This window comes from Dysosmobacter acutus (genome assembly GCF_018919205.1).
GTDB lineage: Bacteria > Bacillota > Clostridia > Oscillospirales > Oscillospiraceae > Oscillibacter > Oscillibacter acutus.
This window is the reverse complement of the sequence record NZ_JAHLQN010000001.1, coordinates 1,367,528-1,425,198: the sequence shown is the minus strand read 5'-3', so window position 1 is coordinate 1,425,198 and position 57,671 is coordinate 1,367,528. Positions and strand designations below refer to the sequence as shown.

Genomic DNA, 57,671 nt, shown 5'->3' with positions numbered 1-57,671 from the left:
GCAGCACTCCACCTTGGGGATCATCCCTCCGGAGATCACACCGCTGCGGAAGAGCTCCACCGCGTCGTTGATGTCGATGCAAGGGATCAGGGAGTCCGGGTCGTCCTTGTCCGCCAGGATCCCTGCGATATCCGTCATGGTGATCAGCCGCTCCGCCCCCATGGCCCCGGCGATATAGGCTGCGGCGGTGTCCGCGTTGATGTTGTAGACGTTGCCCTCCATATCGCAGCCCACGGTGGACACCACGGGGATGTACCCCTTCTCCAGAAGGTCTGTGATGGGGTTGATGTTCACAGCGGTGATTTTCCCCACATAGCCCAGGCGGTCATCTTTCATTTGTGCCTCGATCAGATGGCCGTCGATGCCGGAGAGGCCGATGGCCACGCCGCCCTTGGCCTCCAGATAATTGACCAGGCTCTTGTTGATCTTGCCCGCCAGCACCATCTGGACGATCTCCGCCGTCTCCTTATCGGTGACCCGCAGGCCGTCCACAAAGCGGCTCTCCTTGCCCATGCGCCGGAGCATATCCGTGATCTCCGGGCCGCCGCCGTGGACCAGCACCACCTTGACGCCGATGAGGGACAGCAGGACAATGTCCTCCATCACCTGCTGCTTCAGGGTTTCGTTGACCATGGCGTTTCCGCCGTACTTGATGACCACCACTTTGTTATAGTACTTCTGAATATAGGGCAGGGCCTGGGTCAGGACCTCCGCCCGCTGGGAATTGGTAAGATTCACTGACATGTCGTTCCCCTCCCGGATCAGGTGCGGTAATCGCCGTTGATCTTCACATAGTCGTAGGTGAGGTCGCAGCCCCAGGCCGTGGCGGAACACTCTCCGTCGTGCAGGTCGATGAGAATGTCGATCTCGCTCTCAAGAAGAATCTCCTTGGCCGTTTCCTCGGAGAACTCCACTCCGGCCCCATCTCTGCACACCAGGAGCTCGCCCTTGGGCGAGGAGAAGCTGACCTCCACCTTTGAAACGTCCACATCTGCCCCGCTGTAGCCGATGGCACAGAGGACACGGCCCCAGTTGGCGTCGGCGCCGAACATGGCGGCCTTGGTCAGGGAGGAGCAGATCACCCCTTTGGCCACCACCTTGGCGACAGATTCACTCCTGGCGCCGGTGACCTTGCACTCTAAGAGCTTGGTGGCCCCTTCGCCGTCGGCGGCAATGCAGCGGCACAAATACACGGTCAGGGTGTTCAGCGCCTCCATGAAGGCGTCAAAATCCGCTCCCTCGGCGGTAATCTCCTGATTCCCGGCCAGGCCGTTGGCCATTACCGTCACCATGTCGTTGGTGGAGGTGTCCCCGTCCACGCTGACCATGTTGAAGGTGCTCTGGATATCGGTGGACAGCGCCTTTTGCAGCATGGCCGGACTGATTGCGCAGTCGGTGGTGAGGAAGACCAGCATGGTGGCCATATTGGGGTGGATCATGCCGGAGCCCTTGGCGATGCCGCCGATCTTACAGGTCTTGCCCCCTGCGACGAAGCTCACCGCCAGCTCCTTGCGCTTGGTGTCGGTGGTCATAATGCCTTCCGCCGCCAGGTCGCTGTGGTCTCCCAGCCCCTCCACCAGGACGGGAATGCCGCCGGCAATGGGCGTAATGTCCAGCGGCTGGCCAATGACGCCGGTGGAGGCCACGATCACGTCCTCCGGCTTGATGTGCAGCGCCTGGGCCGTGAGCACGCTCATCTGCTCCGCCACTTCAATGCCGTCGGCGTTGCAGGTGTTGGCGTTGCCGCTGTTGCAGATCAGAGCCTGGGCCTTGCCGTCGGCAATGTGCTTTTTCGTCACATAGAGGGGCGCTCCCTTGACCAGATTGGTGGTATAGACCGCCGCCGCGCTGGCCGCCACCTCGCTGTAGATCATGGTCAGGTCCCGCTTGGTCCGATTCTTCCGGATACCGCAATGTACGCCGTTGGCCGTAAAGCCCTTGGCCGCGCAGATGCCTCCGCTGATGAGTTCCATAGTCCTCTTCCTTTCTCAAAGCTCCAGGCCGCAGGTGGGATCCGTCCCCAACACCAGGTTGAGGCATTCCACCGCGGCGCCGGAAGCGCCTTTTCCCAAATTGTCGTACCGGGCAATGAGCGTCATCCGCTCGTCGTTTCCGCAGACGGTGATCTGCATGGAGTCCTTGCCCGTCAGGCCCCCCGCGGAGAGGAATCCCTCCTCGTCCGCCGCCGGGCAGTAGCGCACCACCGGCCCCGCGTATTTCGCCTGATAGCAGGCCCTCACGTCCGCCGCCGTTTTCCCCGCCGTCAGGTCCCGGGCAAAAAGGGGCACTGTCACCACCATGCCGCTGTAGAAATCCGACACAATGGGGCAGAAAATGGGGGCAGCGTCCAGCCCGGCCACCGCCTGCATCTCCTTCAGATGCTTGTGCTGCTGCGTCAGTCCATACTGGCGGGGCGCGTCTAACAGCGCATCCCGCCCGTCTGCCTCATACTGGGCGATCATCTTTTTGCCGCCTCCGCTGTATCCGGTGATGGAGTGGCAGCTCAAACGGGCATCGGCCGGGATCACTCCCGCCTCCACCAGAGGCTGCACCAGGGCGATGAAGCCGCTGGCATGGCAGCCGGGTACCGCGATCCGTCGCCCCTTCTCCACACCCCGGGCAAAGGAGCCGCCCAACTCCGGGAAGCCATAGGCCCAGCCAGGCGATGTGCGGTGGGCGGTGGAGGTGTCCAGCACCACCACGTCCTCGTTTTCAATCAGTCCCACCGCCTCCACGGAGGCCGCGTCCGGCAGGCACAAAAAGGCCACGTCGCAGCTGTTGAGCATCCGGGCGCGGCAGGAGATGTCCTTGCGCTCCTCCTCCGACAATGTCAGCAGCTCAATGTCCCCACGGCTCGCCAGCCGCTCATAAATCCGAAGGCCGGTGGTGCCGGCTCTGCCGTCAATAAATACCTTTGCCATCCTGATCGCCCCTTTGACCACAGCACGGGAAGCTCCTGTGCTATTCAAATTCTTATGAATAATCATACTCCTTATTCGCAAAAAGTCAATAAAAATACGGTAATTTCTGTGTATACTCGTATTTTTATTCGTACCCCTCAAAGTTGGCGCCCAACTTGCCATGATTTATGGCGATTTGCACAACCTTTTCCCTGTTTTTTCAGCTCTCCCGGGCCGCAGCGAAACTCCGGATCACGGTTTTTTCGGCCGGTATTCAAAGTTTTTGTATACCATTCATAGTTTTCTGTATGTTTTCTGTGGATTGCGTCAAAATTTTCTCCTTGACTTCCGGGAGAGCGCCTTGTATAATGAAGCAAATTCAAAAAGGCAATGAGGAAGAGGGACGGTCTGCAAGCCTTCAGAGAGCCGGCGGGTGGTGCGAGTCCGGCGGGGAGCATGCCAATGTCCTATGACTTCTGAGCCGAGGGTTCGAGCGCGAAAGCGGTTAGGGCCTCTCCGTGTATGCTACGTAAGTGCAAAGGGATTGCTGGATCCTGAAGGTGGCGGACGAATGAGCCGCAATTTGAGTGGTACCGCGGGTGCAGAGAATGCTCCCGTCTCAAAGGTTTTCTTTGAGACGGGAGCTTTTTAGTTGGCCGCAAGCCGGCCCAATCAGCGAAAGGAGCAAATTATATGAGCTATCATCTCGAAACCAAATGCGTCCAGGGGGGCTACACCCCCGGAAACGGCGAACCCCGGCAGATCCCCATTGTACAGAGCACCACCTTCAAATACGCCACCTCCGAGGACATGGGCAAGCTCTTTGACCTGGAGGCCAGCGGCTATTTCTACACCCGGCTCCAAAATCCCACCAACGATTATGTGGCGGCCAAGATCGCGGAGCTGGAGGGCGGAACCGCGGCCATGCTGACCTCCTCCGGTCAGGCGGCCAACTTCTTCGCCCTTTTCAACATCGCCTCCTGCGGCGACCACATCGTCTCCTCCTCCAGCATCTATGGCGGCACCTTCAACCTGATCTCCGTCACCATGGCGAAAATGGGCATCGACGTGACCTTTGTCTCCCCCGACCCTTCGGAGGAGGAGCTGGAGTCTGCCTTCCGGCCCAACACCAAGTGCGTGTTCGGCGAGACCATTGCCAATCCGGCCCTGACGGTGCTGGACATTGAGCGGTTTGCCGCCGCTGCCCACGCCCACGGCGTGCCGCTGATCGTGGACAACACCTTTGCCACCCCCGTCAACTGCCGGCCCTTTGAGTGGGGCGCGGACATTGTCACCCACTCCACCACCAAATACATGGACGGCCACGGCGCGGCGGTTGGCGGCGCCATAGTGGACAGCGGCAGGTTCGACTGGATGGCCCACGCGGAGAAGTTCCCCGGGCTGTGCACGCCGGACGAGAGCTACCACGGCATCACCTATGCGGAGAAGTTCGGCAAGGAGGGCGCCTTCATCACCAAGTGCACCGCCCAGCTGATGCGGGACTTCGGTTCCATTCAGTCTCCCCAGAACGCGTTCTATCTGAATCTGGGCCTGGAGAGCCTCCACGTGCGCATGGCCCGTCACTGTGAAAACGGCCAGGCGGTGGCGGAGTTTTTGGCCGGCCACCCCAAGGTGGCCTCTGTCAGCTACTGCGGCCTTCCCGGTGACAAGTACTACCAGACGGCCCAAAAGTATCTTCCCAACGGCTCCTGCGGCGTGGTGTCCTTTGAGCTTAAGGGAGGCCGCGAGGCGGCGGCCGCCTTCATGAAGGAGCTGAAGTTAGCGGCCATTGAAACCCATGTGGCCGACGCCCGCACCTGCTGCCTGAATCCCGCCTCCTCCACCCACCGCCAGATGAGTGACGAACAGCTCCTCCAGGCGGGCATTCCCGCCGGCCTTGTGCGCATGTCCTGCGGCCTCGAAAGCGCCTCGGACCTCATCGGCGACATCGCCCAGGCCTTGGACGCCGTACGGTAAAAGGAGAAGGAGTATGCCCATCCGGATTCCCAATCAGCTGCCCGCCACGGCCACGCTGACCAACGAAAACATCTTTGTCATGACGGAGACCCGGGCCATGACCCAGGACATCCGTCCTCTGGAAATTCTGCTTTTGAACCTGATGCCCACCAAGGTGGACACGGAAACTCAGCTGGCCCGCGTATTGGGCAACACGCCCCTCCAGATCCAGCTGGAGCTGATCGCCCCCTCCGGCCATGTGTCCAAAAACACCCCGGAGCAGCACATGCTGGCCTTCTACAAGTCCTTTGACGAGGTGCGCCACCGCAATTTCGACGGCCTGATTATCACCGGCGCGCCGGTGGAAAACCTGCCCTTTGAGGAGGTGGACTACTGGCCGGAGCTGTGCGAAATCATGGAGTGGAGCAAGACCCACGTCCACTCCACGCTCCACATCTGCTGGGGAGCCCAGGCCGGGCTCTACTACCACTACGGCATACCCAAGATTCCGCTGCCGCAAAAGCTGTTTGGGGTGTTCCTTCACACGGTGGAGGATCCCAACTTCATCCTCTTCCGGGGGTTTGACGACCAGTTTTGGGTCCCTCACTCCCGCAACACCACAGTGCTCCGGGAGGATGTGGAGCAGGTCCCGGCGCTCAAGGTCCTGGCCTCCTCGGCGGAGGCGGGGATTTACGCCCTCAAGACCGACCAGGGCCGGCAGATTTTTGTCATGGGCCACTCGGAATACGACCGCGACACGCTGAATCGGGAGTATCTGCGGGACGTGGCGGCCGGGGTGCCCATCCAGCTTCCCCGGCACTACTTCCCCCAGGACGATCCCGCCCGGACGCCGGTGGTGAACTGGCGCTCCTGCGCCAACCTGCTCTACTCCAACTGGCTCAACTATTTTGTCTATCAGACCACGCCCTATGATCTTTCCGCGATGCAGCAATAAAAAAAGGCCCTGCCGGAGCCATTGCTCCGGCAGGGCCTTTTTGATGGATTGCTTCGCTTACAGCACCTGACGGCCGTTGATAAACTTGGCGGCCACATGGCGGTCGTCGGACTGCTGGACCACCCGCTCCAGACGCTGGCGGACGGAGCGCTGGTTGAAATCCGCCAGGGAGGAGTCGTCGATGACCACCGCGTCGAAGAGGCTTCCCTCTTCAAAGCTGCCGGCCTTGCCCCAGAAGGAGGAGCCGCCCTTGGTGGCGATGTAGAAGGCCTCGGACAAGGAGAGATAGGTCTTCTTGGCAAAGGGGTCTCCCTTGCGTTCGTTGGCTGCCCAGTAGACCTTGGAGGCGGTGGTGGCGTCGGCGATGGCGCGGAACAGGTTCAGCGTGTTGGCGCCGGCCATGTCGCAGCCAAGACCCACATGGACACCGGCCTCCAGATAGCGGCGAATGGGCGCGCCGGAGCCGCTGGAGTGGAGGTTGGACTGGGGGCAGTGGGCCACCCACAGGTTTTTCCGCCGGCTCATCATCTCAAACTCCGCGTCCGTGGGATAGACGCAGTGGGCCATCACCGTGGGCACACCGCCGCCCAGCATGCCGTACATATCGTAGGCCTGACCATAGAATTCGATCTCCGGCTTGAGCTCCTTCACCCACTCGATCTCATCCAGCCCTTCGGACAGATGGGACTGAACGGGCACGTTGAACTCCTCCACCAGCTTTTGCAGCCCCTCCATGCACGTATCGGTGCAGGAGGGCGTATAGCGGGGCGTGACCATGGGCTTGACATAGGGATGGCGGTTCACCGTCTCCTCCAGCCATTTCCGGGTCTCGGACAGGCTCTCCTCCGTGGTCTCCTGGAGGCCCTCGATGGAGTTGCGGTCCATGTTCAGCTTGCCCACATAGGCGGCAAAGCCCTTCTCGGCAAGCTTGTCCATCAGCAGCTCCGTGGCGGGCCGGTGGATGGTGCCGAAAATGCACAGCCGGGTGGTGGTGGTCTTCAGCAGGTCGCCCACGAACTTGTCATAGGCCATGTCGGCGTACTCAAGATCGGCGTAGTGGCTCTCCTCCGGCAGGGAGTAGGTCTCAAACCAGGTGTTCCACACGCTGTCCAGGTCCAAGTCCATGCCCAGTCCCCGGAACCCGTACTGGGGCGCGTGGATATGCATGTCCGCCATGCCGGGAATAATCAGCTTGCCGGTGTAGTCCCGCACCGGGATGTCCTTGAACTCCCCGGGCAGCTTTTCGTAGACGCCCTGCACCAGGCCGTTCTGACAGACCAGGTAACCGTCGTCGACGATGGTAAAGCGCTTGGGATCGGGGGTGTGGATGATGGCGCCCTTGAGGGCAAACAACTTGTCGTTCATCTGAAACTTCCTTTCCATCTCAGTTATCGGGAGGTACGGATATAAGGCTTGCCAAGGGCCGCGGGGTCGGAGTTGCGCTTTGCCACGATCAGCAGCGAGAGGGCGGTCAGCAGATAGGGCAGGCCGGTGAAGAGCTGGGTGGGCAGCGTGATGCCCAGGGCCTGCATGCGGAACTGCAGCGCGTCCGCCGCGCCGAAAAAGAGGGAGGCCAGGAAAATGCCCAGGGGGTTGCGCTTTCCAAACACCACCACGGCCAGGGCAATGTAGCCCCGCCCTGCGGTGATGTTTTCATAGAACACGCCAAGCTGGCCTAACAGCAGATAGGCGCCGCCCAGACCGCCCATGATGCCGTTGAAGGCCGCGGCGGCGTACTGGATGCGGTAGACGGGAAGGCCCACCGTATCCGCCGCCCGGGGATTTTCACCGATGGAGCAAAGGGACATGCCCCACACAGTGCGCCGGAAGAAAAAGATCATGGCGACGATCAAAAGAAACACGATGTAGGTGACGATGTCCTTGTTGAACAATGCCTCGCCGATGAGCGGTATCCTGCACAGTCCGGGAATGGGGATGCTGGAGAGCGTGGGGATCTGGGGAATGCCGTAGGCGTTGACCAGCAGCATGAAGAGATAGCTTGTGATGCCGGTGGCCAGCAGGTTCAGCGCCACACCGGCCACATTCTGGTCCTGGCGCATGTAGATGGAGAGGAATGCGTGGAGCATGCTGAACAAAAGCCCGCCCAACATGCCGCAGAGGAAGCCGATCAGCAGGCTGTCGGTGAGATAGGCGCCGGCAAAGCCAAAAAACGCGCCGCCGATCATGACCGCCTCAATGCCCACGTTGATGATGCCCGCCTTCTCCGACACGTCCTCGCCGATGGCCGCGCACATCAGCGGCATGGCCGTACGGACGGCGGCGGAGAGGAAGGTGGTCAGAAAGCCAATGGTCAAAAATTCACTCATACCTGTTCCACACTCACTTTCTGCCGCTTATGCTCCCGGTAGATCCTGACAAACTCCTTGCTGAGAATCATCACCACGATGAAGCCCGTGAGGATGGAGACGATGGACGCCGGGATGCCCATCTGGCGCTGCATGGTGTTGGCGCCCACCTGCAGCGCGGCAAAGCCGATGGATACGGCCACCACGGCCAGCGGGTGGTTCCGGGCCAGCAGGGCCACCAGGATGGCGGTGTATCCGTTTCCTCCGGAGAGATTCTCAAGGAGGCGGCGCTGCACGCCCAGAAGCTCGCTCATGCCGGCCATGCCGGCCAGTCCGCCGCTGATGACCGCGGCCAGCAGCAGGCTTCTCTGAACGGGAATGCCGGTGCAGAAGGCGCTGCGCCGGTTGCTGCCGCTGATGCGCAGCTCAAAGCCCAGCGTGGTGCGCCGCATGATGAACCAGAGCAGCAGCGCGCAGGCCACGGCGATGACAAAGCCAAGGTGCAGCCGGGTAGGCGGCAGCAGGGCGGGCAGGGACGCCTCCACACCGATGCGGGCGCTCTGGGGCAGGTTGTCCGAAGGGTCCTGGAGGAAGCCCCGAATGGCGATGCCCAGGATCATGGTGGCGATGTAGTTGAACATGATGGTGTTCACCGTCTCGGAGATGCCCATGCGGTTTTTGAGAAAGGCGGGGATAAACGCCCAGATGCCGCCGGCCACAAAAGAGGCGGCAACGGACAAAATCACCCGCACAAACCCGGGAGCGGGCAGCCACAGGGCAATCATGGCGGAGACCAGGGCGCCCATATAGAGCTGGCCCTCGCCGCCGATGTTGAAAAAGCCGGTGCTGAAGGCCACGGACACACCCAGTCCCACAAAGATCAGCGGCGTGGCCTTGACCATGATCTCCGCAAAGCCGTTGAGGTTTCCGAAGATGCCATAGACAAAATAGTAGCCCGCTTCCACAGGATTTGCCCCGGCCACAAGGATCAGCAGCACTGCGACCACCAGCACCGCCGCCGTCTGAAGCCCCAGGCGCAGCAGGTTCTTTTTCACGCGCGCACCTCCTCTAACTTGTGTCCGCCCATCAAAAGGCCGATGGTCTCCACGCTCAGATCCGGCGTGTTTTTTAGGACACCCATGATTTTGCCGGAAAAAATCACGGCGATGCGGTCGGACATCTTCATGATCTCCTCCAGGTCCGTGGAGATCAGCAGCACGCTCTTGCCGCTGTTGCGGCAGGCGATCAGCTGCTCATGGACGTACTCCGAGGCGCCGATGTCCAGTCCGCGGGTGGGCTGCATGGCGATGAGCAGCTGCGGCTCCACGCCGATCTCCCGGGCCAGAATGATCTTCTGCTGGTTGCCGCCGGAGAGGTTACCCACCCGGGCGGAGAGGCCCGGGGCGCGAACGTCGTACTTTTCCATGGCGGCGGCGGTGGAGGATTCGATCTGGCGGCGCTGGAAGATGCCGTGCTTTGCGTTTGGCGCCGCGTAGTAGCTGCGCAGCAGCAGATTATCCTTAACGTCGGCGTCCAGCACCAGGCCGTCCCGGTGGCGGTCGTCAGGAATGTAGGAGATGCCCATGCGGAAGCGCTCCCGGATGCCGGATTTGGCGATGTCTTTTCCCTGGTAGAGGATGGACCCGCCGCTCTGGCGGCGGATGCCGCAGATGGTTTCCGCCAGATAGCCCTGACCGTTTCCGTCCACACCGGCCACGCCCACGATCTCTCCCCGGCGCACCTCCAGGTCAATGCCGTCCAAAAGGGGCGTGCCCCGACTGCCGGAAAGGCTCAGACCCCGGATGCTCAAAGTGGCCTCCCCCGGCTCCATGGCCGTACGCTCCACTGTGTCCGTGTGCAGCTCGCGGCCGATCATCATCTGGGAGAGCTGGGACTCGGTGCACGCGCCGGTCTCCACCGTGGCCACGTTCCGCCCGTCCCGCAGCACCGTGATCCGGTCGCTGACCTCCATGATCTCCGCCAAGTGGTGGGAGATCAGGATGATGCTGTGGCCGTCCGCCTTCAATGAGCGCAAAATGGCGAACAGCTCCCGGGTCTCCTGAGGCGTCAGCACGGCGGTGGGCTCGTCTAATACCAGGAGCTTGGCGTTCCGGTAGAGTGCCTTGAGAATTTCCACCCGCTGCTGCTCGCCCACGGACAGCTGCTCGATCTTCTTGTTCACATCCACGATCAGCCCATAGCGCTGGGAAACCTCACTGAGCTGCGCCGCGATTTTTTTCGTATCAAGGAAGGGATATCCCTCCGGTTTGAGTCCTAAGACGATGTTTTGCAGCACCGTCATGTTCCGCACCAGCATGAAGTGCTGGTGCACCATGCCGATGCCGTGGAGAATGGCCTCCCCCGGCGTGCGGAACCGCACCGGCTCCCCTTTCCAGAAAATCTCCCCCCGGTCCGCCTGATACAGCCCGAAGAGAATGTTCATCAGCGTGGTCTTGCCCGCGCCGTTTTCTCCCAACAGAGCGTGGATCTGCCCCTCTTCCACGGTCAAATCCACATCCGCATTGGCTATCACACCGGGAAACTCCTTGGTGATGCCCTTCATTTTCAACAATTCCATACGTTTAAAGCCCCTCTTCTCCGCTTGGCGCAGACGTGCCAAGATGCAGGCCTCTCCGCTGCGATCCGCGCGTGGCAAAGAGGCCTGCATGTTGCCTTTTTAATTCAGGAATCAGTCGTTGGTAATCTGCTCAATGCGGGGCACTTCAATCTCGCCGCTCTTGATCTTTTCCATGGTTTCGGTGACCAAGTCCTTGACCTCCTGGGGGACCTCACCGTCCAACTCGCCGTAATCGGTGAGGCTCAGCACGTTGTCGGCGTAGCCGTACTCGTGGATACCGCCGGAGAAGGTGCCTTCCACCACTTCCTTCACGGCCACGGCCACCAGGTTCTCAATGTCGGACAGGTTGCACAGCAGCACGTTCTGAGGAGCCAGGCTCTGCTGGTCCAGCTCGCCCATGCAGTAGACACCCGCCTCTTCGCAGGCCTTGATCATGCCGGCGTTGCTCTGGTTGGCGCCGCCCATGATGATGTCGGCGCCCTTGTCGATCATGGCCTGGGCAGCCTCCTTGGACTTGGCGGCGTCGTCAAAGGAACCGGTGTAGGCGGTCATCACCTCGATGTCGGGGTTCTGGGCTCTGGCGCCCACCTTGTAGGCTTCCGCGACCTTGATGATGGCGGGACCCTCAACGCCGGCCACGGCGCCGATCTTGCCGGTCTTGCTCATGGCGGCGGCCAGCACGCCCTGAATGTAGCCGGACTCCTGGGTCTTCAGGTTGTAGGAGGCCACGTTGTCCGCTTCCACCGTGCCGTCGATGATGGCAAAGGACACGTCGGGGTAGCGCTCGGCCACGGCCAGGGCCGCGTCGCCGAAGGAGAAGCTGTGGCCGATAATCAGGTCAAAGCCCTGGGCGGCGTAGTCGGTGAAGACGGCCTCCATATCAGTGGGCTTCACGTTTTCCGTATATTTCACATCAATGTTGTAGAGCTCCTTGGCAGCCATCACCGCGTTGTAGGCATAGCTGCTCCACGCGCCGTCATTGGCGGGACTCACCAGGCACAGCGCCACCTTGGCATCGTATTCTCCGGCGCCCGCGGAACCGGAGCTTCCGGAGCCGGAGGCGCTGCCGCCGCTGCCGCTGCCGCCGCAAGCGGCAAGGGAGAGCACCATCATCAGGGTCAGGATCAGAGATACTACTTTTTTCATTGATATCTTCCTCCTTCAATTTTGTTCCTCTTGGGGTTCCCCGTTCTCCCGGGGAAAACTCCGTTTATTTCATTCCGCAAAGCGGAAAGGAACCGAGATTTGGCCCCGCTGCTGCAGGGCCTGGCCGGACAAATCCCTCCGGATTTTCGCCGGAAGCACTGCCTGGTATAAGTAAAATTATAGAGGGTATTTTTTCGTTTGTACACTGATTTTTTGTCGGTTTTTTTCTTTTTGTAGGAACTGGCAAAGTTCACCAGTGTCCGCTGTTGGTGGATAGGAAGATAGTTATATTCAAGTTTACTTATAATAGAAATCTAACTTTTTATCAGGTAAACAAACAAAAAAAGAGGTGAACCACATGGTTTCACCTCTTTTTTTGTTGAAAACCGGATCTGACTGATCAGCCGTTGTTCTGAATGGGAAATACAATTCCGCCCACGCTCAGACTCTCCATTTCCTCAAGGGGGATCACCTGATCCAGCACCTCGCCCTTGATGCAGCGGGTCTTCTCCACCTTGGGCCGGATGCTGCCGCCGGAGGAGGAGAGGTCCATCACCGTGCCGTCGGCTTTGGTCAGCAGAATCTCCACCTGCTCAAAGTAGCGCTCCTGGGTGCGCCGATCCTCGTCGCTGATTTGTCCGCTGGGCGCGTCGATCCAGGCCGCCGCGCTGTCCACCTCGTATTCCACACGGACCGCCACCGGGGAGACCAGGACATCCGTGATGGTGAAGGTCATACCGCCCTGCTCAAAGGTCTCTCCGCCGCCCAAGGACACTGACGCGTCCTCAAAGTCCACGTCAAAGCGGAACTTCCAGTGTCCGTCGATCAGCGAGACCGCCTGCCCGGCTTCATCGTCCCAGCGACGCAGTCCGTCAAATTCCGCTGTGGCGGTGCAGTTGTTCAAAGAGCGGTCGGCGCTGATGGTCTGGATCATCTGAATCTTGTTGTCGGCGGGGTCTTCATCCACAAACCAGGAGCTGCCGTGGGTGCCGCAGAAAACATTCAGGTCCGCCCCTCCGGTTCCTCCCATCAAAAGCTGGTTCGCGGTGACGCCTTCCGGCAGCAGAGGCGTGCCGTCGTCCCGGCGGATGGTGTAGACGATGCAGGCGTTATACCGGTCGCCGATGATGGCGTCGGCGCTGATGGTCACGCCGTTGTCCGTATCGCCGGCATCAATGGGGCGGCCGATTTTGTCAATAACCTCCGTCTGGGCCACGGAGCCGCCCAACAGCGGGGAAAAAACCTCCACGGCGTTTTTCAGCACGCCTGTGGCTCCGGCCCCCACCACCAGGACGGCTGTCAGGGCGGCGGCCACCAGGACCATGCGCTTCACCGGACGGCGGCGGGCCGTGGGCCGGGATACGGCAAGCTCGCCGATCAGCCGGGCCTTTTCCTCGTCGCTGAAGCGGAGGGAGTCCATCTCCCTGCGGTATTCAAACAGATTCTCCATATGCTGCTCCTCCAAATACATCTCTCAATTTTGCCCTGCCCCGGGCCAGCCGGGTGTGGACCGTGGCGGTGGGGATGCCCAGAAGCCCGCCGATCTCCCCGGCCTGGTACCCCTCATAATAATACAGGTAGATCACGGCCCTGTAGCGGGGCGGCAGCTCATTCACCGCCGCAAGCACGGCGCCGTCCGGCTGCTCAGGAGCCGCCACCTCCGCGCAGGCTTCCAGGTCGCAGGTCCTTCTGCGCCAGGGGCTCTTCAGCACGTCCTTGCATGCATTTGCCGTCGTGCGCAGAATCCATGCCTTCTCGTGCTCTTTGTTTGCAAAGTCCCGTTCCTCTGACATGAGCTTCACCAGTACGTTCTGGCACACGTCCTTTGCGTCCTCTGTGTTTTTCAAATAGCTGTAGCTCAGCCGGAGAATGGTATCCGCATACGCATTCACCAAATACTCCGCCCGGGTGTTTTGATCCATCGCGGTTCACTCCTTTTCACGCGGCTTCCCGCCGCCCCAGCGCCATGGCCATGTCGCTTTCACCTGTAATACGATCAAAGCCGGGAAATCCTTTCGCTGAAATCTCCCATTTCTTATTTTCAAAAAGTTCACAGGTCTCTCCTTGACATTCCCTTTTCCCGCGCTATAATGTTTGTCAGCAAACAATTTGCAAGCAAACAATCGAAAAAAAGGAGGGATTGCATGTTTTGCCCGGACACCGGCGCCTCGTTCCGTCAGGAGTCCATTTCCCACCAGCTGCGTGTGCTGACCAACAAGACCAACCGCAGGGCGGAGGCCATGATCCACATGGCGTTGAAGCGGGAGGTCACTCAGATGCAGGGACAGGTCATCGGATATCTGTGCATGCACAAGGACCTTGATGTCTTTCAGCACAATATTGAGGCCGTGTTCTCCATCAGCCGTTCCACCGCATCCAAGATGCTTACGCTGATGGAGGACAACGGGCTGATCACCCGGACCGGGGTGGCCAGGGACGCGCGGCTGAAAAAAATCGTGCCCACTGAGAAATCGGTCCGCCTGTTCCACCAAATCTCCCAGGGGATGGAACAGCTTGAGCAGCTGATGCGCGCCGGGCTCACCGATGAGGAGGTGCAGGAGCTGCTGCGTCTGCTCCGAAAGGTACAAAAGAACGTGGAGTGAGCTTCTCTCCACTGAAACGCAACTCGAAATAGGAGGATTCTTCATGCTGAAAACCTTAAGCGCACGGGTCGGGCAATACAAAAAGGACTCGATCCTTGCGCCGCTGTTCACTGTGCTGGAGGCTGTGATGGAGACGCTGATCCCGCTGCTGATGGCCTCGATCATCGACCAGGGCATCGAGGCCGGCGACGTGGGGCACGTGTACCAGTTCGGCCTGTATATGATTTTGACAGCGGGCATGGCGCTGCTGTTCGGTGTTCTGGCCGGCCGCTTTGCCGCCCGGGCATCCACCGGCTTTGCCTGCAACCTGCGCGCGGACATGTACCGTAACATCCAGACCTTCAGCTTTTCCAACATCGATAAATACAGTACCGCGGGGCTTATCACCCGCCTGACCACCGACGTCACCAATCTGCAAAACGCCTTCCAGATGATCCTGCGCATGTGCGTGCGGGCTCCGGTGACCATGCTCTGCGCCCTGGTGATGGCTGTTTCCATCAGCCCCCGCCTGAGCTCCGTATTCCTGATTGCCATGGTGTTTCTGGTCATTGTGCTGCTCACCATCATGGTTCCGGCCAGCAGGATGTTCCGTCAGGTGTTCCGCAAATACGACGACCTGAACGCCAGCGTGCAGGAGAACGTCTCCGCCATCCGGGTGGTGAAGAGCTTCGTCCGGGAGGCCTACGAGAATGAGAAGTTTCGTACCGCCGCCGACAATCTCTACCGCCTCTTTGTCAAAACGGAGAGCCGCATCTCCTTTACCTTCCCGTCCATGATGCTGGCCGTCTACGGCTGCAACCTTGGCCTGAGCTGGCTGGGCGCGCAGATGATCGTGGGCGGCAGCCTGACCACCGGTCAGCTGACCCAGCTCTTCTCCTATGTGATGAACATTCTGATGGGCCTGATGATGCTCTCCATGGTCTTCGTCATGATCACCATGTCCGCCGCCAGCGCCCAGCGAATCTCGGAAGTGCTGAATGAATCCAGCGACCTCCACAACCCCCCGAGCCCTGAAACGGAGATTCCCGACGGCAGCGTGGACTTTGACCACGTCTCCTTTGCCTACCAAAAGGGCACCGGCGCCCCGGTGCTCCAGGACATCGACCTCCACATCCGCTCCGGAGAGACCATCGGCATCATCGGCGGCACCGGCAGCGCCAAGTCCAGCCTGGTGAACCTGATCTCCCGGCTCTACGACGTGACCGGGGGCAGCGTCAAGGTGGGCGGCAGGGACGTGCGCAGCTACGACCTGGATGCTTTGCGCAATCAGGTATCCGTGGTGCTGCAGAAAAACGTGCTGTTCTCCGGCACCATTTTGGAGAACCTGCGCTGGGGCGACAAGAACGCCACGGTGGAAGAATGCGAACGGGCCTGCCGTCTGGCCTGCGCCGACGAGTTCATCCAGAAGATGCCCGACAAGTATGAGACACACCTCGAGCAGGGCGGAACCAACGTGTCCGGCGGGCAGAAGCAGCGGCTGTGCATTGCCCGGGCGCTGCTGAAAAAGCCCAAGGTCCTGATCCTGGACGACTCCACCTCCGCGGTGGACACGGCCACGGACTCCAAAATCCGCCAGGCTTTCCGGGAGGAGATCCCCGGCACCACCAAGCTGATTATCGCCCAGCGCATCTCCAGCGTCCAGGATGCCGACCGCATCCTGGTGTTGGACGACGGGCATGTCAGCGGCTTCGGCACCCACGCCGAGCTGCTTCAGAGCAACTCCATCTACCGCGAGGTCTACGAAAGTCAGACCCAGGGCGGCGACTTTGACAAGCTTGGAGGTGAGGACTGATGGCACAGCAGAGAACCATGCGCGGCCCCGGCGGGCGCATGCGCGGCCCCCGTCCCCATGTGGACAATCCCGGAAAAATTCTGAAGCGCCTTGCCGGAATCGTGTTCAAAAACTACTGGCTGCACTGCCTGGTGGTCCTGTGCTGCATCATCGGCAGCACTTTGGCCACCGTTCAGGGCGCGCTGTTCCTCCAGAGCCTTATCGACGACTATATCACGCCCATGGTGTCCAGCGGCAGCCGGGACTTCTCCGGGCTCCTGTCGGCCCTGAGCCGTCTGGCCGTGATCTACGGTCTCGGCATTCTCTGCTCCTGGAGCTATAACCGCATCATGATCAATGTGTCCCAGGGCACCATGCGGACGCTGCGCACCCAGGTCTTTACCCACATGGAGAGCCTGCCCATCTCCTACTTTGACCGAAACGCCCATGGCGATATCATGTCCGTTTACACAAACGACATCGACACGCTGCGCCAGGTGATCTCCCAGAGCCTTCCCCAGCTGGTGTCCAGCACAGTGACCATTGTCAGCGTCTTCATCAGCATGGTGCTTCTGGACATCCCCTTGACCGTGCTCACCTGCCTGATGATCGCACTGATTCTGTTTGTCAGCAAAAAGCTGGCCGCCAAGTCCTCCAAATACTTTGTGGAGCAGCAGAGAAACTTAGGCGCGGTCAACGGCTATGTGGAGGAGATGATGGAGGGCCAGAAGGTGGTGAAGGTCTTCTGCCATGAGCAGGAGAGTCTGGACCGCTTCTTGGAGCTGAATGAAAACCTCCGCCAGAGCGCCGACAGCGCCAACAAGTTCGCCAACATCATGATGCCCGCCGCCGCGCAGCTTGGCAACTGCAGCTATGCGCTGTGCGCCGTGTTGGGCGCGCTGCTGGCGGTCAACGGCTACACCGGCCTCACGCTGGGCACGCTGGTCTCCTTCCTGACGCTGAACAAGAGCTTTACCCAGCCCGTGGCCCAGATCAGCCAGCAGGCCAACAGCGTGGTCATGGCCCTGGCGGGCGCCCAGCGCGTATTCGCCCTGTTGGATGAAAAGAGCGAGGAGGACAGCGGCTATGTCACCCTGGTCCGGGTGAGGCGCAGCGCGGACGGCTCCCTGGAGGAAAGCGACGAACGCACCGGCATCTGGGCCTGGAAGCATCCCCACCGCGCCGACGGCACCGTCACCTACACGGAGGTGCAGGGCAGCATCGTCTTCGACAACGTGGACTTCGGCTACGATGAGAACAAGATGGTCCTCCACGACATCAAGCTCTACGGCAACCCGGGCCAGAAGATCGCCTTTGTGGGCTCCACCGGCGCTGGCAAGACCACCATCACCAATCTCATCAACCGGTTTTACGACATCCAGGACGGCAAGATCCGCTACGACGGCATCAACATCAACAAGATCAAAAAGGCGGACCTGCGCGCCTCCTTAGGCATCGTCCTTCAGGACACCCACCTCTTCACCGGCACGGTGATGGAGAACATCCGCTACGGGCGTCTGGACGCCAGCGATGAAGAGTGTGTGGCCGCGGCCCAGCTGGCCAATGCCCATGGCTTCATCACCCGCCTCCCCGACGGCTACAGCACCATGCTCACCGGCGACGGCGCCAACCTCTCCCAGGGCCAGCGCCAGCTGATCGCCATTGCCCGGGCGGCGGTGGCCGATCCCCCGGTGCTGATTTTGGATGAGGCCACCTCCTCCATCGACACCCGCACGGAGAAGCTGGTACAGGAGGGCATGGACGGATTGATGTACGGACGGACCACCTTTGTCATCGCCCACCGCCTCTCCACCGTCCAAAACTCCGACTGCATCATGGTTCTGGAACAGGGCCGCATCATCGAGCGGGGAACCCATGAGGAACTGCTGGAGCAGAAGGGTCGTTATTATCAGCTCTATACCGGCAGTCAGGCCGGATGATGAAAAAGTCAGGCAAAGAAATTTGCCTGACTTTTCCCTTTCCCGGCGGAGCGAAATCATGTATACTGGATGCAACAAAAGAAAGGGAGCGTTTTTCCATGAGAAAATTGATCTTGGATGTGGACACCGGCAGCGACGACGCCATCGCCATCATGCTGGCAGTGCTCAGCGGCGCCTTTGACCTCTTGGGCATCACCGTCTGCTGGGGAAACCGTCCGGTGGAGGCCTGCGCGCAAAACACCCTTCAGGTGGCAGAGCTTCTGGGCTCCGATGTGCCGGTCTATCAGGGCTGCCCGGAACCCATGGTCCGCCACCTGCTGCCCGCCCGTCACATCCCCAACGATGTGAGCATCATCAAGGACGGCGTGGAGTACACCATCCACCCCGCCGCCATGCCTCTGCCGCCCGCCAGGGGCCGTGTGCAGAGCAAGCACGCCGTCTCCTTCCTGGTGGAGACGCTGATGGCCGCTCAGGAGCCGGTGACGCTTGTGGCCGTGGGACCGCCCACCAATTTGGGCATGGCCTTTCGCATGGAGCCCCGCATCCGAGACCATGTGGCCGAGGTGGTGTTCATGGGCGGCGCCGTGGACATGGGCAACGTGACACCGGTGGCGGAGGCCAACTTCTTCCACGATCCGGAGGCTGCCAAAATCGTCTTAGACTCCGGCGTAAAGGTCACCTGCATCACCCTCAACGCCACCATGGCATCCCCATTCACCCTTGCCGAGGCCGATGAGCTGGAGGCCCTGGGCACCGCTTCCGGCGCCTTTGCCGCCGACCTGATCCGCATCCGGGCCGAGGCCAGCCGGCATCTGGGCTGGAGCGACGGCACTCTGGAGCCGGTGCACGACCCTCTGGCCATCGCCTATCTCCTGAACCCGGCCGTGATCACGGACCTGCGGCGCCAGCAGTGCAACATCGACATCAGCGGCGGCTTTGCCGACGGTATGCTCATTGTGGAACACCGAAACGAAAACGACCGCTCCGTCAACACCTATGTAAGCTACGGCTCCGACTGCGCCCTCTACCACCGCATGGTGAAGGAGGCCATGGCCAAAGGGCCAAAAGCCTGAATAGAAAAGGAGGAAGGCATGCCTTCCTCCTTTTTTCGTTTAGAGGCCCATTTCCTCCTTGACCTCCCGGAAGCACTGAACGGCAAAGTCCAGGTCCTCCCTGGTGTGGCCCGCGGAAATCTGAGTGCGGATCCGGTCCCGCCCCTTGGGCACCACCGGATAGCAAAATCCCACCACATAGACGCCCTTATTTAGCATCAGGGCGGCAAACTCCTGGGCGGTCTTTGCGTCGTAGAGCATCACCGGCACAATGGGATGCTCCCCGGGCAGCAGGTCAAAGCCGCACCGCTCCATCTCATGGCGGAAATAGTTGGCGTTCTCATGGACCTTATCCCGCAGCGCGGTGGATTCGCGCAGCAGCTCAATGGTGCGAAGCGTGGCGGCGCAGATGGCCGGGGCCAAGGAGTTGGAAAAGAGGTAGGGCCGGGAGCGCTGACGCAGCAGTTCCACAATCTCCCGGTGGGAGGCGGTATAGCCGCCGGAGGCGCCGCCCATGGCCTTGCCGAAGGTGCCGGTGATGATGTCCACCCGGCCCATAACGCCGCAGTACTCGCAGGTACCCCGGCCATGCTCTCCCATAAAGCCCACGGCATGGCTGTCGTCCACCATGGTCATGGCGTCAAACTCATCCGCCAGGTCGCAGATGCCCTTCAGATTGGCGATGTAGCCGTCCATGGAGAATACGCCGTCGGTGGCGATCAATATCTTTTCGCAGCCGGCGGAGCGGGCCTCCACAAGCTTTGCGCGCAGGTCCTGCATGTCGTTGTTCCGATAGCGGTAGCGGTGGGCTTTGCACAGCCGGACGCCATCGATGATGCTGGCGTGGTTCAGCTCGTCGGAGATCACCGCGTCCTTCTCCCCAAGCAGCGTCTCAAAGAGGCCGCCGTTGGCGTCAAAGCAGGAGGAATACAAAATGGCGTCCTCTGTCCCCGCAAAGTCGGCGATGGCGCGTTCCAGATCCTTGTGAATCTGCTGGGTGCCGCAGATGAAACGGACGGAGGAGAGGCCGAACCCCCACTGATCGTAACTTGTCTTTGCCGCGGCAATCAGCTCCGGATGGTCGCTGAGACCCAGGTAGTTGTTGGCGCACATGTTTACCACCCGCTTTGCGGCGGTGGTGTCGATGCGGGAGCGCTGGGACGTGGTGATGATCCGCTCATCCTTGTAGGTACCGGAGGCCCGAATCTCCTCCAGCGCTGCGCGGTAGTCTTCCAATGCGGTTTTCATAGTCTTCCTCCTTTTCTCACATCCAGTTCAGTACAACCTTGCCGGACCTTCCGCTGTGCATGGCCGCAAAGCCCTGTTCAAAGTCCGTATAATGGAAGCGGTGGGTGATCACCGGCGTCAGGTCCAATCCGCCCTGCACCATGTAGGACATCTTGTGCCAGTTATCCATCTTCCGCCCGTAGATGCCCTGGAGCGTCAGTCCCTTGCCGATGATGTCGTTCATGTCCACCGTGATGGGCCCGTTGCCCAGTCCAAGGAGGGATATCTTCCCGCCGTTGCGCATCACGCCCACCATCTGGGCAAAGGCGCCGCCGTTTCCGGACATCTCCAGTCCCACGTCAAAGCCCTCGGTCAGGCCCTGCTTGTGCATCACCTCGTGGATATCCTCCTTAGCGATGTTCACCGCCGCGTCCGCCCCCATCTTTCGGGCCAGGTCCAGGCGGTATTCATTGACGTCGGTGATCACCACCCGCCGGGCGCCGGCGTATTTGCAGATGCCCACGGCAATGACGCCGATAGGGCCGGCTCCGGTGATGAGCACATCCTCGCCCACCAGGTCGAACATCAGCGCCGTATGGGTGGCGTTGCCCACGGCGTCAAAAAAGGACACCACGTCCTCCGGCAGATTCTCATCAATGAGGATCACGTTGGACTGGGGGATGCAGACATACTCCGCAAAGGCCCCGTCCCGGTCCACGCCCACGCTGCTGGTGTTCTTGCACCACTGAATGTTGCCGTTGTGACAGTTGCGGCAGTGCCCGCAGGTGATGTGGCCCTCTCCGCTGACCCGCTGGCCCAGGCGCAGCCCCGTGACGCCGGCGCCCAACTCCGCAATTTCTCCCACGTATTCATGGCCGATCACCATGGGCGGCTTCACATGCTGGGCAGACCACTCATTCCAATCGTAGATATGCACATCCGTACCGCAGATGGCTGTCTTATGTACGCGGATCAGCACCTCGCCCGGCCCCGGCTCCGGCACCGGAACTTTCCGCAGCTCCAATCCCGGGGCGGCGGCGGGCTTGACAATGGCGTCCATCCAATTTTGCATATGCGTGTTTCTCCCTTCCAGTACTCTCCTATGCTTTCTACGCCCAGTTTACTACGAACTTCTCTGATTGGCAATACATTTTTTATTAAATTGTTCTCCATATGAGGACATACTTGCTTCAGTGTCAGAATCAAAAACAAGATTTTAAAACCGATTTTGTGAATTTCCCACAAGGGCAGAAAAAGACTGCGGCAGATGCCGCAGTCTTTTCTCACTTCATTTCCAGTTACAGAGGGATTTGAAAGCCAAACCAGAGCACATTGCGCGCGGCACAGTTGACCACAAGCAGCACCAGGAGCGCCAACAGCCACCGGTCGCTGTAGCGCAGCACCCAGCCCCGCCTGCCCCGCAGGCGCCAAACGGTCTGACTGCACAGATAGGCAGCCACCGACCCCACTGTAAAGAGCACCGCCGGATGATAATACAGCGACCGGAGCAGCTGTCCCCGCAGCAGGGCGATCACCGCCCGGGTCCCGCCGCAGCCGGGGCAGTACACATGCCAGAGCCGGTAAAACCAGCACTCTGGCACCGCAGGACGGCCCAATGGGAAGAGCCAGAGTAAAAACAGGCTCCCCAACACCGTAAGGGAACACCAGAACGTCCAATAGACCACATCATCCTTTGTCTTCACAGCTTTCCCTCTCTTTCGATGAAGGGTTGATTATACGCACTCCTGTCAGCCCTGTCTGACACATTTGATGAGATGCCAAAAGCCAGGCCTGTTTTGAGTGCGGTTGGATACTTCTCATATTGGGTATTCGGCTGGGATAGGTCCTCCATTGGCAGTACCATATACTTTCCAGAGGAATACCATTGAATCTATGGAAGGTATCCATCACCTGATATCTTTGCCTTCTGTAAAAAGAGGGCTATGCAAATTTGCATAGCCCTCTTTCTCAACTTACTTCAGCAGCCGGATGCTGCCCAACAGAGGAACTTCCTTCTCTTCGTCGTTGATGGCATAGATCAGTCCCATAATGGCGCAGAGCAAAATAAAGATCCCCCACAGCCACCCCAGGCAGGGAATAGCGGACAACAGGCCGAACAGCCAAATCACCAGCGCCTGATTCAGGTGAAACTTGGCGCCCTCCCGGTCTCCTGCTACCAATGCTATAAGCAAACCAATCCAAGTTAAATACGCCACGATCCCAGTGGTTTTTGAATCCAACATACTTGTAATCCTCCTAATTGTGAATCCAGAGTGCATCAAACTAAGTCTATTATAGCATGCCCAAAGAGAAAGCACAAGAGGGGGGCGAGCGGGCAGGAGGCAGGGCGGGATATTCCGTCAGACGCGGGAAGGAAGAGCGGAGAAGCAGCTCTTCCATAAGCAACGGCGGAAGGCCGCGCATGCTTGCAAAAAAAGCAGGCCGGACAGGTTTCCCTGTCCGGCCTTATCGTGTTGGCGCTACCTATCTTCCCGGGCCGTCTCCAGCCAAGTATTGTGAGCAGAAGCGAGCTTAACTGCCGTGTTCGGAATGGGAACGGGTGGACCCTCGCTCTAATCAGCACCAACTGTCATCCGGAAGCTCCGGAAAACAAACAAATTATAAGGTTTTTTGAGACTCTTGTCAAGCCCTTTTTGAGGACTTAGAACCGGAAGCAAACTCCCGCTCGCTTCCCATTCTCAACCCTCAACGGCTGACTTTGGTGCGCCTTCAGGGACTCGAACCCGGGACCCACTGATTAAGAGTCAGTTGCTCTACCAACTGAGCTAAAGGCGCATATTCGTCAATACGGGTTTCCCCGCAACTTGCTTTGATCTGGTGACCCGTACCGGATTCGAACCGATGTTAACGGCGTGAGAGGCCGCTGTCTTAACCACTTGACCAACGGGCCGCGTCGTCATCGGGGCAAACTGCGCTCGCTTCATTTCCGCCCCCGGCGGAAACTCCGTATTGCTCCGTTGCCCTTCCTTTTCGACACACAAACGCTGCGCTGCTTTGCATGCCGATTTACGTGGACATTGCTCTTTACGGGGTTCATGGCCGCTCCATGCACCCTCAAAACCGAACAACGATATGATGTCCTTCTATTTCAGGCCGCCTGCATTTTCATTGTAGGTCAAGCCCTCGGGCGATTAGTACCGGTCAGCTGCATACGTTGCCGCACTTCCACTTCCGGCCTATCAACCAGGTAGTCTTCCTGGGCCCTTACCTCATATAGAGTGAGAGATCTCATCTTAGGGGGAGTTTCACGCTTAGATGCCTTCAGCGTTTATCTCGTCCGTACATAGCTACCCAGCTATGCCCTTGGCAGGACAACTGGTGCACCAGAGGTACGTCCATCCCGGTCCTCTCGTACTAAGGACAGCTCCCTTCAAATCTCTTACGCCCGCAACAGATAGGGACCGAACTGTCTCACGACGTTCTGAACCCAGCTCGCGTGCCGCTTTAATTGGCGAACAGCCAAACCCTTGGGACCGAATTCAGCCCCAGGATGCGACGAGCCGACATCGAGGTGCCAAACCTCCCCGTCGCTGTGGACGCTTGGGGGAGATCAGCCTGTTATCCCCAGGGTAGCTTTTATCCGTTGAGCGATGGCATTTCCACTCACATACCACCGGATCACTAACTCCAACTTTCGTTACTGCTCGACCCGTCGGTCTCGCAGTTAGGCTCGTTTATGCGTTTACACTCACTGCACGATTTCCGTCCGTGCTGAACGAACCTTTGAGCGCCTCCGTTACTCTTTTGGAGGCGACCGCCCCAGTCAAACTGCCCGCCTAACAGTGTCCCCCGACCCGATTCAGGGCCGCAGGTTAGAAAACCAGCAATCCAAGAGTGGTATCCCACCGGCGACTCCACTGAACCTGACGGCCCAGCTTCCAAGTCTCCCACCTATCCTGTACATGAATTACCGATTTCCAGTATTAAGCTGCAGTAAAGCTCCATGGGGTCTTTCCGTCTAGTTGCGGGTAACTGGCATCTTCACCAGTACTACAATTTCGCCGGGCGGGCTGTTGAGACAGTGCCCAAATCATTACGCCTTTCGTGCGGGTCAGAACTTACCTGACAAGGAATTTCGCTACCTTAGGACCGTTATAGTTACGGCCGCCGTTTACCGGGGCTTCAATTCAATGCTTCGGCCTTGCGGCCTGACATCTCCTCTTAACCTTCCGGCACCGGGCAGGCGTCAGCCCATATACGTCATCTTTCGATTTAGCATAGACCTGTGTTTTTGGTAAACAGTTGCTTGGGCCTATTCACTGCGGCCCCTTTCGGGGCTCCCCTTCTTCCGAAGTTACGGGGTCAACTTGCCGAGTTCCTTAACAACCCTTCTCCCGTTGGCCTTAGGATTCTCTCCTCATCTACCTGTGTCGGTTTGCGGTACGGGCACCTTAGCATACACATGAGCTTTTCTCGCCTTCAAGCATCGCAGACTTCCCTACTATATTTTCGGTCCCTTTCGCCCGGGGCTACCAACGCCCGGGTTCTGCTATCTCAAAGTGTCCCTCATGCTTAAGGTTCGGTGGCTACGGAATTTCTACCGTATGTGCATCGACTACGCCTTTCGGCCTCGCCTTAGCCCCCGGCTTACCTTGGGCGGACGAACCTTCCCCAAGAAACCTTAGATTTTCGGCCATTATGATTCCCACATAATTCTCGCTACTCATTCCGGCATTCTCACTTGTGTACAGTCCACCTGTGCTTCCGCTCAGACTTCACCCCGTACACAACGCTCCCCTACCACGCGCGTTTTCACACGCATCCCAAGCTTCGGTTGTATGCTTAGCCCCGTTATATTTTCCGCGCAGAACCACTCGACCAGTGAGCTATTACGCACTCTTTTAATGAGTGGCTGCTTCTAAGCCAACATCCTGGTTGTTTTTGCAGCTCCACATCGTTTTCCACTTAGCATACATTAGGGACCTTAGCTGTGGGTCTGGGCTGTTTCCCTTTTGACAATGAAACTTATCTCACACTGTCTGACTGCTATGCATCAATTATCCGGCATTCAGAGTTTGATAGGCGTTGGTAATCTTATCGACCCCTCGACCATTCAGTGCTTTACCTCCGGTAATCTAACATAACGCTAACCCTAAAGCTATTTCGGGGAGAACCAGCTATCTCCGAGTTCGATTGGAATTTCTCCGCTATCCACAAGTCATCCGCCACCATTGCAACGGGGGTCGGTTCGGTCCTCCATGGGGTTTTACCCCCACTTCAACCTGCTCATGGATAGGTCACCCGGTTTCGGGTCTATGGCAACGAACTTCATACGCCCTATTCAGACTCGCTCTCGCTGCGCCTCCGGCACTGAATGCCTTAAGCTTGCTCGTTACTATAACTCGCCGGACCGTTCTACAAAAAGTACGTCATCACACTTTAACGTGCTTTGACTGCTTGTAAGCACAAGGTTTCAGGTTCTCTTTCACTCCCCTTCCGGGGTCCTTTTCACCTTTCCCTCACGGTACTGCTCCTCTATCGGTCATCAGGTAGTATTTAGGCTTGGAGGGTGGTCCCCCCTGTTTCCCACCGGGTTTCACGTGTCCGGCGGTACTCTGGATACTCACTGACGCAACTCATCTTTCGGATACGGGGCTCTCACCCGCTATGGCCGGCCTTCCCATGCCGTTCTCCTAAACTATTGCGCCGTTTTGTGAGTCCTCAACCCCAGAGAATAAATCCTCTGGTTTGGCCTCTTCCGCGTTCGCTCGCCACTACTTACGGAATCTCTGTTGATGTCTTTTCCTCGCCCTACTTAGATGTTTCAGTTCAGGCGGTTCCCCGCGTACGCCTATTTTATTCAACGCACGCTGACAGAGTATTGCTCTGCCGGGTTGCCCCATTCGGAAATCTCCGGATCAATGGATATTTGCTCCTCCCCGAAGCTTATCGCAGCTTGTCACGTCCTTCGTCGGCTCCTGATGCCAAGGCATTCCCCTTGCGCTCTTTTTAGCTTGACCTATTTCGAACAATCTTTCAATTGGTTCTCTTAGTTGAATTATGCAGGCTTCCTCAGAATTCTTTTTTTTGAAATTGTAATTGTTACCCTCATCTTTTCAGATGTTGTTCCACAATTAAATTACCTTCCGAACTTTTGTCCAGAAGACCTCTTCTGTTGCCTTACATGTCTTTCATCATATCATTGTTCAGTTTTCAAGGTGCACGCGTCCATGCAGGCTCCATATCACTCGCTTTCCCACAAGTGGCAAAGCTCGTTCATTTCGCTGCATCTCCTCTTCCTCCGCAACCGCTTTCGCTGGGTTGCGTCGGAGTTGGATACGACGTATTCTTTTTTCCGGCTCCTTTTGAAGCCAGATTGAAACATTTAATCCCTTAAATGCTTCAATCTGATCTCAATTGGTGGAGATAGTCGGGATCGAACCGGCGACCTCCTGCTTGCAAGGCAGGCGCTCTCCCAGCTGAGCTATATCCCCGGCTCTATTCCATTCCGCCCTCTTTCAGGTACGGCTTCCTTTTTTGTGGTGGGCCCGAGTGGGCTCGAACCACCGACCTTACGATTATCAGTCGTACGCTCTAGCCAGCTGAGCTACGGGCCCATAACCACCGAGGGCTGCACCCTCTAAATTAAACAACGTAACTACTCAGCCCGCGCCTTCCGGCTGACCTTAGGATGTTATACCAGAACCTCGGCCCTGGTAATGTCTCCTTAGAAAGGAGGTGATCCAGCCGCACCTTCCGATACGGCTACCTTGTTACGACTTCACCCCAATTATCGAACCCACCTTCGACCGCGCCCTCATTGCTGTTAGGCTACGGGCTTCGGGTGTTCCCGACTCTCATGGTGTGACGGGCGGTGTGTACAAGGCCCGGGAACGTATTCACCGCGGCATGCTGATCCGCGATTACTAGCGATTCCGACTTCATGCAGGCGGGTTGCAGCCTGCAATCCGAACTGGGACGGCTTTTAGGGGTTCGCTCCACCTCACGGCTTTGCATCCCTCTGTTTACCGCCATTGTATTACGTGTGTGGCCCAGGACATAAGGGGCATGATGATTTGACGTCGTCCCCACCTTCCTCCGTTTTGTCAACGGCAGTCTCGCTAGAGTGCTCTTGCGTAGCAACTAACAATAGGGGTTGCGCTCGTTGCGGGACTTAACCCAACATCTCACGACACGAGCTGACGACAACCATGCACCACCTGTCTCTACTTTCCCCGAAGGGCACTTAATGCATCTCTGCTTCATTAGTAGGATGTCAAGCCCTGGTAAGGTTCTTCGCGTTGCTTCGAATTAAACCACATAATCCACCGCTTGTGCGGGCCCCCGTCAATTCCTTTGAGTTTCAACCTTGCGATCGTACTCCCCAGGTGCAATACTTATTGTGTTAACTCCGGCACGCAGGGGGTCAGTCCCCGCACACCTAGTATTGATCGTTTACAGCGTGGACTACCAGGGTATCTAATCCTGTTTGCTCCCCACGCTTTCGCGCCTCACCGTCAGTTGTCGTCCAGTCATCCGCCTTCGCCACTGGTGTTCCTCCTTATATCTACGCATTTCACCGCTACACAAGGAATTCCGATGACCTCTCCGATACTCAAGAAAAGCAGTTTCAAATGCAGTTTGGAGGTTGAGCCTCCAGATTTCACATCTGACTTGCCTTCCCGGCTACACGCCCTTTACACCCAGTAAATCCGGACAACGCTTGCCACCTACGTATTACCGCGGCTGCTGGCACGTAGTTAGCCGTGGCTTGTTTTCAGGGTACCGTCTTCTACTCTTCCCCTGTCAAAGAAGTTTACAACCCGAAAGCCTTCTTCCTTCACGCGGCGTTGCTGGGTCAGACTTGCGTCCATTGCCCAATATTCCCCACTGCTGCCTCCCGTAGGAGTCTGGGCCGTATCTCAGTCCCAATGTGGCCGGTCAACCTCTCAGTCCGGCTACTGATCGTCGCCTTGGTGGGCCGTTACCTCACCAACAAGCTAATCAGACGCGAGGCCATCTTTCAGCGATAAATCTTTGACATATCGACCATGCGGTCAATATGCATCATGCGGTATTAGCAGTCGTTTCCAACTGTTGTCCCCCTCTGAAAGGCAGGTTCCTCACGCGTTACTCACCAGTCCGCCACTAAGCATTCCCTTCCGTTGTCCGAAAACTCCTTCAGGGGTGCTCCGTTCGACTTGCATGTGTTAAGCACGCCGCCAGCGTTCGTCCTGAGCCAGGATCAAACTCTCTATAAATTCGTATCAACACAGGCCGTGGCCTGAGCTAATCTTGACTTACAGAGCTATTTCCATAGCTTCTTGTTTTTCGCTCCGCGTTCGGGTAATTGACTAAACCCCTACTTGCAAAGCCTTTATCGGCGCGCACCGTGATTTCTCACAAGTGCGCTTACCGTCTGGTGCTTTCTTTTCGTTACGTTGTTTAATTTACAAGGTGCACGCCTCACCGGCGGAACATTGTTATTATACCCCATCTCCCTCGCTCTTGTCAACCTCTTTTTTCAATCTTTTTCAGATTTCTTTCGAGGCTGTTTTCGCGGGGGGCTTGGAAACAGCTTGCTTAGAATACCAAATCTCTCCCCGCTTGTCAATACCCTTTCTCCCCTTTTTCTCATTTTTTTATCCCTGCCATCTCTCTTACTTATACCTTTCCTTCTCTTTGCCGGAAAATAAGAGGAATGGGGCGATTCCCGCCCCATTCCTTAATTATATAGTGTACCTTCTCATTTCTGCTTCACCAACGCGGACACCTCGTCAAAGCAGTCCGTAATCTCACGCTCCGGTGCCTTGGTCACAAGGCTGAAGATCACGATGCACAGGCAGCTCACCAAAAACGCGGGCAGCAGCTCATAAATATCCCACACGCCGCCCATGGGCCGCACGGCATATTTCCACAGGAAGATCATCACGCCGCCGGAGAGCATGCCCGCCAGAGAGCCCCATCGATTGGTACGCTTCCAGAACAGGGAAAAGAGCATCACCGGGCCAAAGGCAGCGCCGAACCCGGCCCAGGCAAAGGATACGATGCCAAAGACAGAACTGTCCGGATCCCTGGCCAGAAAAATGCCGATGACGGCGATCACGACCACGGTGAGACGGGCCGCCACCACTTTCTTCTTTTCATCCATATGTATATGGAAACACTCAGCCATCAGGTTCTGGGAAACGCTGGAGGCCGCCGCTAACAGCTGGGAATCGGAAGTGGACATGGTACAGGCCAGGATGCCGGCAATCACCAGGCCGGCCGTCAGTGCTGCCAGGACGCCATGGGTGGACAGGAGGCCCGCCAACTTTACAATCACCGTCTCCGACGCGGAGCCCTCCAGCACTTCAATGGCGCCGGCCTGAGAGGCGGCGTATCCGATGACGCCGATGGCCACGGCAATCGCCATGGCGATGACCACCCACAAAGAAGCCACACGGCGGCTGAGCTTCAGCTTGTTCTCATCCTCAATGGCCATGAAGCGGAGCAGAATGTGGGGCATGCCGAAATAGCCAAGGCCCCACGCCAGGGTGGACAGGATGGTAATGGGTCCATAGGGGTTGGCCGTTCCCGATACCATGTCATGAGTCATGGTCATGGACAGATAGCCAGGCAGCGCCCGGGCGTTGTCCATCACCGCGTCCACGCCTCCGGCCACGGAGATGCCGAAAAAGATCATAATAATCAGGGCGATGGTCATGATGATGCTCTGAATGAAATCCGTGGTGGAGGCCGCCAGAAAGCCGCCCAGGGTGGTATAGGCCACAATGATGATGGCGCTGACCACCATGGCGGCGGTGTAGTTCATGCCGAACAGGCTGCCGAACAGCTTGCCGCAGGCGGCAAAGCCGGAGGCGGTGTAGGGCACGAAAAAGATCAGGATCACCACCGCGGCGATGGCCGTCAGCACATGCTTACTGTCTCCAAAGCGCTTGGAGAAAAACTCCGGAATGGTAATGGCGTTTACATGGTGGGTATAGAGGCGGATGCGGCGGGCCACAATTAACCAGTTCACATAGGTACCCACCGCAAGGCCGATGGCCGTCCATCCCACGTCAGCGATGCCGGAGATATAGGCCAGCCCTGGCAGCCCCATTAGCAGATAGCTGCTCATATCGGAGGCCTCGGCACTCATGGCCGTGACAAATGGGCCCAATTTGCGGCCGCCAAGGTAAAAGTCATCGGTGGTCTTGTTCTTTTTGGAACAGGATATGCCGATGGCCACCACAATCGCCAGATAGGCCACAATGGTGGCAATCATACAGATATTCGCTGAATTCAACACGTTCTCTCTCTCCTTCACTTATCAATGCCTTGTATCATACCATACATTTCCACAAAACGAAATACAGAACACAGTATAGAATGAATTCTATTCTGTGTTCTGCAAAATCTTCTCTTTTTTCAGGAATTTCAATTCTTTTTAACTGAACGGGATTCCATACGCTGTGCTGTAAAAATCTCAGGGAGTTCCATGCGATGGCCGGAGGCTCTCCAAAAAGCGGGGTGTCATACGCCCGGAATAGTCCGTCAGGGAGTACTCCCCCTCGCTGAGGCACCAGTCATACAGCAGCGCCCGCTCCCACATGGCGTAGATCTTGACAATCTCATTCGCCGGAAGGTCCGTACGCAGTTCGCCCTTTTTCTGTCCTTCGGACGTAATTTTTCTAAGAAGGCGGAAGTAGAACCGGCTGCGGTCCAGGAGATGCTTTTCCCCTTTGGCCAGCAGCTGGGTGGACAGCAGCCGGGTCAGCAGCTCCAGAGACACTCCGCTTTCGATCATGGCAAACAGCTCCCGGTTCAGGTAGATCAGCTTCCCCACCGCGTCGCTCTCCGGATCCAGCGTCTCCATCAGCTCCTCGTACTTTTCATCAAACACATTGGCCAGGGTGCCAAGCAAGGCGTCTTTGCCATTGAAATAGTGGTAAAAGGATCCCTTGGAGGTCTGAGAGTCGAAGACAATGTCCTCTACGGTGGTGTTCTCATACCCCTGCTCGTAAAAGAGCTTCCAGGCCGCGGAGATGATCCGCCCCTTTGTGTTCCGTGCGTTCTTCTTTGCCACTTAAGTCCCCCGTTCCTTGTTTTTCAACAGAATACCATATCCCGTTTACAATGCAAAGTTTGCTCTTTCCCGATTCGCACTTTTTGCAATATAATTCGCACGATATAGAATGTAATTTGCAAATTGTAATTAGTATAATAGTCACAGTACTGGATCGGAGGGCTTAACATGAACTTCTGGAAAATGAACGGAGCAGGCAATGACTTCCTGATTTTGAATAACCTGGAGGAGCACCTTCCGCTGGAACAGCTGCCCCGGATTGCAAAAGTGCTGTGCGAGCGGCATCTGTCCATCGGAGCCGACGGGTTGATGGTGGTGGACGCCCCCACAGAGGGCGGGGACTATAAAATGCGCTTTTTCAACTCCGACGGCAGCGCGGGGGAGATGTGCGGCAACGGTGCGCGCTGCATCTGCCGATACGGCTTTGAGACAGGACTGGCCGGGGAGTCACAGCGGATCGAGACCACCGCCGGCATGGTCACCGGGAAGCGCGTCAGCCCGCGGCTCTATCGCATCCGGCTCAACGACCCCACCACCGTTCGTCTGGACTGCTCTGTGGAGGTGGACGGCGTGCGCTACGAGTGCGCCTATGTGGAACTGGGCAATCCCGGCATCCCCCACGCGGTGGTTCCCTATGCCAATCTGCGCCAGGCGGACCAGGATGAGCTTCGGGAGTTGGGCCGCGCCATCCGCTGGCACAACGGCTTTCCCAAAGGCGCGAATGTCAACTTCTATGAGATCACCGGTGAGGACACCCTCTATGAGCGAACCTTTGAACGGGGTGTGGAGGATTTCACCTATGCCTGCGGCACCGGGACCGGCTCTGTGGTGGCGGTGCTGACGCTACAGGGAAAGGTCAGCGGCCATGGGGTCAAGGTCCATATGGCCGGCGGAGAACTGGTCATCGACGCGGAGCGCGTCCACTCCCGGATCGCTGACCTGTATCTGACCGGCCCCACCAATATCGTGTGCAAGGGCGAGGTCACCGACGAAGAGCTGTCCCTGAAGGGCGTGGAATGAAGAGAGGAGAGCGAGTCATGAAAAACAAATCCTTCGCGCGTAATTATGCTTTGCTGATCTGTATGCTGGCCGGAATCGTGGGCGGCTGCATCGCCGGCGCCATCTGGCCCTGCGTCAAGGATGACGGCGGGACCGTCCTCCGCGCCGGAGCCACGGTCCTCAAGCCCCTGGGGTCCGTTTTCATCAATCTGATGTTCTGCATCGTGGTACCCATGGTGTTCTCCTCCATCGCCAGCTCCGTGGCCAACATGAAAAGCCGCAAGCGGGCGGGAAAAATCATGGGAACCACCATCGCCACCTTTGTGATCACCGGCGCCGTGGCCGCCGCCATCATGATGGTCCTGATGAAGCTTGTCCCTCCGGTCCTGGTGCCCTGGCAGGACATTCCCGTGGGCACGGTGGATGAGCAGAAAACCATGGCCGAACTGGTGGTCAGCTTTTTTACCGCTGAGGATTTCGTCTCCCTCATCAGCCGCAAGGCCATGCTGCCTCTGATCCTGTTCTCCATGCTCTTCGGCTTCGGCGTCAACCTCAACGGCGGCAGCGAAAGCCTTATCGCCAAGTGGCTGGAGGATCTGAGCGGCTGCATGATGAAGGTGGTCAAACTGGTGACCTACTACGCCCCAATCGCCTTTTTTGGCTTTTTCGCGGACCTGGTTGCCACCTACGGCGCCAGCATTGCCGCGGACTATGGCCGGGCCCTGGCCGTGTACTACCCTCTGTGCTTCCTCTATATCTTCACCGCGTTCCCGCTGTTTGCCTGGTTCGGCGGCGGCCGGGAAGGGGTCAAAACTATGCTGCGCCATATTCTGCGCCCGGCAGTCACCTCCCTTGGGACCTGCTCCTCCGTGGCCACCATTCCCACCAATATGGAGGTGGCGGAGGACACGGGCATTCCGAAGGATGTCTCCGAGATTGTGGTCCCGCTTGGCGCCACCATGCATATGGACGGCTCCTGCTTCTCCTGTGTGCTGAAGATCGCCTTTTTGTTCGGCGTGTTCGGCCTGCCCTTTGGCGGGGTGGACACCTTTGTGAAGGTGATCCTGGTGGCCGTTCTCTCCTCGGTGGGCATGTCCGGCATCCCCGGAGGCGGGTACATCGGGGAGTTTATCATGTGCTCCATCTTCTTCCCCAATCAGTTAGAGCTGGCCTACCCCATCGCCATCACCATCGGCAACCTGGTAGACCCCCCCGCCACTATGATCAACTCCGCCGGGGACTACGTGGTTTCCTTCATTGTGGCCCGGTTTACGGACGGAAAGGACTGGCTGAAAAAAGCAGCCAGCCAGAAATAGTAAAAGGAGGCGGCGGATAGAATCCGCCGCTTCCTTTTTGCCGCCTCACGGTTCAATCGGACTCCTTGGTCTGGGCGGCGGTACCGCCTAAGTCCACATCCTTCTTCTTTCCCAGTCCAAAGTCCCGTTCCACGCTGGCGCTGTCCCGGTTCAGCATGGTTTCCATCACCCGGATATCGCTGTCCACGTCCATGTAGTCCGCCGCGTACAGCTCATCTAACTGGCGCTCAAAGCCCTTGATGATGGAGTCCATGGTGTCCTCGATCCGCTGCTTCGCCTGGCGCAGGTTCTCGCCCTCAATACCCGCGGATTCAAACTCCGCGTAGGAGTCCAGAAGCTTCTGGGTGGTGGGCAGGTAGTAGTTGAGGAAGGTGGAAATCCGGTCTTTCTTTCTGGGGTCCTCCTCCACGGCCCGGAAAATCCGGGCTGTGACCGACTCCAGATGGTCGATCTTCGCCGTCAACACCGGGTCCGCGATTTTATCGTTGGCCCGGCGGATGTTGCGCAGAATACCGGAATATCCCTCCTCCGCCTCCTTGGGAGGCGGATTTTTTTCCTCTTTCGCGGCCTGCTGGCTTCTGCGCAGCTCCGCGTCCGCCTGGCCGCTGCGGAAGAAATACCCCAGCGCAACATCCAGGTAGGCGCTGGTACCAAAGACGCCCTTGTCGATCATCCGGGCCAGGTCCTTTTCCACGGTCTTCCGGCTGATGCCCAACTTTTTGGAGACGTCCTCGATGGACATGGCCTCAAATTCCCCGATCACCGCCAAATACTTCTGGTACCGGGCGGCCCGGCGGTCCATGGTCCGGCCGGCAAAGAACAGTCCGCCGCCGGCCAGAAGCCACGCCAGATTCTGCAGCAGCTCCCACAGCTCATAGCGGTCCACTCCCAGCCAGAAGATGGTATCCAGCGTATCGGCGGTGGCAAGAATGCCGATAACCGCCGCGATCACGCCCACGATCTTCATCCACCGGGCGTTGGAGGACTTCATGGCCGGGGTCCGGGTCACTTTCCGGGCCGCAGACTGCGGGGCGCGCGCGCTCCCCTGACGGGCCCGGGGCGAGGTCGGCGCGGAGGGCCGGGTCGATGGAGCCTCCGCGGCCAAGGGCGGAGGGGCCTGCTGCCTCTTCTTTTTGCCGGAATCGCCGTCGGACAGCTTCATAAACAGCACAATCAGCGCAATGGGCCAGATGCCCGTTGCGAACAAAAAAACAATCAGCACCCAGGAGAGCCAGTCATTGTCTTTTTTCCCGGTTCCGCCGCTTCCATAGTTGTATTGATTTCCGCTCATTCTCTGTCCTTCTTCCGCAGCTTCCGCCGAGCGCCGGTTTTCTCATCCACAATCACCGTGTGGGAGAGCTGCGCATCCAAATTTCCCACCACGGCGCGGACATACTCCTCTCGCAGGAGCTGCCGTTCCTCCATCTCAGCCGTGGTAAGCCCCTCCGTCGTCCGCGCCTTACGGCTGAGTTCGTTGATGCGGTCTATTTTCTTCTGTTCCATCCAATCCCTCACACGTATCGCTTCAGAAGGATGGCCGTGCGCCCTTTGCGGCTCATGCCCCCCACCTCCGCGATCTCAAATTTGCCAAATCCCCGGGCCGTGATCACATCTCCGGCCTTCACCGCCCGGTCGCCTTTGGTGCACTCCTGCCAGTTCAGCTGCACCCGCCCGGAGGCGATCAGTTCCGCGGCCTTGGAGCGGCTCATGGAAAACCCGGAGGCCGCCACAGCGTCCAGCCGCAGCGTCATCACCGTGTCCCGGATCTCCTGGACCTTAGCCTCGGGCACAATCAGCTCCCCGGCTGTGATCTCCTGCACCCGCAGGGCCGCGGTGCCCGCGCTGGACCAGCTCTGAACCAAAAAGTCCGCCACCGTGTCCAGCACCACCAGATCACAGGAGCTCTCCTCTACCAGAATATCCCCCACAGTCTCCCGTGCCACACCCATCCCCATGAGACTTCCCAAAAAGTCCCGGTGGGTCAGCTTGTCCTCTTTGCGGAACAGGCAGCGGAGAAACCGCAGGTCCTCGCCGCCGTACTCCTCCATCCAGTCCGGGAGACAGGCCAGCACCTTCCGCTCCGCGTCCTTGTAGCCGCCGGAGAACACGCCTCTTCCTCCGGAAAGCCTCAGCACCTCCCGCACGGCGGACTGCTCCTTGGGGCTCAAAAAGGCGGTGTGGGCCGGCACGTTTCTCCGCTCGGCCTGTTCCATCTTGTCCAAAACCCGGGCCAGCAAGAGCCGCTCCTCGCCGCTTCTTGCCGTCCGGTCCAAAATTGTCTTCTTATCCATTGCTCAAATTCTGCGTGCGGTACAGCGCGGCATAGGCGCCGTCCCTGCCCATCAGCTCCTCGTGCCTCCCCTGCTCCTCGATCCCGCCGTCCCGGACCACCAGGATGCGGTCCGCGTTCCGGACCGTGGAGAGGCGGTGGGCGATGATAAAGGTGGTGCGGCCCTTGGCCAGCTGGTCAAAGGTCTCCTGAATCTTCGCCTCGGTGACGCTGTCCAGGGCCGAGGTGGCCTCATCCAAAATCAGCACCGGCGGATTCTTCAAAAAGATGCGGGCGATGGAGATGCGCTGCTTCTGGCCGCCGGAGAGCATGGTGCCCCGCTCTCCCACATAGCTGTCAAAGCCGTCGGGCATCTCCATGATGTCGTCATAGATCTCCGCCTGCTTGGCCGCGGCGATCACCTCTTCCTCCGTGGCGTCGGGACGGCCGTAGCGGATGTTTTCAAACACGCTGTCCGCAAAGAGGAATACATCCTGCTGCACCACGCCCACATTGCGGTGCAGCGACTCCTGGGTTACCTCCCGCACGTCCTGTCCATCAATGCGGATGGCGCCGGAGGTCACGTCGTAAAACCGGGGGATCAGCTGGCAAAGGGTGCTCTTTCCCCCGCCGGAGGGTCCCACCACGGCGATGGTCTCCCCAGCTTTTACATGGAGGTCCACATCGTGGAGCACCGCCACTCCCTCCCGGTAGGCAAAACTCACATGCTCTACGTCCACCCGGCCCGCCACCCGGCCCAGGTCCCTTGCGTCCGGCGCGTCCCGAAGGTCCGGCTCCGTGCGCATCAGATCCGCAAAGCGCTGCAATCCGGCAAAGCCGTTGGCAAACATCTCCGCAAAGCTTGAGAGCTTGCGGATGGGCGTGATGAAGGTGGTGATATACAGGCTGAAGGTGATGAGGTCCACGTAATTCATCTGATCCTGCATAATGAGCCAGCCGCCCACGGCGATCACTGCGGCGGAAAGGATGCAGAGGAAGAACTCCATCACCGCGTTGAAAAGGCCCATCTCCTTGTGGAACTGCTTTTTGGAGGACTTGAAGGATTCGTTGGAGCGTTCAAACTTCTCAAGCTCCGCGTCCTCATTGGCAAAGGCCTTGGCGGTCCGCATGCCGGAGAGGCCGGACTCGATGTCCGCGTTGATGACCGCGGTCTTCTGCTTGACCGCGCGGGAGGCGGAAGACATGCCCCGCCGCCTCTGCCAGACCACCACCAGGAAAATAGGGATCAGGATGGCCACCACCAGGGCCAGCCGCCACTCGATGGTAAAGAGGACCACCAGGGCGCCCACGATGGTGACAAGGGAGATGAACAGGTCCTCCGGCCCGTGGTGCGCCAGCTCTGTAATCTCAAATAGGTCCCCTGTGAGCCGGCTCATCAGCTGCCCCGTCCGGTTGCGGTCAAAATAGCCGAAGGAGAGCTCCTGCATGTGCCGGAACAGATCCTCCCGGATATCCGCCTCCACCAGGATGCCGAAGGTATGGCCCCAGTAGCAGACAACATAGCTGAACACCGCCCGCAGCGTGAACGCAAGGAATACAACGACCATCACCACAAAAAAGGTCTTGTACTCCTTGCCTGGCAGCAGATCGTACATGGCCATGCGGGACACATAGGGGAAGGCCAGGTCGGTCAGCGCGATCATCAGAGCGCAGAACATATCCAGGAAAAACAGCCTCCTGTGGGGCTTAAAATACGATAGAAAAATCTGAAAGGTACTCTTCTTCTGAAAATCCCGGGTGGTCATTTCCTCTCTCCTTGCGCAAGACAATTATAGTGATACAGCTTTAGTATAGCATCCTTCTTTTCATTGCGCAAGAAAAAGGCGGTTGCATTATTGCATTCCCTGCATCGGCAATCCCGGTTCATTTTCCCCGGGAAATTCCGCTGCTTTGATCCGGGTTCTCCTGACAGGCCAAAGGGGCCGGCGCGGCAAATGCCGCGCCGGCCCCCGGTGCACTTTATACCCGCTTACGGCCGCGCTAATACAGCAGATTGGGCAGCCACAGGGTAAATGCGGGGATATAGGTGATGGCCAGAAGCGCCAGAACCAGCGGAATATAGAACGGGACGGAGCTCTTCACCACCCGTTCAAAGGGAATTTTTGCAATATTGGTCATGATGAACAGGCTGACTCCAAAGGGCGGAGTGATGGTTCCGATAAGGATGTTGATGGTCACCATCACGCCGAAGGTAATCCGGCTGACGCCCAGAAGATCGATGATGGGCAGCAGGATGGGCACCATAATCAGCTGGATGGAGGTGCCGTCCATGAACATGCCAAGAACCAGCAAAATCACATTGATCAGCAGCAAAATAAGGTATTTGTTTTCCGTCAGCCCCAGGACCAGGTCCGTAATCAGGGAGGGAATCCGCTCGGCGGTCAAAAACCAGCTGGTGGTGGAGCCCATGCCGATGAGGAACATAATCAGCGTGCAGCTTTCCACCGTCATCTTCAGCGCGTCCAGAAGCACCTTCCAGCTGAGGCTCCGATAGCACAGCCCAATGGCCAGTGAGTAAACCACGCCGATGATTCCGGCCTCCGTCGGGGTGACGATACCGCTGGACATAAAATAGAGCAGAATCAGGGGGCACAGCAGGGCAAAGGCGCCCCGCTTGGTGGCCTTGACAAACCGCTGCATCGAAAATCTGACCGGAGCGGGCATCTTCACCTTGTCCGTGATATAGAGGACGTAGCTTGTGACGCAGAGGATCAGCGCCACCAAAATCCCGGGCACCATTCCGGCCATAAACAGCTTTGCAACCGAAGTGGAAGAGAGCGTGGCGTAAATCAGCAGCGTCACGCTGGGCGGGATGATGGGGCCCAGGACCGCCGATGCCATGGTGACGGCTGTGGTGAAGTCCACGGGGTATCCCTTTTTGGTCATGGCGTTGATCTCCACCATACCCAGCCCTGCCGCGTCCGCGGTGGAGGTTCCGGACACACCCGCAAACACCACGCTGGCCAATACATTGGCGTGGGCCAAACCGCCCTTGATATGCCCCACCGCGGCCTCCGCCCAGTCAAAAATACGGTCCGTGATGCCCGCCGTGTTCATCAGGTTGCCCAGGAGGACGAAATAGGGGATGGCCACCAGTGTGTAGCTGCTGGCTCCGTTGGTGATTAAAAGGGGCAGGGACGAGAGGGAATAGCCGCCCACCGTGCATGCCGCCATGGTGCCCAGCCCAAGTGAAAAGGAGATGGGCGCTCCAAGCATCAGCATGGCCATAAAGACAAGAAATAAACAAATGCCCGACATTACGCCTCCTCCTTTCTTCTCAGGCGCGCGGCCACGTCAAGGAACAAATCCTTCAATTCATCCACAAAGACCAGGATCAGCGACACGCCGCCCACCAGCGCCGCCGCCGTTTTCCACCACAGGGGATACCTGGCGACGGAGGAGAAGCTCCCCACCTGGGAGAAAATCAATTTCCAGGTGTATTCGGTGAAAGGCACCAGATACACCAGAACGCCGGCAATGACGATCAACCGAACCACAAATTGACCGGTCAGGGGGAGCTTTTCCCGGAGGAATGTGATGTAGATGTCCTTCTTCGTGTATGAGACGTAGCAAAATCCCATAAATGTAAACCACACCATCAGGAAGATCGTGACCTCCTGCACCCATATGATGGAGATGCCGAACAGCTGCCTTCTGAAAATTTCAAAGCTGTTCAGCCCTACGATTCCAATCAGGCACACCAGCGAAACACCCAATTCAGCGCGGCAGAGGGTTTTTAGAAATCCCGACCATATCCGGTCCACTTTTTTCAGCATGAATACGCCTCCCCGGCATAAAATTTTCGAAGTTTACGGTGGTTGAGCAGGCGGAGCGGCGGCAAAGCGCCGCTCCGTACAGCCTTAGTAGCCCAGCTGCTCCAAAATGCCCTCGGGCAGCGTGCCGGCGCTGACCATATCCCGGTACACGTCCATCAGCGCCTCGGTGCAGGGCTTGGTATCCAACTTGTAGAAGGTGGCGCCCGCCTCTTCCATCCGGGCGATGGATGCGTCCACTTCCTCCTGAAGCAGTCCGTTGGAGTAGGCGGCGGTCTCATTTGCCGCGTCGGTGAGAATCCCCTGCTGCTCTTCGCTCAGCTTGTTCCATACCTCCAGGTTGGCCACGATCAGAATTTCCTGGGGATATTCGTCGATTTCAGTGATATAGGGCGCCACTTCATAAAAGCCCATATCCTCGATCTGGGACACGGGGGAAGCCACCGCCTCAGCCGTGCCCTGCTGAATGGCCAGATAGGTCTCTCCCCAGTTGATGACGATGGGATTGGTGCCAAGGGTGCTCCAGCACTTCATATACATGTCGCTCTCATGGGTACGGAAGCGCAGGCCCTTGAAATCCTCCAGGGTCTGGAGCGGCTTGACGGAGCAGATCACACGGTAGGGACCCCGCAGCCAGTCCCGGTTGGTGTTGACAATGTGGAAGCCGTTTTGCTCCATGACCTCCTGCTGTTCTTTGCCGTAGTCCCCCTGCACCAAATCAATGAACTGCTCGTTGCTGCTGAACAGGAAGGGGATATTGGTGATTTCAAACATATTGCTGTAGCCGGTGAAGTAGTTGCCGCCCTCACCGTAGAGTTCCTGGGTGCCCAACTGCAGATTGGAGACCTGGGTCTGGGCGTCACCCAACTGCTCGGAGGGATACACCACGACCTCCACTTCCCCTCCGGTCCGCTCGTTGACCAGATCGGCAAAGTACTGGTAGCACTTTCCCTCAAAGGAGTCCTCTGACATCTTGGTGCCCAACTTCAGCGTCACCTTGCTTGCGATGCCGCCGCTGCTTTGGGAAGAAGCGGCGCCGCCGGATGCGCCGCCGGCCCCGGAAGTTCCGCAGGATGCCAACAGGGCAAGTATGAGGGTCAATGCCATGACAAGTGATAAAACCTTTTTCATTATGATCTCCTCCTAATTCAATTTATGTCCGCTTCTTTGCCAGGAAGTCAGGCACGTCATTTCCACAGGGGCTTGTCCCAAAGGGACAGCCTGGTCCCTATGTGCTTGTCTGTCGCGTTTCGATAGAGGGCCGCGGCCAGGGCAATGTCGGATACGGGCATTCCCATCCAATAGAAAATCCGATACCTTCCGTCATCCGGAATCCTCTTTCCTTCCACCACATCCCCCAGGTCGCAGACGCGGTCCGCCGGGATTTTGCCATCTTCCATCAGCCGCAGCGCGTCAAAGGTGGGAAGACCCATCTGGGGGTCGGTTTTAATCCAAATGTCGTGGGCCGCCTTGTGATCAAACACAAGCTGCGCTCCGCAGAGGATGTCCTGCTCAATCTCCACATTGGAGGAAATCAGCAGCACCGCTCCCTCCTTCAGACACGCCTTTTTCAGCACAAAGCTGTTGGACTGGCCGGTGTGGACAATGTCCGCGTCCCGCAGCGCTTCCTCCATGGAGTCCGCCGCCCGCACCTCCCGGCCGGTGAACTCGGACATCTCCCGGCAGTAGGCTCTGCACTTTTCCGCGTCGATGTCATAGACCCAAACCGACTCAATTCCGGGACACTCGGAGAAGAGGGCCAGGATCACAAACCGGTTCATCAGCCCCGCGCCCACTATCGCCGCCTTTTTACAGCCATCATGGCAGAGGTAGCGCATGGCCACCCCCGGCGCTGCTCCGCTCCGGGCCGCGCTGAGCAGCGGGGCCGTCAGGAGGGCCAGGGGCCGTCCTGTCTCCAGGTCGTTGAGCATCACCATGTGGTACGCTCTGGGCAGGTTCTTGTCCAGGTTTTGAAGGGACGCGCCGTACCACTTCTCCCCCACCGCCCCAAACGGGCCGCCCACATAGGCCGGCATCGCCATAAAGCTGTAGCCCGGCGCGGCGGCCGGCATGCCGGGGAACCGCTTTTCTTTTGGAAAGCAGATGCGGATCCCATGCTCATTTTCGCTGGGACCGCCCATCAGATAGTCCCCCCGGGAGACAGTTCGGAATACCTCCTCGGCGTTGTCCACGCAAAACCGGATGTCCAGGAGCCCCGCCTGAATGGTATCCTCTTCAGACAGGTACAGCAGCTCGTTGCTTTCCATTGTCCTACCCCTCATACCGCGTTTTTCCCTCTTCCGCCACCAGTCTGCCGCCGATATAGACCTGCCTCAGCCGGGAGACCTCTGGGTAGTCCACCACTATCAGGTCCGCCGTATAGCCCTTCTTCACCATCCCCAGCCCCGGGGCGATGCCGGGGATGGCCATAGCCACATTGGAGGTGGCGGCGGCTACCGCCGCCGGCAGCGTGGCCGCTCCCTGCGCTGTGATGTACGCAATGCCCTTGAGCATGGAGTCTGACTGCCCGCCGGAGAAGTCGGTGGAGAGGAGATCGATCAGCCCCTCCCGGAACATGGCGGTCAGCACATCGGGATGGGGTCCCACCAACTGGCGGGAGAAGGAGTCAAACACAGCTCCATCAATCCACACGCCGAATTCTGACCGGAGTTTCCGCCCGGCGTCCAGGGCTTCCTCCACTGTAAAAAGGCAGTTGGAATGGGATGGAATAAAGCGGCGCAGCCCGCGCCTGGCCAGCCGCTGCACCTCCAGCGTGGTGGAGGGCGTGTGGTGGAGAATCACCGGCACATCGTAGCGAATTCCAGCCTCCACCGCCTCCTCATAGGCGTCCAAAGCCCTGTCGTACACCCGGAAGGTGGTCTCATATACGATATCCCGGCATTCCTCCGGGCTCAGCACCTGCTCCAGGCCGCACTCCTTCAGCGCCTCCAGCACCCGGTCCCTCCGGTAGTAATCCCGGTCCGCCCAGGTGCCTAACACTGAAAGGAACATGGCATAGGACTGATCCGCGGTAATGGTGGCGCCCTTGCGCTCTTTCACCATCCGGGGAATGTACACATAATCCCCTCCCCCCGTGGTCTGCCCGGAGCCCACCTCACCGATGGCGACGGCTCCGTCGGCCAGCATCCTCTCAAGGGTCATGGCGCGGTGGGACGCATCCAGCCCCGCGCCGTCGGCACAGTCCGCGGCAAGAAAGCTCTTGGGCAGCTGCACGGCGGCCGTCTTGATCCGCACCGGGTGCAGCTCCTGGGTGGCCTTCACCTCCTCCATGGTCACAAATCCGTCCACTCCCATCACCGTGGTGTGGCCGTTCAGAAGGTCCCGGTCCAGCTGGGTGAGGACCTGCTTTTTTGTGCGCGCCGCCGCACCGCTGGAGAGAAACGGCCCCATGACCACACTGTGGGTGTGGTGATTGATGAGCCCCGGCAGCACCGCCTTGCCGGTGCAGTCCACGATCCGGGCATTTCTCTCATTCAGCCCTTCCATGGAATGGGTCACATCCACAATCCGTTCATTCTCCACCACCACGTTGGCGCCCGTCTGAAGCGTTTTCCCATCTCCATTGACGACCACCGCGTTTTTGAATACCAGCATATTCCCTCACTCCCGTATGACTCAATTCACTGAATTATGTCATTTTTTAATATTAAACTACCACCCCGTCTTAAATTAGTCAATAGCAACTGTAAAATCCCATTATTTTTCGTATGAATTGCAAAATTATCTGGTCAATCTTGCCATACTTTGACGAAACTTGAAAAATACACTTCTGATCTTTTTCTTATCCGCGTCATAAATTTCCACCCATGAACTGGACAAACCACCGACCTTGCTTTATGATAGGAGCGAAACCACTTCCGCTCCGCCTCCAACCAGGGCGGTTTCTGTCAAAGAGGCGAGCGGCGACAGGAGTGAATCACCATCACACGGCGAGAAACACAGGCTCTGGCAACCCGGAAACGGATTTTCGACGTTGCAATTGAGCTCATCAATGAGCGGGGGTTTTATCAGACCACCATCGGGGACATCGCGGAAAAAGCGGAGATTTCCGTGGGCTGCTTCTACGAGTATTTTGACAACAAAGAGGCGCTGCTGGCGGAGTATCTGAGCGCCATCGACAGCCGCTATCAGCAGTACTACCAGGACGTGCTCAGCACCGCCCCCTTCCCCGACAGCATGGAGAAAATCCGCCAGTATATGCACTTTTCTCTCCAGCTGCTGACCAATCGTTCCAGATACAAGGACCTGCTGCGGGTGTACTATGCCTATTTGTCCTGCAACTCTGACCAGCTGGCGGACCGCAGCCGTCACTTTTTCACCGTGCTGTCAAAGCTGATCGACCAGGCGATTTCAGATGGCTCCATCCGCAAAGACCTGAGCAAGGAGTTTGTGGTCAATCTGATTGTCTATCTCTTCCGCTCCGTCACCATTGAGTGGTGTTCCAGCTCCGACCATGTCTGTGTGGATGACTACATCCCTTCCATCGATGAGATGATCCGCTTTTTGCGATCCCGCTGAGGAGGAATCCCATGGGTAAAACATATGAAAAATCCGCCGCCACCCGGCAGCGGATTGTCTCTGCCGCCATGTCCCTTTTTCGCCTGCACGGCTACTCCAACGTGTCCGTAAAGGATATCGTACGGGAGAGCGGCGTGGCCCACGGCAGCTTTTATACGTATTTTAAAAACAAGGACAATCTGCTGGGCGAATACCTCCAAACCATGGAGGACGACTACTTCAGGTACCACGAGACCCGGATGAAGGACCCGGAATACAGCCGGCTGGACCCCATGGAAAAAATCTACCGCTTCCTGGCGGATGTAAACCAGATCATGGCGGCGCCGGGAAAGGATTTTTTCCGGGCCTACAACGCCTATACCATCCGGGAGATGGACATCCTGGGCATTCACAACCGCAACTATTTCCGTATCCTGGAGTCGCTGCTGGATCAGGCCCGGGCCCGGAATCAGATCAACCCGGCCATGTCCAATGAGCACATCCTCCAGGCCGCCGTGGCCATGAACCGGGGCATTGTCACGGAGTGGTCGGTGGACGGGCAGAGCGGCCAGGTGTCGGACAAAGACCCGCTTTTGAGGGAGTTTTGTCAATATATCGCCTGCCCGGACGACTCCTCCGCGCTGCAAAAATAGAGAGCGGGACGCAACAGCGTCCCGCTCTTTTTCTGATTGTGCTTATTTGACACGGACAATGCACTCAAGGGTCTGCCCGCCCACAGTGGCCGTGACCGTGGTGGTTCCGGTGGAAACGGCCGTCACCACTCCTCCGGAGACCGTGGCAATCCCGGAGTTCTTGCTGGCCCAGGATACGGCGTCGCTGGTGCCGTTGACCTTCAGCGTAACCTTCTCCCCCACGCTGGTGGTAAAGTCCGTGGAGCTCAGGGACAGGGACTGGGCAGGTACGGTGGTATCGGAGGAGGGCGTCTTGCGCACACGGGCAATGCAGGTGGCGGTGGAGGTGCCGTCGGTGACGGTGATGGTACAGTTCCCGGCGGAGATCGCGGTGACAATGCCGCTGGCATTGACCGAGGCAATGCCGTCGTCGTCACTGCTCCAGCTATATTTGCCGCTGCCGCCTGTGGCGGTCAGCTTCACCGACTCCCCGGCGTTGAAGCTGAAATCCTCCGATGAGAGGGTGATTGCCGTACCGGAGGGCGTGGGGGTCTGGCCCTCGCCTCCCTCCGCGCTGCCGGAGCCGCCTCCTTCCGGCATCGTCACAGCTCCGCTGGAGCTGCCGGAACTGCTGGAACTGCCCGCCCCGCTGCCGTCCGGCTCAGGGATATCCGGGGGCTGGGGCGTCACGTCATCCACCTGTGAGCTGCCCGGTGTGGAAGCAGCTCCAAAGCCCATCTTCTCCCGGATGGAATCTCCAAAAAAGAAATACACCAGTACACAGGCCACTAAGATCAAAATGATAATCAGAACCGGCCCCACGGGGCTGGGGTCCTTCTGCGCCATGCGGCGGCCTCCGCCGCGCCGCTTGATGTGGCGCCCTTCGGCAATGGCCTCCTCCTCTTCACAGAAGGGACAGGTCCGGTAGGTGTCGGAAAAAAGCTCTCCGCATTTGGGGCACTTCTGCATACTCATGGGAATTTCCTCCTCTTTTTCCCGCGTTCATCACATTTACATAATATCTGCTTTTCCATGGCACGTCAACCGGAATTTCTGCATTCCCCGGTTTTTCCCGTCTTTTCTCAGGAGAGTTCCACCATAAAATAGACGTAATCCAAAGGAAGGAGTTCCCACAAAGTCATTTTATCACGCCGGCCCATCATCTGAATGCAGCTCACGTCTGAGGTACACCATGTCGATCAGCTGCTTTCCGCCCTCAAAGATCGGGTGGTCGTAGTGGTCGGTGAAAAAGTTACTGACCAGATAGGATCTTGAAAAGCCGCAGGCCTCGTAAAAGGGAATGGTGAGCGGGCTGTCCCCCGTGCCCACCTGAAGGGTGGAAAACGCCCCTCCATATTGCTGCGCCGCAAACTCGATCAGCCGCCTGCCGTATCCCCTGCCCTGGTACGGCGGCTCCACGGCAAGATTCTTGATCTCCAGTATTCCGTCCCCTTCATCCGTTACCACGCAGACCGCTTTTGTGCCGTCCTCCTCCAGAACATACATGCGGCCCCGGTCCAGATACCGGTCTATCATGTCCTCCTGCTCATCGGCCAGCAAAAGGAGGGGAAGATATCTCTTCTTATCCTCCCTGATCTCCCGGATAACGATGTCCCTCATCCGCCAAACCCCAGAGCCACGCCGATCACCGCGGAGGCGGCGATGAACACAATGGGGTGCAGCTTTTGAGTGGGCTTTACCCAATTGGTCAGCACCAGAAGCACCGCGGCCAGCGCGATTCCCGGCCAGTCGAAGGCGGCGGCCGGATTGCCGGCTGCAAGCATCGCGGGGTGGATCAGCACCTCGGTCACCACGCCGACGCCGGCGGCGGCGATCAGGCCGCTGGAGGCCGGGCGCAGGCCGTAAAAGGCCGACTCCACATAGCGGTTGTGCCGAAAGTTCTTCAGCAGCATCGCCACAATCAGGATGACGCCCACGCAGGGCGTGATCTCGCCCAGCGTGGCGGTCAGCGCGCCGGGGATTCCGGCCACCGTAAAGCCCACGTAGGTGGCCATGTTGATTCCAATGGGTCCCGGGGTGGATTCGGAAACTGCCAGCATGTCCATCAGCTGGGCCTGGGTATACCAGCCGGTGGACTCTGCAATGTCGCTGAGAAAGGGCAGCGTGGCCATGCCGCCGCCCACGGCAAAGAGCCCGGTTTTGAAAAATTCCCAGAAGAGCTGAAGGTAGGTCATGCCTGCCGCGCCTCCAATCCCTTCAGGACAATACCGGCGGCAGCGGCCAGCACCACAAAGAGAGCCGGCGACACATCCAGACATACGCCGCCCGCCAACACCAGCAAAAAGACCACAAAGGTCCGCTTGTCCACCACCGACTTTTTCAGCAGCTTGACCGTGGCGTTAAAAATCAGCACACACACGCAGACCCGGATGCCCGCAAACGCGCTCTGCACCCACTGAAGGTGGGAGAAGTTGGTGATCACTCCCGCCAGGACGGAGATAATGACCAGTGAGGGGAACACCATCCCCAAACTGGCCGCAATGCCGCCGGAGACACCACGGCGCTTTTGCCCCACAAACGTGGCCGTATTGACCGCAATGATGCCCGGCGTGCACTGGCCGATGGCGTAATAGTCCACCAGTTCCTCCTCTGTGGCCCAGTGCCGGTGATCCACAATCTCCCGCTGGAGGATGGGCAGCATGGCCGCCCCGCCGCCAAATGTCATTCCCCCCACCTTTGCAAAGGTGAAGAACAGTTCCCAAAGCTCCTTCAATCCGGTTCACCTCAATTATTCCACATAGCCGTACATGCCGCGCACCGACACCTCGCCGGAGCGCACCACCCGGACCGATCCGTCGCCGCAGCGGACCACAAGGCCGAACTGCTCATCAACATCCATCGCGTCAACCCGCTCCCGGTTTCCGGCCGCGTCGATCAGCTGCACCGCCTTTCCCAGCGTCACGCAGTCCCGCCGGTAGGTCTTCAGATAGTCCTCCTGGCAGCCCCGTCGCAGCGCGTCATAGAGCCGGTCCAACGATTGGATCATGGAGGCGGCCAGACGCGGCCGGGAGATTTCACGGCCCAGGGCAATCTTCAGCGATGTGGCGATCTCCCTTACGCCGCTGTCAAAGTCCTCCGCCTCCTGGCCCACGTTCACTCCCGCGCCGATGACCAAGTACTGCAGCTGCCCGCTCTCCCCTTCAAGGGACATCTCCGTCAGGATGCCGCAGAGCTTTTTCCCGCCTAACACCAGATCGTTGGTCCACTTGATCTGCGGCCGGATGCCGCAGGCATCTTCCACCGCGTCACACATGGCCACGGCCGTCAATGCCGTTACGGAGATCAAACTGGCCGGAGCCATATCCGGCCGCAGCAGCACGCTCAAAAAGACGCCCTTTCCCGCCGGAGACTGGAAGCTGCGCCCCATGCGGCCCCGGCCGCCGGTCTGGCAGTCCGACACCACCACGGTGCCGTCCGCCGCGCCCTCTATGGCGATGCGCTTTGCATAGGTGTTGGTGGAGTCCACCTCCTGCAAACAGATCAGATGACGGCCAACCACCTGGGTGGCGCCAAGGAAGCTTCTGATCTCCGCCTCCGTTAAAGCATCCGGCGTTTCAGTCAGCCGATAGCCCAGGCCCGTCTTGGCCTCCACTGTATAGCCGTCTTTGCGCAGGGCGTCCACCGCCTTCCAAATGGCGGTGCGGGTGATGCCCAACTGCCCGCTGATCCCCTCTCCGGAGACATAGTCTCCCCGATGCTCCTTCAATAGCGCCAGCACCTGTTGTTTGCTCATAATCCGCCCTCCTTGCAGTTCACGCCTTAGTCTACCACGTTCCCCCCGGCTTGTAAACGCTTTCCAAAACCAAAACCGGAAGCCGTCTGAATGCATTCAGACGGCTTCCGGTTTCTTACTCCGCGGCCTCGCCGCCTGACTCCGGACCTGAGGCGGAGCCGCCGGGAGCAGGCGTCCCGCCCTGTTCTCCCCCTTCTCCGCTCTCCTGTTCCGGCATATCGCCCATTGAAGAGGAAGTCCCCTCCGGCAGGGGCTCGTCTGTGGAGGCCGGGACATTCTCCGGCTGGTTTTCGCCAGGCTCAGTTTCCGGCCGGCTTGCATCGGGCGGTGAAACAACTTCCGGACTGCCTGTATCAGGACCCTGTGCCGCAGCGCCTCCAGAGTCGGGCTGGCCGACAGGGTCCTGAGGTGTCTCCTCCACCTCAGGTCCTTCCCGCATGGCATGGACAATCCAGCGGTTGGCATGACCGTTCCCCGTGCAGGTGGAGAGTGTCAGCACATAGTCATTGACCGTCGGCGTGGTGCCGGTTTCAATGACGGAGGAGGCGCAGACCGTATCTATAAAGTCCTGCTTTTTCTCATCGCTGGAAAAGGACAGGCGATAGCTCTCGCCGCTGGCGCTCCCTTCGTAGGCGGAGAAAATTCGGTAGGTAAAGGTCCCCTCATCCGTGGTCACATAGACCTTGGAGTGGTTTTGCCAATAGCTCTGCTTCTTGTAGTGCTTCAGTCCCGCGAACATGGAGCCGTTGTTCATCCTGTGGCCGTAAATGATGGTGTTGAAGTCCGTCAAGCCGGCGCCGCAGCGGCTGTCCAGGAAAATAGCGCCCACCACGCTGAGCGTCTTTTTATAGGTGTGGTTTAGATAGTAGTCGTTGTCCGCCCCCTGGAGCAGCGGATAGGAGATGGCGGTGCCGGGAATCACGATCCAGCCCTGCACATCGCTGTTGACCTCCCGCAAAGCGGAGAAATCCATATTTTTCAAAAGGTCCGCATAGGGATCCACATAGACGATCTGGGGCTTCTCGGAAGTCGGGCCTTCCGCGCCGGAGGACTGGGCCGGCAGGACCTCCTCCTGCTCCAGCAGGGAAAAGTCCGGCAGCTCCACCAACTCCGCCGCCTCGTTGTAAAGCTCCTCCCCTTCCTGATAGGCGGTCATCTGACGGAGGATCATGGCTCCGCTGCCCACAAAGACGAGGCTGAGCAGGACAATCAGCACAAGCCGTATCGTTCGATTCAAATGCTTTCCCTCTTTCCATGCGGCCGCGCGCTTTTCCGGCGGAGGTCCGCTGTTTCTTTCATCCACCGCGCTTTTCCTTGCTTTCGCGCGGCTGTTTTGTTTATTTTATATGCTCCCCGTTGGTTTGTAAAGCCGCAGTTTCCCCGCGCCTTTGGAAAAAGGGGTCCGGACTTACGTCCGGACCCCTCTCGCTTTTGTTTGCTTCGGACAGGTGAGTGCTTACTGATCCTCTTCCTTCTTGCGCTTGCCAAAGATGCTCAGCGCCGCGATGCCGCAGGCGGAGACGGAGGCCAGTGCCACCCAGATGCCGGAGACGTCGCCGGTCTTGGGCGCCGGGCCGGTGGGAGTGGGCTCATCCTCGATCTCAGTGGGCTCTTCGCCGGGCTCTTCGTCAATCACAGGCTTGTCGCCGCCGGGAGTGGGATCGTCGGGGATTTCAACCGGGGGATCCTCGGGATCTTCAGGATCATAGGGATCGGAAGGCACGTGATAGCGGTTGTTCACCGTCAGGACCAGTGCGTCCTCCGCCAGATCCGTGTTCCATCCCTCAGGCAGGGCCGTATTGGCGGTGGAGGTACCGGTGGTAACCGACCAGTAGCCCCAGCTGTTGCCGGTCATGGTGTGGTCACCTAACTTGATCTCCTTCACGCTGTAGGTGATGGCCTTGCCTTCGCTGTTGCGGTAAATGGTGTAGCCGGTCTCGGTCTCAGCATTGTAGTTGGACTCAAAGAGGCCGAACCACTTGCCTCTGACGCCCTCCACGGCGTTGTCGGCGGTCAGCTCAACCACCACTCCGGTGGGCTCGCCATCGGCGTACAGCTCCAGAGTGACACTCTTGATGTTCTGGCCGGCATACTCGCCGCTCCAGCTCTTGACCACAGGGATCACCAGGGTTTCGGGCTCATAGCTGTTGGTGATGGTGATCTTGCCGTCCACCACAGTGCCGTCGGTCTTGGCCGCATCGCCCTCGCCGCTCAGATAGGAGATGGTGTACTCAAAGCTCTCGTCGGAGGCGGCGGTGAAGGTTTCGCCTCTGGTGTAGCCCAACTCCGTCACGGTGTAGGGAGCGGTGTAGCCGTTGGCGTCGAATCGATGTTCGGAGGTGTACTTGCCCTCGGCGTTCTTGGTAATGACCAGTTCCTTCACCACATTGGAGCCGTTCTTGTCGGCGATGCTGACGGTGACGCTGTCGGGCCGGTTGCCGTCCCGGTTTTCATCGTCGCTCCATACCTTCTCGACGGAGATGGTGGTGTAGTTAGGAACGTAGGTGTACTGGTTGTCGCAGATCACTTCGATCTGGGCATCCTTCTCTACCTTCACTTCCACATAGCCGTCGGCGTTGACCGCAGCCGCCGCGCCGTTTACGGTGTAGGTGGTCTGCAGGCTGTGATGCAGCTTACCTGCGTCGGCTTCCTTCACATAATAGGTCCCAGTGGGCAGACCTGCAAAGTCCGCGGTGGGCTTCTGGGCCTCAGAGTTGATCGTCAGGCTGGCGGCGGTATCCACCAGGGTGTACTTGGTTTCGGCCTCAGCGTCATAGGTGTACACGCCGATGCTATAGGTGCCGGTAAAGTTAGAGGTCTTGCCCACGGTGATCTTGCCGGTGTCGCGGGTATTGACCACGGTCATCTGCTTCTGCGCGTCCAGCTGCTCCGCGTCATTCAGCTTCACGGAAACAGAGTAGATGTCCTTGGACTGCCAGTTGTTGTCGCCGTTGACCTCTTCCGCGCTGGTGGTATGGCTCACGGTCACGGTCCAGGTCTTGCTGCTGGCGGTGTAGCCCTCCAGGGCGGTGGTCTCTTTCAGGACGTAGGTGCCGTCGGTCTGCAGGCCGGTGAAGGCAGCAAGGCCAGTGGCCCCGGTCTTCTCCTCAGCCTTGTAGACAGTCTCGCCGTCCGCCTGATAGAGGGTGAATCCAACGCCTTCCAGGTCATTGGCCACCGTCGCGTCCGCGCTGTCCACCTTGTGGATGGAGAAGGAGGCGGGCACCGGCAGGTTGGCCACGGTGCGCTTGGTGTTCTTCACGGTGACGGTAAAGCCGTCGATGGTGACGCCGGTGGGGAGCGTGGCTCCGTCGGCTGCCTTCAGACCGGCCACCTTGCCGTTCTGGACGTCGTAGGCGACCAGGATGTCGGAGGTGATGCCGTCATAGCCGGCAGGAGTCGTGCTCTCTGCGATGGTCATGGACTCCGTGCTGTAGCTCAGTTTGCCGCTGGTGAAAACGGTGCCGGTGGAATCCGCGGTGAGTGCCGCCGTGTCCAGGGTAAAGGCAGCGCCCTTCAGGGCCGCGCCGGTGCCGTCCACCTTCTTGACGGTGATGGTGTACTCCTCCATGGTGTTGTAGACAGTGAGGACGCCGTTGGCCCAGTTGCTGTCTTCAATGCCCATGAGCCAGGTGTACACGCGGTCAAAGAAGGTCTTGTTGTCATTGAGCGTGATCTTTACGGCGGGCTCGCCGGCGTTGTCGGCGGGCTTGGTGGCCTTAACCGTCCAGACGGTTCCGTTGTCCACATATCCTGCGGGCACGGTCTCCTTCAGGTAGAAGGTCTGCTCGGTGCCGGTGAGATAGCTCTCAGGGATGTTGATGGTCAGCTTGCCCTCGTCGTCGGTCTTGTTGGAGGTGCCGGCGCCCATCTGGACCAGGGTCTTGCAGTCCGCGTCGGTGTAGAGGTTGAACTCCACGCCGGCCATGGCCGCGTTGTTGTTGCCGGCGTCCTTCTTCTCAATCCGGAAGGAGCCCTGGTTGTGATCCACAAACCGCTGGTCGTAGTCGTTGGTGTAGCTTGCGGTTACGGAAGCGGTGCCCACATCCTTGGTAAGGGTTCTGTGCGCGGTGGTGTCCTCGCCGCCGTTGACCTTCAGGACAAAGCCGTCGCGGCTGCCGCCCTCTTCCACCACAGTGTAGGTGGTGTTGGTGTTCACGGGGAATTCCTCCTGCCAGTCGGCGCTGTTCGTGCTGTTGTCCGCCTTGGGCAGGAACACGGTCTTGACCAGGCTGCCGCCCTCATAGACCTTGAAGGTGAAGCTGTTCCTGGCGAAATCCTGTTCACTCAGATCACCGGTGACGTCCTTGGTGATGGTCATGGTCACGGTATCGCGCAGATAGATGTTCTTCAGGGCAATGGCCTTGTTGGCATCTACCGTGGTGCTGCCGCTTCTGAGCGTGCCGGACTGCAGGGTGTAGTTGGCGATCTCTTCGCCGGACTCCGCCGCATAGTAGGTGTTGGCGGTGGGCAGGCCTGTGATATACCAGCTGTAAGGCGCGGTCTTGCCGTCGCCGCTGGTGGGCTTCATGGTCTGCTGGCCGTTCACGGTTCTGCCGTCCACACTCAGGAGGGCCACAGTCTCAGCGCTGGCGCCGGTGCCGTTTTTCACCGTGATCAGGAAGTCGCCTCCCAGTGCGCTGACGCCCTCAAAAGACTTGGTGACGATGATGGCGCCCAGCTCCTTGGTGTTGGTTACGGTGGTTCCACTGTAGCTGACGATGAAATTCACACCGCCCAACGTGATGCGCTTGCCTGCCTCTACCGGGTTGCCGGAGGCATCCAGTTCCTTGACGGAATAGGTCAGGCGGTTGCCCTGCTCATCGGTGGCGTACAGGTCGGAGTAAGTCACGCTGTAGCCCGCAGTGGTGTTCAGGGTGATGACGCCGTCCGCGTCGCCCACGGCCATGTTCAGCGCGTTGGACTTGACCTGGGTCTGGCCGGCATAGAGCTGCAAGCTGACTTCGGCCTTCTCGGCGTCAGGCGTGCTGTCGCTCCATGCCTTGGTGACGGTAACGCTCCGCAGCTCACGGTTGGTGATGCTGTTGTCCTTGTAGCTCACCAGGTACTTGACGCCGTCGATGGTGACGGTGTCGCCGCTTGCTACCTTGGTGTAGGTGCCGTCGCTGTTGGCCACGATCTCATAGACCGCGTAGGTGATGGCCTTGCCGCCGTCGGTGTACTCATCCAGGTCGGACCAGGTGGCGTTGCTTACGATGGTCTTCACCGCGTCGGTGCGCTCGGAAAGGGTCTCCACGCCGTCCACGGTCTCATAAAGGCCCACGGTGGCGGTCTTTTCCTCGCCGATCCAGCTCTTGGTGACGGACAGGTCCTCTCTCTGGGTCATATCCAGATCGTAGTACAGCTTGATGACCTTCTGGGCCGGATCGCCGGTGACCATTGCATAGGTCAGCGTCTTGGGACCGGTCTTGGCCTCATTCAGGCTGTAGCCATCGGGCACCAGGCCCATGCCGTCCTTGCCTAACTCATAGTCGGAGGAGAAAATGGTGTCGAAATAGGTGATGACCAAATCGGTCTTATCGGGGTATTCGCTCTTCTGGGTATAGGTATTGCTGTTGACGCCGGTTTCAAAGTAGTACTCCACACTGTAGGTTTCCTTCAGCATGTTGTTGACCACATCGATGTTGCCGGCGGTACCGCCGTCCACGGTGATGGTCCAGGTGGTCTGGGGATACCAGACGTTGTTGGACCAATAGGAGGTGTCACTGGAAGCAACGGCGATTGCATAGACCGTTTCCGTGCCGATCACGTATCCGGTGGGCGCCGCAGTCTCCTTCAGGTAGTAGCTGCCCTCGGCCAGATCGGTGGCCAGGCCCTTGCCGGCCGTGATGGTCAGCTTGCCGTCCGCGCCGATGGAAATCTCCTTGACGAGGGTCTCGCATGCAGCGTCGCTGTACAGCCCGAACACCGCGTTGGCCGCGATCTGGCTGTTGCTGCCGCTGCTGGCGGTCTCGCCGCTGTCGCCCTTCTTGGTAAAGGTGACCTCCGCGCCGACGGTCTGATGCTCGGCGGTGATCTTGTCGTAATAGTAGGTCACGGTCACATCCGCGCTGTTGAAGTTTCCGCCGTCGGGGAAGGTGACGCTGCCGTCCTTCACCTCCACGGTCTGGACCTCGCCGGTGCCGTTGCGCAGGGTGACCCGGACGATCTCATAACCCGCGGGAGCCTGCTTGCGCTCGGTGGTAAAGGCCTCTGTCGCGGTGTACTTGCCGGGGTCCTTATAGTCCTTCACGTCCGTGACTACCCCGGTCAGCTGGCCGGGATCGGTGGTGGAGGGATGGACCTCGTTGGTGGTACCCTCATAGTAGTAATTGGTGGTCAGCTTGTAGAGGGTGCGGACGTACTCCAGATGGATCACGTACACCCGGTTGATCTGATCCACGGTGACGGACACATCCCCGGTGAACTCCAGCGGAGTGTCCTCCCCATCCTTCACGTCGATGAAGGCGCGGGTGTTGGCGGAGACATACTCAAAGGGAATGCCATTGAGCGCCGCATAGTCCGCGGGGTCGACGCTCAGCGTACCGGGGCCCTCAAACTCCTGCACCGTGCCGGCGGCACTGTAGGAGAAGACGGTGGTGCCGGACTGGACGGTGGTATAGCTGGTGTCCACGCGGTACCAGTATTTCTGAGGCTGATCGTAGGCGTTGCTGATGGCGTTGTTCCCGCCGTAGGTGACTTTGTAGGTGTCGGTTCCGTAGACGATGGAGCCGTTGTTCTCCACCTTGCGCAGGACCTGCTGGCCCTCAACGGTCTCGTAATACACCTCACTGACGCTGTAGGAGTATTCATGGCCGTCGCCGTCCACATCATACTTCTCCAGATCGCCGAAGGAGAAGCTCCACAGCGCGTCGGTGTCGCCGTCGCCCTTGGTCACATACAGGGGATTGGTGATGCCCTCGGCCAGCTCACTCTCGGGAACCAGCTGGTTGTCGTCGCGGTACAGGGCCACATAGATGCCCTCCACGGCGCCGGGGACATAGTAGTCGCCCTCGACGGTGCGGTTCCAGGCCTTGGTGCCGGCGACAGGAATTATCTCCTGCTCAATGATGTTGACGAAAGCATTGGGCACAACCTCGCCGTTCTTCATCAGGGCTTCCTTGGTATATCCCGCGGGAGCGGTGGGCTCGTCAAAGGTGTAGAAAATTTCGCTGCGGTTGTCGTTGTACTTGGGCAGGCCGGAAACGGTGTAGCTCCAGTTGTTGGAGTCAGCATCCTCGGCCAGGTAGATGTTGTCGCTGTCACTCTCATTGGCCTTGGCCGCATCCTGGGTCAGGACAATGGTGGTGGGCAGGGCGGCTCCGCCGACAGTGGTCACGGAAGCGCCGCTTGCTGTCTTGGCGCTCAGGGTGAAGGTCACGTCAGGATGATTGTTGGTGGGATCCCTCCAGATCTTGGTGACGGTAGCGTCCTTCACGCCCTGGGTCAGGGTGTTGGTGATAAGGGCGGAGTTGCTGTTTTCGTGGTTGACAGTCGTGCTCTGATAACCCTCCACACTGGCCTCTTCGATGGAATACACATAGGCCGTGACGGAAGAAGCGCCGATGTCGTAGAGATCCAGACCGTTGAAGTAGACGGTCCAGCTGTTGTTGGTGGTGTTCACGTTGGCGCTCACCTGGTCGGCGCTCAGCTTGCCGCCCTCGTCCACAGCGACCGTGCCGTCGCCCGCCACGGTGACGGTGCCATACGCGCTGGCGCCCTGCTTCAGGGTCAGGGTGATGGCCGGCCGGTCCGCGTTGGCGGCGCTGCCGTCCACCCAGTTCTTGGTGACGGTGAAGGCGCCGGTGGTGCTCTGGGCCAGCTTGTTGGTTACCTCGAACGCAAAGTTGGCGGAGTTATCCAGATCGTCGGAGATCACGGGTGTTTCGTAGCCCATGACGGTCTGCTCGGTCACTCTGTAGATGTACAGCTGGCCGTTTGCATCGTACTTCTCCAGGCCGGACCAGGGGGTGAAGGTCTTATCCACATTGGTGGACACCGTCTTGCCCGCCATAGTCTCCCAGTTGGCGTTGTCAGTGCTGCGCTCCAGCTGGATGGTGGCCTGGGCGGCGCGGCTGCTGTCGCTGCCCGCCAGAAGGTCGATCCACTCCTTGCTGACCTGGACGGAGACGCTGCCGGTGATGGTGTTGACAAAGTTGTAGGTTCTGCTGCCATCCTGGCCGTCCTCAACCGCATGGCTGCTGGTGTAGGCGTCGCCGTTGGCGTTGGTGACGGGAGACTCCACCACGGTGTAGACATAGGCAACCGCAACGGACTCGCCGGTCTCCGCATTCTGCTCAAAGTAGTACTTGGGCAAATTGGTGAAGGTATAGCTGCCGGTCACGTTCTCCGCGGGGTTGGTGCACTCGGCGTCCGCGGGATACGCATAGGCGACCTTTTCACTGCCGTCCTCCTTCGCCTGATACAGGGTGAAGGTGGCGCCGGGGGCCGTGTAGCCCGCGGGGTGGTTCCAGGTCTTGTTCACGGTGACGGAGGTGGTGTCCTCGCTGCCGTTGGGCGTGTTGGTGATGGTCACGGAAGCCTCGCCATTCACAAACTCCGCGGACTCATTGTTCTCGCCATAGGAGATGACGGGGACGTAGTTGGCGGGGCCGCTGACCTCGGAAACCGTGTAGGTAATCTTGTTGCCCGTGGCGTCGTACTGCGGCACACCCTCCCAGGAGGCGGTCCAGCCGTTCCCTTCGTTCAGGGTCTTGTCTTCATAAGTTGCGCCGTCGTTCAGCCGCACCACAACCGAGCCGGTGTGGCCGCCGGTGATGCCGTCTTCCCAGTACTTGGTGACGGTGATGGCGCCGTTTTCCTGACGGGTGTTGGTGAGGGTGAGGCCGTTGGCGGAGGAGGTGTAGCCGTCAAAATCGCCCAACTCCTGCACCGTGTAGGTGTGGACCTTCACGGAGGCGACCTT

General features: G+C 58.8%; 42 protein-coding genes, 4 tRNA genes and 3 rRNA genes (2 of these 49 running past the window's edge). 10 read left to right on the top strand and 39 right to left on the bottom strand.

Translation table 11 applies throughout. The features are described from left to right. The 3 genes in view from argB to argC are tightly spaced (at most 23 nt apart) and all read right to left on the bottom strand, a layout consistent with a single transcriptional unit that may run on beyond the window. On the bottom strand, positions 1-738 hold the 5' portion of the coding sequence (gene argB / locus KQI82_RS06905) for an acetylglutamate kinase (RefSeq protein ID WP_216633649.1). Its footprint begins 144 nt before the window's first position; the window shows 738 of its 882 coding nt (coding positions 1-738); it begins with the start codon at positions 736-738; its stop codon lies beyond the left edge, outside the window. 23 nt (positions 739-761) lie between these two features. Beyond that, on the bottom strand, positions 762-1,973 hold the full coding sequence (gene argJ / locus KQI82_RS06900) for a bifunctional glutamate N-acetyltransferase/amino-acid acetyltransferase ArgJ (protein ID WP_216632116.1): 1,212 nt from the start codon (positions 1,971-1,973) through the stop codon (positions 762-764). Between the two features lie 15 nt (positions 1,974-1,988). Continuing rightward, entirely contained in the window at positions 1,989-2,921 is a 933-nt protein-coding gene (gene argC, locus KQI82_RS06895; RefSeq protein WP_216632115.1) for an N-acetyl-gamma-glutamyl-phosphate reductase, read from the bottom strand. A 672-nt stretch (positions 2,922-3,593) separates the two neighbouring features. Between argC and KQI82_RS06890 the strand changes: the two genes are divergently transcribed. Together KQI82_RS06890 and metA are read left to right on the top strand one after the other, a co-directional pair. Then, positions 3,594-4,877 (top strand): O-acetylhomoserine aminocarboxypropyltransferase/cysteine synthase family protein, encoded by a 1,284-nt coding sequence (locus KQI82_RS06890; protein ID WP_216632114.1) that lies wholly within the window; start codon positions 3,594-3,596, stop codon positions 4,875-4,877. A 13-nt stretch (positions 4,878-4,890) separates the two neighbouring features. After that, positions 4,891-5,811 carry a homoserine O-acetyltransferase MetA gene (metA, locus tag KQI82_RS06885; RefSeq protein ID WP_216632113.1) on the top strand — a complete coding sequence of 307 codons (921 nt, stop codon included), beginning with the start codon at positions 4,891-4,893 and terminating at the stop codon, positions 5,809-5,811. Between the two features lie 57 nt (positions 5,812-5,868). On the opposite strand, the gene KQI82_RS06880 is transcribed toward metA, so the two are convergent. From KQI82_RS06880 to KQI82_RS06850, 7 genes are all read right to left on the bottom strand, one after another. Beyond that, complete coding sequence (locus tag KQI82_RS06880; RefSeq protein ID WP_216632112.1) at positions 5,869-7,176, bottom strand: amidohydrolase family protein; 1,308 nt, start codon at positions 7,174-7,176, stop codon at positions 5,869-5,871. Between the two features lie 23 nt (positions 7,177-7,199). Beyond that, entirely contained in the window at positions 7,200-8,138 is a 939-nt protein-coding gene (locus tag KQI82_RS06875; RefSeq protein WP_216632111.1) for an ABC transporter permease, read from the bottom strand. Further along, positions 8,135-9,172 carry an ABC transporter permease gene (locus tag KQI82_RS06870; RefSeq protein WP_338148957.1) on the bottom strand — a complete coding sequence of 346 codons (1,038 nt, stop codon included), beginning with the start codon at positions 9,170-9,172 and terminating at the stop codon, positions 8,135-8,137. The genes KQI82_RS06875 and KQI82_RS06870 overlap by 4 nt, the downstream gene beginning before the upstream one ends. Next, positions 9,169-10,695, bottom strand: coding sequence for an ABC transporter ATP-binding protein (locus tag KQI82_RS06865; RefSeq protein WP_216632110.1), 1,527 nt, complete (start codon positions 10,693-10,695; stop codon positions 9,169-9,171). The genes KQI82_RS06870 and KQI82_RS06865 overlap by 4 nt, the downstream gene beginning before the upstream one ends. A 111-nt stretch (positions 10,696-10,806) precedes the next feature. Continuing rightward, positions 10,807-11,841, bottom strand: coding sequence for a BMP family protein (locus KQI82_RS06860; protein ID WP_216632109.1), 1,035 nt, complete (start codon positions 11,839-11,841; stop codon positions 10,807-10,809). Positions 11,842-12,241: 400 nt separating this feature from the next. Next, positions 12,242-13,291, bottom strand: coding sequence for a DUF4179 domain-containing protein (locus tag KQI82_RS06855; RefSeq protein ID WP_216632108.1), 1,050 nt, complete (start codon positions 13,289-13,291; stop codon positions 12,242-12,244). Next, positions 13,275-13,763 carry an RNA polymerase sigma factor gene (locus KQI82_RS06850; protein ID WP_216632107.1) on the bottom strand — a complete coding sequence of 163 codons (489 nt, stop codon included), beginning with the start codon at positions 13,761-13,763 and terminating at the stop codon, positions 13,275-13,277. Before KQI82_RS06850 ends, KQI82_RS06855 begins: the two co-directional genes overlap by 17 nt. Positions 13,764-13,985: 222 nt before the next feature. On the opposite strand from KQI82_RS06850, the gene KQI82_RS06845 reads away from it, so the two are divergent. From KQI82_RS06845 to KQI82_RS06830, 4 genes are all read left to right on the top strand, one after another. Next, positions 13,986-14,444, top strand: a complete 459-nt coding sequence (locus KQI82_RS06845) for a MarR family winged helix-turn-helix transcriptional regulator (RefSeq protein WP_216632106.1) — start codon at positions 13,986-13,988, stop codon at positions 14,442-14,444. Between the two features lie 43 nt (positions 14,445-14,487). After that, complete coding sequence (locus tag KQI82_RS06840) at positions 14,488-16,236, top strand: ABC transporter ATP-binding protein (RefSeq protein ID WP_216632105.1); 1,749 nt, start codon at positions 14,488-14,490, stop codon at positions 16,234-16,236. Then, positions 16,236-18,155 (top strand): ABC transporter ATP-binding protein, encoded by a 1,920-nt coding sequence (locus KQI82_RS06835; RefSeq protein ID WP_216632104.1) that lies wholly within the window; start codon positions 16,236-16,238, stop codon positions 18,153-18,155. The genes KQI82_RS06840 and KQI82_RS06835 overlap by 1 nt, the downstream gene beginning before the upstream one ends. A 98-nt stretch (positions 18,156-18,253) precedes the next feature. Continuing rightward, positions 18,254-19,228 carry a nucleoside hydrolase gene (locus KQI82_RS06830; RefSeq protein ID WP_216632103.1) on the top strand — a complete coding sequence of 325 codons (975 nt, stop codon included), beginning with the start codon at positions 18,254-18,256 and terminating at the stop codon, positions 19,226-19,228. A 39-nt stretch (positions 19,229-19,267) separates the two neighbouring features. Here KQI82_RS06830 and KQI82_RS06825 read toward each other — a convergent pair whose 3' ends face one another. The 13 genes from KQI82_RS06825 to KQI82_RS06765 form a co-directional block, all read right to left on the bottom strand. Then, positions 19,268-20,455: a glycine C-acetyltransferase gene (locus KQI82_RS06825; RefSeq protein ID WP_216632102.1), complete on the bottom strand. Its 1,188-nt coding sequence runs from the start codon at positions 20,453-20,455 to the stop codon at positions 19,268-19,270. 16 nt (positions 20,456-20,471) lie between these two features. Next, positions 20,472-21,506: an L-threonine 3-dehydrogenase gene (gene tdh / locus KQI82_RS06820; RefSeq protein ID WP_216632101.1), complete on the bottom strand. Its 1,035-nt coding sequence runs from the start codon at positions 21,504-21,506 to the stop codon at positions 20,472-20,474. A 226-nt stretch (positions 21,507-21,732) separates the two neighbouring features. Further along, positions 21,733-22,137, bottom strand: a complete 405-nt coding sequence (locus KQI82_RS06815; protein WP_216632100.1) for a DUF2752 domain-containing protein — start codon at positions 22,135-22,137, stop codon at positions 21,733-21,735. Positions 22,138-22,407: 270 nt separating this feature from the next. Beyond that, positions 22,408-22,677, bottom strand: coding sequence for a hypothetical protein (locus KQI82_RS06810; protein WP_216632099.1), 270 nt, complete (start codon positions 22,675-22,677; stop codon positions 22,408-22,410). A gap of 229 nt (positions 22,678-22,906) precedes the next feature. Further along, a 5S ribosomal RNA gene (gene rrf, locus KQI82_RS06805) occupies positions 22,907-23,022 on the bottom strand. Positions 23,023-23,154: 132 nt separating this feature from the next. Continuing rightward, positions 23,155-23,230 (bottom strand) — tRNA-Lys (locus KQI82_RS06800). Positions 23,231-23,270: 40 nt separating this feature from the next. Continuing rightward, positions 23,271-23,345: transfer RNA gene (locus tag KQI82_RS06795), tRNA-Glu, on the bottom strand. A gap of 221 nt (positions 23,346-23,566) precedes the next feature. Beyond that, positions 23,567-26,415, bottom strand: a 23S ribosomal RNA gene (locus tag KQI82_RS06790). Between the two features lie 398 nt (positions 26,416-26,813). Further along, a tRNA-Ala gene (locus tag KQI82_RS06785) sits at positions 26,814-26,889 on the bottom strand. Positions 26,890-26,935: 46 nt separating this feature from the next. After that, positions 26,936-27,012: transfer RNA gene (locus KQI82_RS06780), tRNA-Ile, on the bottom strand. A gap of 114 nt (positions 27,013-27,126) precedes the next feature. Continuing rightward, positions 27,127-28,656: ribosomal RNA gene (locus KQI82_RS06775) — 16S ribosomal RNA — on the bottom strand. The 16S, 23S and 5S rRNA genes sit together here with 4 tRNA genes alongside, the layout of an rRNA operon. A gap of 485 nt (positions 28,657-29,141) precedes the next feature. After that, positions 29,142-30,683 (bottom strand): sodium/proline symporter, encoded by a 1,542-nt coding sequence (locus KQI82_RS06770; RefSeq protein ID WP_216633647.1) that lies wholly within the window; start codon positions 30,681-30,683, stop codon positions 29,142-29,144. 180 nt (positions 30,684-30,863) lie between these two features. Further along, positions 30,864-31,463 (bottom strand): TetR/AcrR family transcriptional regulator, encoded by a 600-nt coding sequence (locus KQI82_RS06765; protein ID WP_216632098.1) that lies wholly within the window; start codon positions 31,461-31,463, stop codon positions 30,864-30,866. Positions 31,464-31,631: 168 nt separating this feature from the next. Here KQI82_RS06765 and dapF point away from each other — a divergent pair, with 168 nt between their 5' ends. Beyond that, complete coding sequence (gene dapF, locus KQI82_RS06760) at positions 31,632-32,483, top strand: diaminopimelate epimerase (protein ID WP_216632097.1); 852 nt, start codon at positions 31,632-31,634, stop codon at positions 32,481-32,483. Between the two features lie 17 nt (positions 32,484-32,500). Next, positions 32,501-33,778, top strand: a complete 1,278-nt coding sequence (locus KQI82_RS06755; protein WP_216632096.1) for a dicarboxylate/amino acid:cation symporter — start codon at positions 32,501-32,503, stop codon at positions 33,776-33,778. A gap of 52 nt (positions 33,779-33,830) precedes the next feature. On the opposite strand, the gene KQI82_RS06750 is transcribed toward KQI82_RS06755, so the two are convergent. The 9 genes from KQI82_RS06750 to KQI82_RS06710 form a co-directional block, all read right to left on the bottom strand. Continuing rightward, the gene (locus KQI82_RS06750) at positions 33,831-35,069 is read right to left on the bottom strand and encodes a 5-bromo-4-chloroindolyl phosphate hydrolysis family protein (protein ID WP_216632095.1); all 1,239 of its coding nucleotides are present in this window, start codon (positions 35,067-35,069) and stop codon (positions 33,831-33,833) included. Then, a complete protein-coding gene (locus KQI82_RS06745) occupies positions 35,066-35,281 on the bottom strand; it encodes a DUF896 domain-containing protein (RefSeq protein ID WP_216632094.1) in 216 nt (71 codons plus the stop codon). The genes KQI82_RS06750 and KQI82_RS06745 overlap by 4 nt, the downstream gene beginning before the upstream one ends. 8 nt (positions 35,282-35,289) lie before the next feature. After that, positions 35,290-36,069, bottom strand: a complete 780-nt coding sequence (locus KQI82_RS06740) for a YlmH family RNA-binding protein (RefSeq protein ID WP_216632093.1) — start codon at positions 36,067-36,069, stop codon at positions 35,290-35,292. After that, positions 36,062-37,813, bottom strand: coding sequence for an ABC transporter ATP-binding protein (locus KQI82_RS06735; RefSeq protein WP_216632092.1), 1,752 nt, complete (start codon positions 37,811-37,813; stop codon positions 36,062-36,064). The genes KQI82_RS06740 and KQI82_RS06735 overlap by 8 nt, the downstream gene beginning before the upstream one ends. Positions 37,814-38,048: 235 nt before the next feature. Further along, positions 38,049-39,326: a TRAP transporter large permease gene (locus KQI82_RS06730; protein WP_216632091.1), complete on the bottom strand. Its 1,278-nt coding sequence runs from the start codon at positions 39,324-39,326 to the stop codon at positions 38,049-38,051. Continuing rightward, on the bottom strand, positions 39,326-39,844 hold the full coding sequence (locus tag KQI82_RS06725; protein WP_216632090.1) for a TRAP transporter small permease: 519 nt from the start codon (positions 39,842-39,844) through the stop codon (positions 39,326-39,328). Before KQI82_RS06725 ends, KQI82_RS06730 begins: the two co-directional genes overlap by 1 nt. Positions 39,845-39,928: 84 nt before the next feature. Further along, positions 39,929-40,972: a TRAP transporter substrate-binding protein gene (locus KQI82_RS06720; RefSeq protein WP_216632089.1), complete on the bottom strand. Its 1,044-nt coding sequence runs from the start codon at positions 40,970-40,972 to the stop codon at positions 39,929-39,931. A 56-nt stretch (positions 40,973-41,028) separates the two neighbouring features. Beyond that, a complete protein-coding gene (locus KQI82_RS06715; protein ID WP_216632088.1) occupies positions 41,029-42,108 on the bottom strand; it encodes a Rossmann-fold NAD(P)-binding domain-containing protein in 1,080 nt (359 codons plus the stop codon). Between the two features lie 4 nt (positions 42,109-42,112). Next, positions 42,113-43,456 carry an amidohydrolase family protein gene (locus KQI82_RS06710; RefSeq protein ID WP_216632087.1) on the bottom strand — a complete coding sequence of 448 codons (1,344 nt, stop codon included), beginning with the start codon at positions 43,454-43,456 and terminating at the stop codon, positions 42,113-42,115. A gap of 321 nt (positions 43,457-43,777) precedes the next feature. Between KQI82_RS06710 and KQI82_RS06705 the strand changes: the two genes are divergently transcribed. Further along, positions 43,778-44,380, top strand: a complete 603-nt coding sequence (locus KQI82_RS06705) for a TetR/AcrR family transcriptional regulator (RefSeq protein ID WP_216633646.1) — start codon at positions 43,778-43,780, stop codon at positions 44,378-44,380. Between the two features lie 11 nt (positions 44,381-44,391). Beyond that, positions 44,392-45,012 (top strand): TetR/AcrR family transcriptional regulator, encoded by a 621-nt coding sequence (locus KQI82_RS06700; RefSeq protein ID WP_216632086.1) that lies wholly within the window; start codon positions 44,392-44,394, stop codon positions 45,010-45,012. Between the two features lie 42 nt (positions 45,013-45,054). On the opposite strand, the gene KQI82_RS15760 is transcribed toward KQI82_RS06700, so the two are convergent. From KQI82_RS15760 to KQI82_RS06665, 7 genes are all read right to left on the bottom strand, one after another. Then, complete coding sequence (locus KQI82_RS15760; protein WP_216632085.1) at positions 45,055-45,966, bottom strand: Ig-like domain-containing protein; 912 nt, start codon at positions 45,964-45,966, stop codon at positions 45,055-45,057. Between the two features lie 171 nt (positions 45,967-46,137). Next, positions 46,138-46,611 carry a GNAT family N-acetyltransferase gene (locus tag KQI82_RS06690; RefSeq protein WP_241426638.1) on the bottom strand — a complete coding sequence of 158 codons (474 nt, stop codon included), beginning with the start codon at positions 46,609-46,611 and terminating at the stop codon, positions 46,138-46,140. Further along, positions 46,608-47,186 carry a chromate transporter gene (locus tag KQI82_RS06685; protein ID WP_216632084.1) on the bottom strand — a complete coding sequence of 193 codons (579 nt, stop codon included), beginning with the start codon at positions 47,184-47,186 and terminating at the stop codon, positions 46,608-46,610. The genes KQI82_RS06690 and KQI82_RS06685 overlap by 4 nt, the downstream gene beginning before the upstream one ends. After that, a complete protein-coding gene (locus tag KQI82_RS06680; protein ID WP_216632083.1) occupies positions 47,183-47,725 on the bottom strand; it encodes a chromate transporter in 543 nt (180 codons plus the stop codon). The genes KQI82_RS06685 and KQI82_RS06680 overlap by 4 nt, the downstream gene beginning before the upstream one ends. Positions 47,726-47,740: 15 nt before the next feature. Next, complete coding sequence (locus KQI82_RS06675; protein ID WP_216632082.1) at positions 47,741-48,745, bottom strand: biotin--[acetyl-CoA-carboxylase] ligase; 1,005 nt, start codon at positions 48,743-48,745, stop codon at positions 47,741-47,743. A gap of 115 nt (positions 48,746-48,860) precedes the next feature. Then, positions 48,861-49,982, bottom strand: coding sequence for a class B sortase (gene srtB / locus KQI82_RS06670; RefSeq protein ID WP_216632081.1), 1,122 nt, complete (start codon positions 49,980-49,982; stop codon positions 48,861-48,863). A gap of 219 nt (positions 49,983-50,201) precedes the next feature. Beyond that, positions 50,202-57,671 carry the 3' portion of a Cna B-type domain-containing protein gene (locus tag KQI82_RS06665; RefSeq protein WP_216632080.1) on the bottom strand. 2,808 nt of this gene lie beyond the right edge of the window, so the window shows 7,470 of its 10,278 coding nt (coding positions 2,809-10,278); the start codon falls outside the window, past its right edge — the gene reads right to left on this strand; the stop codon is at positions 50,202-50,204.

Bases quoted from the DNA above. Each gene is read 5' to 3' on its own strand.
- argJ (WP_216632116.1), bottom strand. From the start codon at position 1,973: ATGGAACTCATCAGCGGAGGCATCTGCGCGGCCAAGGGCTTTACGGCC.
- argC (WP_216632115.1), bottom strand. From the start codon at position 2,921: ATGGCAAAGGTATTTATTGACGGCAGAGCCGGCACCACCGGCCTTCGG.
- KQI82_RS06890 (WP_216632114.1), top strand. From the start codon at position 3,594: ATGAGCTATCATCTCGAAACCAAATGCGTCCAGGGGGGCTACACCCCC.
- metA (WP_216632113.1), top strand. From the start codon at position 4,891: ATGCCCATCCGGATTCCCAATCAGCTGCCCGCCACGGCCACGCTGACC.
- KQI82_RS06880 (WP_216632112.1), bottom strand. From the start codon at position 7,176: ATGAACGACAAGTTGTTTGCCCTCAAGGGCGCCATCATCCACACCCCC.
- KQI82_RS06875 (WP_216632111.1), bottom strand. From the start codon at position 8,138: ATGAGTGAATTTTTGACCATTGGCTTTCTGACCACCTTCCTCTCCGCC.
- KQI82_RS06865 (WP_216632110.1), bottom strand. From the start codon at position 10,695: ATGGAATTGTTGAAAATGAAGGGCATCACCAAGGAGTTTCCCGGTGTG.
- KQI82_RS06860 (WP_216632109.1), bottom strand. From the start codon at position 11,841: ATGAAAAAAGTAGTATCTCTGATCCTGACCCTGATGATGGTGCTCTCC.
- KQI82_RS06855 (WP_216632108.1), bottom strand. From the start codon at position 13,291: ATGGAGAATCTGTTTGAATACCGCAGGGAGATGGACTCCCTCCGCTTC.
- KQI82_RS06850 (WP_216632107.1), bottom strand. From the start codon at position 13,763: ATGGATCAAAACACCCGGGCGGAGTATTTGGTGAATGCGTATGCGGAT.
- KQI82_RS06845 (WP_216632106.1), top strand. From the start codon at position 13,986: ATGTTTTGCCCGGACACCGGCGCCTCGTTCCGTCAGGAGTCCATTTCC.
- KQI82_RS06840 (WP_216632105.1), top strand. From the start codon at position 14,488: ATGCTGAAAACCTTAAGCGCACGGGTCGGGCAATACAAAAAGGACTCG.
- KQI82_RS06835 (WP_216632104.1), top strand. From the start codon at position 16,236: ATGGCACAGCAGAGAACCATGCGCGGCCCCGGCGGGCGCATGCGCGGC.
- KQI82_RS06830 (WP_216632103.1), top strand. From the start codon at position 18,254: ATGAGAAAATTGATCTTGGATGTGGACACCGGCAGCGACGACGCCATC.
- KQI82_RS06825 (WP_216632102.1), bottom strand. From the start codon at position 20,455: ATGAAAACCGCATTGGAAGACTACCGCGCAGCGCTGGAGGAGATTCGG.
- tdh (WP_216632101.1), bottom strand. From the start codon at position 21,506: ATGCAAAATTGGATGGACGCCATTGTCAAGCCCGCCGCCGCCCCGGGA.
- KQI82_RS06810 (WP_216632099.1), bottom strand. From the start codon at position 22,677: ATGTTGGATTCAAAAACCACTGGGATCGTGGCGTATTTAACTTGGATT.
- dapF (WP_216632097.1), top strand. From the start codon at position 31,632: ATGAACTTCTGGAAAATGAACGGAGCAGGCAATGACTTCCTGATTTTG.
- KQI82_RS06755 (WP_216632096.1), top strand. From the start codon at position 32,501: ATGAAAAACAAATCCTTCGCGCGTAATTATGCTTTGCTGATCTGTATG.
- KQI82_RS06750 (WP_216632095.1), bottom strand. From the start codon at position 35,069: ATGAGCGGAAATCAATACAACTATGGAAGCGGCGGAACCGGGAAAAAA.
- KQI82_RS06745 (WP_216632094.1), bottom strand. From the start codon at position 35,281: ATGGAACAGAAGAAAATAGACCGCATCAACGAACTCAGCCGTAAGGCG.
- KQI82_RS06740 (WP_216632093.1), bottom strand. From the start codon at position 36,069: ATGGATAAGAAGACAATTTTGGACCGGACGGCAAGAAGCGGCGAGGAG.
- KQI82_RS06735 (WP_216632092.1), bottom strand. From the start codon at position 37,813: ATGACCACCCGGGATTTTCAGAAGAAGAGTACCTTTCAGATTTTTCTA.
- KQI82_RS06730 (WP_216632091.1), bottom strand. From the start codon at position 39,326: ATGTCGGGCATTTGTTTATTTCTTGTCTTTATGGCCATGCTGATGCTT.
- KQI82_RS06725 (WP_216632090.1), bottom strand. From the start codon at position 39,844: ATGCTGAAAAAAGTGGACCGGATATGGTCGGGATTTCTAAAAACCCTC.
- KQI82_RS06720 (WP_216632089.1), bottom strand. From the start codon at position 40,972: ATGAAAAAGGTTTTATCACTTGTCATGGCATTGACCCTCATACTTGCC.
- KQI82_RS06715 (WP_216632088.1), bottom strand. From the start codon at position 42,108: ATGGAAAGCAACGAGCTGCTGTACCTGTCTGAAGAGGATACCATTCAG.
- KQI82_RS06710 (WP_216632087.1), bottom strand. From the start codon at position 43,456: ATGCTGGTATTCAAAAACGCGGTGGTCGTCAATGGAGATGGGAAAACG.
- KQI82_RS06700 (WP_216632086.1), top strand. From the start codon at position 44,392: ATGGGTAAAACATATGAAAAATCCGCCGCCACCCGGCAGCGGATTGTC.
- KQI82_RS15760 (WP_216632085.1), bottom strand. From the start codon at position 45,966: ATGAGTATGCAGAAGTGCCCCAAATGCGGAGAGCTTTTTTCCGACACC.
- KQI82_RS06690 (WP_241426638.1), bottom strand. From the start codon at position 46,611: ATGAGGGACATCGTTATCCGGGAGATCAGGGAGGATAAGAAGAGATAT.
- KQI82_RS06685 (WP_216632084.1), bottom strand. From the start codon at position 47,186: ATGACCTACCTTCAGCTCTTCTGGGAATTTTTCAAAACCGGGCTCTTT.
- KQI82_RS06675 (WP_216632082.1), bottom strand. From the start codon at position 48,745: ATGAGCAAACAACAGGTGCTGGCGCTATTGAAGGAGCATCGGGGAGAC.